Origin of the sequence: Mesorhizobium sp. B2-3-7 (genome assembly GCF_006442695.1) — a bacterium.
Classification (GTDB): Bacteria; Pseudomonadota; Alphaproteobacteria; order Rhizobiales; family Rhizobiaceae; genus Mesorhizobium.
The window spans coordinates 1-56,023 of the sequence record NZ_VFVV01000007.1; the positions used below are offsets into that span (position 1 = coordinate 1).

At 63.1% G+C, this 56,023-nt stretch carries 56 protein-coding genes and 1 tRNA gene (1 of these 57 cut by a window edge); 31 read left to right on the top strand and 26 right to left on the bottom strand.

Going from position 1 to position 56,023, the window contains the following annotated elements; all coding sequences use genetic code 11:
- From FJ940_RS14865 to FJ940_RS14880, 3 genes are all read right to left on the bottom strand, one after another.
- On the bottom strand, positions 1-951 hold a 951-nt coding region (locus FJ940_RS14865; protein ID WP_140561462.1), incomplete at its 3' end, for a DHA2 family efflux MFS transporter permease subunit.
- On the bottom strand, positions 948-2,114 hold the full coding sequence (locus FJ940_RS14870; protein ID WP_140556194.1) for an HlyD family secretion protein: 1,167 nt from the start codon (positions 2,112-2,114) through the stop codon (positions 948-950). The genes FJ940_RS14865 and FJ940_RS14870, both read right to left, overlap by 4 nt.
- A 420-nt stretch (positions 2,115-2,534) precedes the next feature.
- Positions 2,535-5,003 carry a membrane-bound PQQ-dependent dehydrogenase, glucose/quinate/shikimate family gene (locus FJ940_RS14880; protein WP_140657023.1) on the bottom strand — a complete coding sequence of 823 codons (2,469 nt, stop codon included), beginning with the start codon at positions 5,001-5,003 and terminating at the stop codon, positions 2,535-2,537.
- A gap of 195 nt (positions 5,004-5,198) precedes the next feature.
- Between FJ940_RS14880 and FJ940_RS14885 the strand changes: the two genes are divergently transcribed.
- The 12 genes from FJ940_RS14885 to FJ940_RS14940 are packed head-to-tail and all read left to right on the top strand — an operon-like array spanning position 5,199 to position 17,103.
- A complete protein-coding gene (locus tag FJ940_RS14885) occupies positions 5,199-5,855 on the top strand; it encodes a cytochrome c3 family protein (RefSeq protein WP_140582249.1) in 657 nt (218 codons plus the stop codon).
- Positions 5,839-8,814: a TAT-variant-translocated molybdopterin oxidoreductase gene (locus FJ940_RS14890; protein WP_140657025.1), complete on the top strand. Its 2,976-nt coding sequence runs from the start codon at positions 5,839-5,841 to the stop codon at positions 8,812-8,814. The genes FJ940_RS14885 and FJ940_RS14890 overlap by 17 nt, the downstream gene beginning before the upstream one ends.
- Positions 8,807-10,180 carry an NrfD/PsrC family molybdoenzyme membrane anchor subunit gene (gene nrfD, locus FJ940_RS14895; RefSeq protein WP_140657027.1) on the top strand — a complete coding sequence of 458 codons (1,374 nt, stop codon included), beginning with the start codon at positions 8,807-8,809 and terminating at the stop codon, positions 10,178-10,180. Before FJ940_RS14890 ends, nrfD begins: the two co-directional genes overlap by 8 nt.
- The gene (locus tag FJ940_RS14900) at positions 10,177-10,704 is read left to right on the top strand and encodes a DUF3341 domain-containing protein (RefSeq protein ID WP_140518005.1); all 528 of its coding nucleotides are present in this window, start codon (positions 10,177-10,179) and stop codon (positions 10,702-10,704) included. Before nrfD ends, FJ940_RS14900 begins: the two co-directional genes overlap by 4 nt.
- Positions 10,701-11,237 (top strand): cytochrome c, encoded by a 537-nt coding sequence (locus FJ940_RS14905; protein ID WP_140522234.1) that lies wholly within the window; start codon positions 10,701-10,703, stop codon positions 11,235-11,237. Before FJ940_RS14900 ends, FJ940_RS14905 begins: the two co-directional genes overlap by 4 nt.
- A complete protein-coding gene (locus FJ940_RS14910; protein ID WP_140657029.1) occupies positions 11,234-12,364 on the top strand; it encodes a hypothetical protein in 1,131 nt (376 codons plus the stop codon). The genes FJ940_RS14905 and FJ940_RS14910 overlap by 4 nt, the downstream gene beginning before the upstream one ends.
- Positions 12,357-12,860: a hypothetical protein gene (locus tag FJ940_RS14915; protein ID WP_140657030.1), complete on the top strand. Its 504-nt coding sequence runs from the start codon at positions 12,357-12,359 to the stop codon at positions 12,858-12,860. Before FJ940_RS14910 ends, FJ940_RS14915 begins: the two co-directional genes overlap by 8 nt.
- Complete coding sequence (locus FJ940_RS14920; RefSeq protein ID WP_140518008.1) at positions 12,857-13,609, top strand: SCO family protein; 753 nt, start codon at positions 12,857-12,859, stop codon at positions 13,607-13,609. The genes FJ940_RS14915 and FJ940_RS14920 overlap by 4 nt, the downstream gene beginning before the upstream one ends.
- Positions 13,606-14,565, top strand: a complete 960-nt coding sequence (gene coxB, locus FJ940_RS14925) for a cytochrome c oxidase subunit II (RefSeq protein WP_140657032.1) — start codon at positions 13,606-13,608, stop codon at positions 14,563-14,565. The genes FJ940_RS14920 and coxB overlap by 4 nt, the downstream gene beginning before the upstream one ends.
- On the top strand, positions 14,562-16,205 hold the full coding sequence (ctaD, locus tag FJ940_RS14930) for a cytochrome c oxidase subunit I (RefSeq protein WP_140518010.1): 1,644 nt from the start codon (positions 14,562-14,564) through the stop codon (positions 16,203-16,205). The genes coxB and ctaD overlap by 4 nt, the downstream gene beginning before the upstream one ends.
- Positions 16,202-16,843 (top strand): cytochrome c oxidase subunit 3, encoded by a 642-nt coding sequence (locus FJ940_RS14935; protein ID WP_140561452.1) that lies wholly within the window; start codon positions 16,202-16,204, stop codon positions 16,841-16,843. Before ctaD ends, FJ940_RS14935 begins: the two co-directional genes overlap by 4 nt.
- Before the next feature lie 5 nt (positions 16,844-16,848).
- Positions 16,849-17,103 carry a cytochrome C oxidase subunit IV family protein gene (locus FJ940_RS14940; RefSeq protein ID WP_140522223.1) on the top strand — a complete coding sequence of 85 codons (255 nt, stop codon included), beginning with the start codon at positions 16,849-16,851 and terminating at the stop codon, positions 17,101-17,103.
- 27 nt (positions 17,104-17,130) lie between these two features.
- Here FJ940_RS14940 and FJ940_RS14945 read toward each other — a convergent pair whose 3' ends face one another.
- The gene (locus FJ940_RS14945; protein WP_140561450.1) at positions 17,131-17,568 is read right to left on the bottom strand and encodes a GFA family protein; all 438 of its coding nucleotides are present in this window, start codon (positions 17,566-17,568) and stop codon (positions 17,131-17,133) included.
- Between the two features lie 641 nt (positions 17,569-18,209).
- Here FJ940_RS14945 and FJ940_RS14955 point away from each other — a divergent pair.
- The 10 genes from FJ940_RS14955 (at position 18,210) to FJ940_RS15000 (ending at position 28,666) form a co-directional block, all read left to right on the top strand.
- Positions 18,210-19,745 carry a sugar ABC transporter ATP-binding protein gene (locus FJ940_RS14955; RefSeq protein WP_140522217.1) on the top strand — a complete coding sequence of 512 codons (1,536 nt, stop codon included), beginning with the start codon at positions 18,210-18,212 and terminating at the stop codon, positions 19,743-19,745.
- Positions 19,742-20,734, top strand: a complete 993-nt coding sequence (locus FJ940_RS14960; RefSeq protein ID WP_140522215.1) for an ABC transporter permease — start codon at positions 19,742-19,744, stop codon at positions 20,732-20,734. Before FJ940_RS14955 ends, FJ940_RS14960 begins: the two co-directional genes overlap by 4 nt.
- Positions 20,731-21,759 carry an ABC transporter permease gene (locus tag FJ940_RS14965; RefSeq protein WP_181169642.1) on the top strand — a complete coding sequence of 343 codons (1,029 nt, stop codon included), beginning with the start codon at positions 20,731-20,733 and terminating at the stop codon, positions 21,757-21,759. The genes FJ940_RS14960 and FJ940_RS14965 overlap by 4 nt, the downstream gene beginning before the upstream one ends.
- A 103-nt stretch (positions 21,760-21,862) precedes the next feature.
- Positions 21,863-23,083 carry a sugar ABC transporter substrate-binding protein gene (locus FJ940_RS14970; protein ID WP_246671095.1) on the top strand — a complete coding sequence of 407 codons (1,221 nt, stop codon included), beginning with the start codon at positions 21,863-21,865 and terminating at the stop codon, positions 23,081-23,083.
- 65 nt (positions 23,084-23,148) lie between these two features.
- Entirely contained in the window at positions 23,149-24,438 is a 1,290-nt protein-coding gene (hisD, locus tag FJ940_RS14975; protein ID WP_140657034.1) for a histidinol dehydrogenase, read from the top strand.
- A gap of 23 nt (positions 24,439-24,461) precedes the next feature.
- Positions 24,462-25,505 (top strand): LacI family DNA-binding transcriptional regulator, encoded by a 1,044-nt coding sequence (locus FJ940_RS14980; protein ID WP_140496117.1) that lies wholly within the window; start codon positions 24,462-24,464, stop codon positions 25,503-25,505.
- A complete protein-coding gene (locus FJ940_RS14985) occupies positions 25,498-26,115 on the top strand; it encodes a hypothetical protein (protein WP_140657036.1) in 618 nt (205 codons plus the stop codon). Before FJ940_RS14980 ends, FJ940_RS14985 begins: the two co-directional genes overlap by 8 nt.
- A complete protein-coding gene (locus tag FJ940_RS14990; protein WP_140518016.1) occupies positions 26,087-26,962 on the top strand; it encodes an N-acyl homoserine lactonase family protein in 876 nt (291 codons plus the stop codon). Before FJ940_RS14985 ends, FJ940_RS14990 begins: the two co-directional genes overlap by 29 nt.
- Entirely contained in the window at positions 26,959-27,900 is a 942-nt protein-coding gene (locus FJ940_RS14995; RefSeq protein ID WP_140518017.1) for a 3-hydroxyacyl-CoA dehydrogenase, read from the top strand. The genes FJ940_RS14990 and FJ940_RS14995 overlap by 4 nt, the downstream gene beginning before the upstream one ends.
- A 16-nt stretch (positions 27,901-27,916) precedes the next feature.
- The gene (locus FJ940_RS15000; protein WP_140556170.1) at positions 27,917-28,666 is read left to right on the top strand and encodes an SDR family oxidoreductase; all 750 of its coding nucleotides are present in this window, start codon (positions 27,917-27,919) and stop codon (positions 28,664-28,666) included.
- Between the two features lie 96 nt (positions 28,667-28,762).
- Here the strand turns inward: FJ940_RS15000 and FJ940_RS15005 are convergent, their stop codons facing one another.
- The 7 genes from FJ940_RS15005 to FJ940_RS15035 all read right to left on the bottom strand — a co-directional run bounded on the left by FJ940_RS15005 (position 28,763) and on the right by FJ940_RS15035 (position 37,670).
- Complete coding sequence (locus FJ940_RS15005; RefSeq protein WP_181168601.1) at positions 28,763-29,899, bottom strand: succinylglutamate desuccinylase/aspartoacylase family protein; 1,137 nt, start codon at positions 29,897-29,899, stop codon at positions 28,763-28,765.
- Complete coding sequence (locus FJ940_RS15010; RefSeq protein ID WP_140582229.1) at positions 29,889-30,905, bottom strand: ABC transporter ATP-binding protein; 1,017 nt, start codon at positions 30,903-30,905, stop codon at positions 29,889-29,891. Before FJ940_RS15010 ends, FJ940_RS15005 begins: the two co-directional genes overlap by 11 nt.
- On the bottom strand, positions 30,902-31,921 hold the full coding sequence (locus FJ940_RS15015; RefSeq protein ID WP_140582226.1) for an ABC transporter ATP-binding protein: 1,020 nt from the start codon (positions 31,919-31,921) through the stop codon (positions 30,902-30,904). The genes FJ940_RS15010 and FJ940_RS15015 overlap by 4 nt, the downstream gene beginning before the upstream one ends.
- On the bottom strand, positions 31,918-32,811 hold the full coding sequence (locus FJ940_RS15020; protein ID WP_224680319.1) for an ABC transporter permease: 894 nt from the start codon (positions 32,809-32,811) through the stop codon (positions 31,918-31,920). Before FJ940_RS15020 ends, FJ940_RS15015 begins: the two co-directional genes overlap by 4 nt.
- Before the next feature lies 1 nt (position 32,812).
- Positions 32,813-33,751 (bottom strand): ABC transporter permease, encoded by a 939-nt coding sequence (locus tag FJ940_RS15025; protein ID WP_140496109.1) that lies wholly within the window; start codon positions 33,749-33,751, stop codon positions 32,813-32,815.
- 131 nt (positions 33,752-33,882) lie between these two features.
- Entirely contained in the window at positions 33,883-35,457 is a 1,575-nt protein-coding gene (locus FJ940_RS15030) for an ABC transporter substrate-binding protein (protein ID WP_140496108.1), read from the bottom strand.
- A 188-nt stretch (positions 35,458-35,645) separates the two neighbouring features.
- Entirely contained in the window at positions 35,646-37,670 is a 2,025-nt protein-coding gene (locus tag FJ940_RS15035; protein WP_140496107.1) for a CocE/NonD family hydrolase, read from the bottom strand.
- A 107-nt stretch (positions 37,671-37,777) separates the two neighbouring features.
- Between FJ940_RS15035 and FJ940_RS15040 the strand changes: the two genes are divergently transcribed.
- Positions 37,778-38,590 (top strand): helix-turn-helix transcriptional regulator, encoded by an 813-nt coding sequence (locus tag FJ940_RS15040; RefSeq protein ID WP_140496106.1) that lies wholly within the window; start codon positions 37,778-37,780, stop codon positions 38,588-38,590.
- Between the two features lie 120 nt (positions 38,591-38,710).
- Here the strand turns inward: FJ940_RS15040 and FJ940_RS15045 are convergent.
- Positions 38,711-38,787 (bottom strand) — tRNA-Met (locus FJ940_RS15045).
- A 240-nt stretch (positions 38,788-39,027) separates the two neighbouring features.
- Between FJ940_RS15045 and FJ940_RS15050 the strand changes: the two genes are divergently transcribed.
- Positions 39,028-39,993 carry a Gfo/Idh/MocA family oxidoreductase gene (locus FJ940_RS15050; protein ID WP_140496105.1) on the top strand — a complete coding sequence of 322 codons (966 nt, stop codon included), beginning with the start codon at positions 39,028-39,030 and terminating at the stop codon, positions 39,991-39,993.
- 37 nt (positions 39,994-40,030) lie between these two features.
- Here the strand turns inward: FJ940_RS15050 and mnmA are convergent, their stop codons facing one another.
- Positions 40,031-41,221 carry a tRNA 2-thiouridine(34) synthase MnmA gene (gene mnmA, locus FJ940_RS15055; RefSeq protein ID WP_140657038.1) on the bottom strand — a complete coding sequence of 397 codons (1,191 nt, stop codon included), beginning with the start codon at positions 41,219-41,221 and terminating at the stop codon, positions 40,031-40,033.
- Positions 41,218-41,412 carry a hypothetical protein gene (locus FJ940_RS15060; protein WP_140518053.1) on the bottom strand — a complete coding sequence of 65 codons (195 nt, stop codon included), beginning with the start codon at positions 41,410-41,412 and terminating at the stop codon, positions 41,218-41,220. The genes mnmA and FJ940_RS15060 overlap by 4 nt, the downstream gene beginning before the upstream one ends.
- Positions 41,413-41,510: 98 nt before the next feature.
- Between FJ940_RS15060 and FJ940_RS15065 the strand changes: the two genes are divergently transcribed.
- Positions 41,511-41,786: a DUF1153 domain-containing protein gene (locus FJ940_RS15065; RefSeq protein ID WP_006203587.1), complete on the top strand. Its 276-nt coding sequence runs from the start codon at positions 41,511-41,513 to the stop codon at positions 41,784-41,786.
- A 69-nt stretch (positions 41,787-41,855) separates the two neighbouring features.
- Here the strand turns inward: FJ940_RS15065 and FJ940_RS15070 are convergent, their stop codons facing one another.
- Positions 41,856-42,782, bottom strand: a complete 927-nt coding sequence (locus FJ940_RS15070; RefSeq protein ID WP_140657040.1) for an NADP-dependent oxidoreductase — start codon at positions 42,780-42,782, stop codon at positions 41,856-41,858.
- 89 nt (positions 42,783-42,871) lie between these two features.
- Between FJ940_RS15070 and FJ940_RS15075 the strand changes: the two genes are divergently transcribed.
- Entirely contained in the window at positions 42,872-43,270 is a 399-nt protein-coding gene (locus FJ940_RS15075; RefSeq protein WP_140657042.1) for a helix-turn-helix domain-containing protein, read from the top strand.
- A 61-nt stretch (positions 43,271-43,331) separates the two neighbouring features.
- Here the strand turns inward: FJ940_RS15075 and FJ940_RS15080 are convergent, their stop codons facing one another.
- A complete protein-coding gene (locus FJ940_RS15080; protein WP_140496101.1) occupies positions 43,332-43,709 on the bottom strand; it encodes a flagellar export protein FliJ in 378 nt (125 codons plus the stop codon).
- A 451-nt stretch (positions 43,710-44,160) separates the two neighbouring features.
- Between FJ940_RS15080 and ctrA the strand changes: the two genes are divergently transcribed.
- A complete protein-coding gene (gene ctrA / locus FJ940_RS15085) occupies positions 44,161-44,856 on the top strand; it encodes a cell cycle two-component system response regulator CtrA (RefSeq protein ID WP_006203583.1) in 696 nt (231 codons plus the stop codon).
- A gap of 90 nt (positions 44,857-44,946) precedes the next feature.
- Here ctrA and FJ940_RS15090 read toward each other — a convergent pair whose 3' ends face one another.
- Both FJ940_RS15090 and FJ940_RS15095 read right to left on the bottom strand, forming a co-directional pair.
- Positions 44,947-45,315, bottom strand: coding sequence for a response regulator (locus tag FJ940_RS15090; protein WP_140496100.1), 369 nt, complete (start codon positions 45,313-45,315; stop codon positions 44,947-44,949).
- 242 nt (positions 45,316-45,557) lie between these two features.
- On the bottom strand, positions 45,558-46,187 hold the full coding sequence (locus tag FJ940_RS15095; RefSeq protein ID WP_140564027.1) for a histidine phosphotransferase family protein: 630 nt from the start codon (positions 46,185-46,187) through the stop codon (positions 45,558-45,560).
- A gap of 386 nt (positions 46,188-46,573) precedes the next feature.
- On the opposite strand from FJ940_RS15095, the gene FJ940_RS15100 reads away from it, so the two are divergent.
- Together FJ940_RS15100 and FJ940_RS15105 are read left to right on the top strand one after the other, a co-directional pair.
- Entirely contained in the window at positions 46,574-47,110 is a 537-nt protein-coding gene (locus FJ940_RS15100) for an EipA family protein (protein WP_224704666.1), read from the top strand.
- 187 nt (positions 47,111-47,297) lie between these two features.
- Positions 47,298-48,446 carry a hypothetical protein gene (locus FJ940_RS15105; RefSeq protein WP_140496098.1) on the top strand — a complete coding sequence of 383 codons (1,149 nt, stop codon included), beginning with the start codon at positions 47,298-47,300 and terminating at the stop codon, positions 48,444-48,446.
- 2 nt (positions 48,447-48,448) lie between these two features.
- Here the strand turns inward: FJ940_RS15105 and FJ940_RS15110 are convergent, their stop codons facing one another.
- The 5 genes from FJ940_RS15110 to FJ940_RS15130 form a co-directional block, all read right to left on the bottom strand.
- Entirely contained in the window at positions 48,449-49,252 is an 804-nt protein-coding gene (locus tag FJ940_RS15110) for an RNA methyltransferase (protein ID WP_140524945.1), read from the bottom strand.
- A gap of 139 nt (positions 49,253-49,391) precedes the next feature.
- Positions 49,392-49,736: a metalloregulator ArsR/SmtB family transcription factor gene (locus FJ940_RS15115; protein ID WP_140496438.1), complete on the bottom strand. Its 345-nt coding sequence runs from the start codon at positions 49,734-49,736 to the stop codon at positions 49,392-49,394.
- A gap of 156 nt (positions 49,737-49,892) precedes the next feature.
- Entirely contained in the window at positions 49,893-50,672 is a 780-nt protein-coding gene (locus FJ940_RS15120; RefSeq protein ID WP_140657044.1) for a HugZ family protein, read from the bottom strand.
- 67 nt (positions 50,673-50,739) lie between these two features.
- Entirely contained in the window at positions 50,740-51,501 is a 762-nt protein-coding gene (locus FJ940_RS15125; RefSeq protein WP_140556150.1) for a 3-hydroxyacyl-CoA dehydrogenase, read from the bottom strand.
- Positions 51,502-51,560: 59 nt separating this feature from the next.
- Entirely contained in the window at positions 51,561-52,097 is a 537-nt protein-coding gene (locus FJ940_RS15130) for an N-acetyltransferase (RefSeq protein ID WP_140496094.1), read from the bottom strand.
- Positions 52,098-52,384: 287 nt separating this feature from the next.
- On the opposite strand from FJ940_RS15130, the gene FJ940_RS15135 reads away from it, so the two are divergent.
- Positions 52,385-53,383: a glutathione S-transferase family protein gene (locus FJ940_RS15135; RefSeq protein ID WP_140657046.1), complete on the top strand. Its 999-nt coding sequence runs from the start codon at positions 52,385-52,387 to the stop codon at positions 53,381-53,383.
- A 1-nt stretch (position 53,384) separates the two neighbouring features.
- Here the strand turns inward: FJ940_RS15135 and FJ940_RS15140 are convergent, their stop codons facing one another.
- Complete coding sequence (locus FJ940_RS15140; RefSeq protein ID WP_140657048.1) at positions 53,385-53,882, bottom strand: NUDIX domain-containing protein; 498 nt, start codon at positions 53,880-53,882, stop codon at positions 53,385-53,387.
- A 53-nt stretch (positions 53,883-53,935) separates the two neighbouring features.
- Here FJ940_RS15140 and FJ940_RS15145 point away from each other — a divergent pair, with 53 nt between their 5' ends.
- A complete protein-coding gene (locus FJ940_RS15145; protein ID WP_140657164.1) occupies positions 53,936-54,859 on the top strand; it encodes a metallophosphoesterase in 924 nt (307 codons plus the stop codon).
- On the opposite strand, the gene FJ940_RS15150 is transcribed toward FJ940_RS15145, so the two are convergent.
- On the bottom strand, positions 54,843-55,460 hold the full coding sequence (locus FJ940_RS15150) for a hypothetical protein (protein WP_140496090.1): 618 nt from the start codon (positions 55,458-55,460) through the stop codon (positions 54,843-54,845). The two genes, FJ940_RS15145 and FJ940_RS15150, sit on opposite strands and share 17 nt — an antisense overlap.
- Positions 55,461-55,570: 110 nt before the next feature.
- A protein-coding gene (locus FJ940_RS15155; RefSeq protein WP_140518309.1) for an alpha/beta fold hydrolase crosses the window boundary here: on the bottom strand, positions 55,571-56,023 show its 3' portion. 351 nt of this gene lie beyond the right edge of the window; 453 of the gene's 804 nt are visible here — the last part of the coding sequence; its start codon lies beyond the right edge, outside the window; its stop codon occupies positions 55,571-55,573.

Genomic DNA, 56,023 nt, shown 5'->3' on the forward strand with positions numbered 1-56,023 from the left:
GTCGAAGGTGGTCTGCTGGAGCTGCGGCAATATCTGCGTTGTGCTGAACAGCACCGCGCCGACCGCCATCATCACCAGGAAGGATGTGCCGAACTGGCGGGTGAAAACCAGCCGCATGTCGACGATCGGATCGCGATGGCGAAACTCCCAGGGGATCAGGAAAAAGAACGAGACGGCCGAGATCACGGCGAATGTCGTGATGAAGCCCGACGCAAACCAGTCGTTGCGCTGGCCCTCGTCAAGGAAGATCTCAAGGGATCCGAGCGCCAGCACGACGAAGATGAAGCCGATCCAGTCGATCTTGAGGCCATCCTTCAGCCTCTCCTGGCGCTCGCGCTCCAGCACGTCTGGTTCGACCAGCAGCCATTGCACAAGGGCCAACGACATGATGCCGAAGGGCACGTTGATGAAGAAGATCCAATGCCAGGAGAAATGGTCGGTCAGCCAGCCGCCGATGGTCGGCCCGACCGTCGGTGCAACGATGACGGCGATGCCGTAGAGCGCGAAGGCCTGCGAGCGTTTTTCGGGCGGGAAAGTATCGGCGAGGATCGATTGCTCGCTGGGCGCCATCCCACCGCCGCCCAGCCCCTGAAGGATGCGAAACAGGATCAGCATTTCCAGGTTCGGCGCGAGGCCGCAGAGCAGCGACGCGAGGGTGAAGGTAGCGACGCAGATCATGTAGTAGCGTTTGCGGCCGATCACGCCGGCGAGCCAGCCGCTGATCGGGATGATGACGGAATTGGCGACCAGATAGGTGGTGATGATCCAGGTGCTTTCGTCCATTCCGGCCGCGAGGCTGCCGGCTATGTTGCGCAGCGCCACATTGGCAATGGACGTATCGAGCACCAGCATGAAGGTGGCGATGGAGACGACGATGGCGATAAGCCAGGGATTGCGCCCGCCCGCGGCGGACCGGCTTTCGCCGGCTTGCGCGGTCGCCTGGCCGGTCATCGCACCTTGACCGTCGGCACGACGGACATGCCGGGCCCGAGCAGCAGGCCGGTCTTCTTGTCGAAGACGATCTTCACGGGCACGCGCTGCACCACCTTGACGAAATTGCCGGTCGCGTTCTCTGCGGGCAGCAGGCTGAAAGCGGTTCCGCTGCCGGCCTGGATGCTGTCGACGTGGCCCCTGAAGGTCTGCTCCGGGTAGGCGTCGATATCGATCTCGACGGGCTGGCCAGGCCGCATAAGGTCGAGTTGTGTTTCCTTGAAGTTGGCCTTCACCCACACGTCCTCGGGCACGAACATCATCAGCACTTGCCCCGGTTGGGCATATGCGCCCACGGCGGCGGATATGTTCGTCGCCCGTCCGGCCACCGGAGCGGTGATCGAGGTGCGGGAAAGCGCGGTGCGGGCCTGCTCTTCGCTGGCATGGGCCTGGTCGAGTTTTGCCGCCACGCTTTTGCGCTGGGCCTCGAGGACGGCGACTTGTCTCTGGGCCGCCACGACGTTCGCCTGCGAGCTGTCGAGCGTCGCCTGGGCCTGGCGAAGCGTCGAGGCAGCCTGTTGCGCCTGCTGCAGCGTTCCGGTTCCCTTGGCAAGCAATTCGCTGTTGCGCTGATTTTCGGCTTTCGCGAAATCAAGCGCTGCCCGGCCTTGCGACACCTGCTTCTGGGCTTGGTCCACCTTGGCCTGCTGCGCTTCGATCTGGGCTGCGATGTCAGCGGTTTCGGCGTCGGCCTGCGCCACCTGCGCCTGAACCTGCTTGAGGGATGCCTGATAATCCCTGTCATCGATGCGCAGCAGGACATCGCCGGCCTTTACGCTCTGATTGTCGGTCACCGCCACATCGGTGATGCGGCCGGCGATTTCGGCACCTATGGTTACGGTACGGGCGTCGATGAAGGCATCGTCGGTCCATTCATACTGTCGCGCCTGGAGCCACCAGATTATCGCTGCGGCCGATGCCAGCAGCAGAACAAGGATGACCGCCGCGGTGACGTAGGGGTGCCGCCTGAGCGAGCCGAACAGGCCCTCTTTGTTCCCGGCGGAAGCATCGAGGTCCTGTTTCGGTTGTGGGCGCGACGAGGCGCGCTTCGGTCGTGCATCGGGGCGACGTTTTGTTTGAGGTCTTTCGTCGACCGGTGCGACGTCTGGAGAATTCGTGTCCACGTTAGCGGTCCGCGGTAGGGTTGGTGCGGCAAAAGCCGCGTACTGGAAGGACGTAAATCAACGGACCCGCGTCCGAAAAAGTTCCTGTTTCAGATTGAGGGTTTGTGGCCGGCCGCGCTAGGCGAAGTGCAGCAGCATCATCACCAGCACGATGCCGACAAGTCCCGCAATGAAGATGATACGGCGCGTTCGCGTTCGCAGGATAATCTCGCCTTGCCGCGCATCCTCTGCGGAAAAACAGGCCCCTCCTTGTCGGGATCGTTGCTCATGAGCTGCTCCTTCCGACGAATTTGGAGTGTCTCAGGCAGCTAAACCTGCTCATCCCGGCAAGGTTCCCCAGAAATCACGGGAGCTGACGGCCGGGGTCACGCTTTGCCAGCCGACAAGCGCAAGCCAGTCCGGGCCACGCCGGGCGCGCCATCAGTCGGCCGGCAACGCATAGGCGATCACGTCGTCGCCGACCTTCGTCTCCATGAAATGATGACCGCCGGGCGCGATGACGACATATTGCCGGCCGCCGACCTCATAGGTCATCGGGGTGGTCTGGCCGCCAGCGGGCAGATCCGTCTGCCAGACCACCTTGCCGGTCTTGATGTCGATGGCGCGCAGCTTGTCGTCCGTCGCCGCCGCGATGAAGATCAGGCCGCCGGCGGTCACGAGCGGCCCGCCATTGTTTGGCGTGCCGATATCCAGCGGCAGCATGGACGGGATGCGCCAGGGGCCATTCTCGACCGCCTCGCCGAGCGGCTTGTCCCAGAGCGTCTTGCCTGTCTTCAACTCGATGGCACGGATATGGCCGTAAGGCGGCTCGGAACAAAGCAGCCCCGTCGAGAGGCGCCAGCCCGCGTTGACGGCAATGGCGTACGGCGAACCCATCTGCGGGTCACCCATGTCCTTGGCCCTTTTCGAAGCGCCGCCCTGTTCGATCGACCTGAAGCCTATCTGGTCCGCCTTTTGGCGCGGTATCAACTGATCATAGTTGGGCATGTCGTTGTAATTGGCGACCAGGATGCCGGCATCGGTGTCGACGGCGACGCTTCCCCAGTCGGAGCCGCCATTGTAGCCGGGATATTCGATGAAAGGCTTGTCCACCGTGGGGGGCGTATATTCGCCCTGGTAGGAAGCCTGCCGGAACTGGATGCGGCAGTAGAGCTGGTCGAGCGGGCTCATGCCCCACATATCCTTCTCGGTCAGCACAGGCTGGTCGAGATGCGCATAGCCGGAATAAGGCTGCGTCCTGGACAATTTCTCTGGTTCGACGCCGCCCGACGGCACCGGCCGTTCTTCGACCGGGAACAGCGATTTTCCGGTCTTGCGGTCGAGCACGTAGATCTGGCCCTGCTTGCTGGGCACGATAATTGCGGGAACCTTTCCATTAACTGACGGAAAATCGACGAGCGTCGGCTGCGAACCGAGGTCATAGTCCCAAAGGTCATGATGAACGGTCTGAAAATGCCAGACCGGCTTGCCCGTCGTGACATCGATGGCGACGATTGAGGAATTGTATTGGTTTTCGAAGTCCTTGCGATCGACGCCGTAATAGTCGACGGCGGCGTTGCCGAGCGGCAGGAAGACATAGCCGAGCTGCGGATCGGCGGCGGCCACGGTCCACATGTTCGGCGTGCCGCGCGTGTAGGTATCGCCCTGGGGCGGTGCGCCCGTGCGGTCCGGATGGCCCATGTCCCAAGCCCAGACCAGTCTCCCCGACATCACGTCATAGCCGCGCACGACGCCTGACGGCGCATCCTCGGCCTGGCCGTCCTGCACCTGGGCGCCAAGCACGGCAATGCCGCGCACGACGGTCGGAGGCGCCGTCACCGAATACCAGCCGGGCACGGTCTTGCCGAGCCCCTGGGTGAGATCGACAACGCCCTGCTGGCCGAAATCGCCACATGCCTTCCCGGTCCTGGCGTCGATGGCAATCAGCCTTGCATCGAGCGTGCCCCACAGGATGCGTGTTGCGCATGGTCGATCGGCGCTTGCGCCTGGAACGGCGTAGTAGGCGACGCCCCGGCAACTGGCGCCGTATGGGATGGCGGCGTCGGATACCTTCGGATCATAGCGCCACTCCTCCTTGCCGGTTGCCGCGTTGGCCGAGATGACGATGCCCTTGGCCGAACATGCAAACAGGTGCCCGTCCACTTCGAGGGGGGTGTTTTCCGGGGAGTATTTGTCGGTCGCCGCCTTGCTTGGCATATCGCCCGTGTGGAAATCCCAAACTTTGGTCAGCTTCGCGACGTTGTCGGCGGTGATCTGTTTGAGGGGAGAATAGCGGGTGGCAAGTTCCGAGCCGCCATAGACGGGCCAATTCGGTCCAGCCTGGTGTATCGCGACATTGGGCTGAGGGCTGACCGGAGACTGACCAGATGCGCTTCCTGCGGCGGGTGGCGTGACCGGGGCAACCGGGGATGCCTCCTGGGATTGTGCCGAGGGCGTGAAATGCTGAAGCCCGATCGCGCAGCCGACAATGAAAAGGGCAGCGGATGCGGCCGCGCAGCCGCGGTCGCGAACCCGTTTCGCGTGCCCGGCGCGAAAGGCAGGCAAGGTCAAAAGAACGAAGATCAGGATGACCGTCGGCGCGAGCACCCGGGGCATCAACCCCCAGCCGTCCATGCCAACTTCCCAATAAGCCCAGGCGAGCGTCGCGATCCAGGTCAGGACGTAGAGCCAGACTCCGGCGGCATTGCCGCTCAAAAGCAAAACACCCGCCGCCAGGAGAGCCACTCCGGTGGGCAAATAGTACCAGGAGCCGCCCAGCGCGACGAGCCAGGCGCCGCCTGCGCCGATCAGCAGACCAAGTATTGCCAGCAGCACACCCACGAACATAGTCCACCAGAAGGCGGCGCCGGAGCGACGCCTGTCGGCGAGATTCGGATTGGCAGAAGTCATGACAGCATTTCCATTACGACAGGCTCATGATTGTTTCGAACGCTGGCCGTCCCGCATGGTTGCGATCGGCCGCGGTTTTCGAGGGTGCTCCCAACTCACCATTTTGTGAGCATTCCGCGCCGACGGAACCTTTGTCGCTTTGCCGCCGTTAGGCGCTCGATCCAAAAGCTTGTTCCAAGCGAAAAATCGGCGAGGATGCCGCAGGTCTTTTCCAGCAACGCCAATGGGATTGCCCGCTTCTTTCTGTGGGGTGTTTGCTGTTTCGCGCTTCTGGCGGCCGTCGGCGGCACGGCGTTTTTGCGTTCAGGGTTCGTTACCGGCGTGGGGCAACCGGTGGCCCAGGCCGTTCCGTTCAGCCACAAGCATCATGTCGGCGATATCGGACTGGACTGTCGTTATTGCCACAACGGGGTCGAGACATCAGCCTCGGCGGGGCTGCCGGCGACAGAAGTGTGCATGACCTGTCATTCGCAGCTCTTCACCAATGCCGAGATGTTGGCGCCGGTGCGCGCAAGTCTCGCTTCGGGACAGCCGCTGCAATGGCAGCGGGTCAATTCGGTGCCGGATTTCGTTTACTTCAACCACTCCATCCATATCGCGAAGGGCGTCGCCTGCGAGACCTGCCATGGCGCGGTCGACGACATGCCGCTGACGCGACGGGCGCATTCATTGTCGATGGAATGGTGCCTTGGCTGCCACCGCGACCCCGGTCCCAACCTTCGCCCGCCGCGGGACGTTTTCCTGATGCACTGGAAGCCGCCTGACGACATCGAGCAGATCCGGCGCTCCCTGATCAGCGTGCTCGACATTCATCCCGAGACCATGACGGATTGCTATGTCTGCCACCGTTGACCGAAATCCGGCTTTCGATCTTGCGGCATTGCGGCTCGCCGCGGCGGGGCGCGAGCCATGGCGAAGCATGGGCGAACTGGCTGACACGGCGGAGTTCCAGCGCTTTGTGGAGGCGGAATTCCCCGCGATGGCCGATCGCCTTCAGCCTGGCTTCGACCGGCGCACCGTCCTGAAACTGATGGGTGCATCGCTGTCGCTGGCCGGGCTGGCCGCCTGCAGCGAGGCCGAGAGCATCGTGCCTTATGTCCGCCAGCCGGAGAACATCATTCCCGGCCGGCCGCTCTACTACGCGACAGCCCTCTCCAGCGACGGCTACGGCATCGGAGCCGTGATCGAGAGCCATGAGGGCCGGCCGACAAAGGTCGAGGGCAACCCGGATCATCCGGCATCGCGCGGCGCCACCGATGCCGTCATGCAGGCGGCGGTGTTGTCGCTGTTCGATCCCGAGCGATCTCGCACGCCGCTCAAGCTGGGCGAGCCCGCAAGTTACGATGAGTTCCTGAAAGATATCGCCGAACTGGCTGGTGGATTCCTCGCTTCAGGCGGGCAAGGGCTGGCATTGCTGCTCGAGGCGACGACATCGCCGACGACGAAGGCGCAGATCGCGGCGCTGAGGGTGCGCTATCCCAGACTTCGCGTCTTCCGCCACGACCCGCTTGCGGCCAATTCCGGTGAACAGGCAACGGGTACATTGTTCGGCAGGCCGTTGACGGCGATCTACCGTTTCGACCGCGCCGATGTGATCGTCAGCCTGGATGCCGATTTCCTGGGCGATGGTCCGGGGCGCCTGGCCTATGCTCGTGATTTCGCGCAGCGGCGGCGGGTGCGCAAATCGACGGACACGATGAGTCGCCTCTATGTCGTCGAGACGACTCCCACCATCACGGGTGCTGCCGCCGACCATCGCCGAGCTATCAGGCCAAGCGCCGTCGCAAGCGTTGCGGCGGCGATCAAGGCCGCCCTCGATGGCGACAATGCCGCGGCCGGCTTGTCGCCGCTCGGTCCGGAATGGACAAACGCGCTTGCCGACGATCTGCGCGGCGCCGGCCGCAATGCGCTTGTGGTGGCCGGAGCGCACCAGGCACCGTCCGTGCATGCCTTGGCCTTCGCTATGAACGCCAGGCTCGGTGCCCTTGGCAACACGCTGCAATTGATCGAGCCGCCTGATGCCATGCCGGCGGATGGCGATCTTGCCACGCTCTGCGGGGCCATCACGGATGGTTCGATCGACAAGACCGTCGTGCTCGGCGCCAATCCCTTGCACACGGCGCCATCGGACCTCGATGCACGGAAGGCTTTTTCGAGCCTGAAGCTTCTTGTCCACTGGGGACTCTACCGCGATGAGACGGCGTTTCTGGCTCGCTGGCATATCCCAGCCGCGCACGAGTTGGAGAGCTGGAGCGATATCCGGGCCTATGACGGTACGGTTTCGATCGTGCAGCCGCTCATAGAGCCTCTGTTCGGTGGCAAGAGCCTGCATCAGTTGCTTGCCGCGCTGGGCGGTGAATTCGGCGCCAATGCGCAGGCACCGGTGCGCCGGACGTGGGTCGCCATGGACGAGGTGGCCTGGCGCAAGGCGCTGCGCGACGGCATCGTGCCGAACACTGCTGCTGGTCCCGCTGCCGTTTCGGCACCGCCGGATAGCGATGGCTCGGCACCCAATGCCGCCACCAAAGGGTTGGAGGTTCGCTTCGTCGCCGATCCCTGGCTTCGCGACGGCCGCCACGCCAATTCATCCTGGCTTCAGGAATTGCCCCGGCCGTTAAGCAAGCTCGTCTGGGGCAATGCGGCGCTGGTCTCGCCAGCCACCGCGCAGCGCCTGAGGCTCGAAAACGGGCAGGTGGTCAACCTGGCGCGGGACGGCAGGACGCTGGACGCACCCGTCTGGATCACGCCGGGACAGCCTGACGACACAGTGACGCTGTCGCTCGGTTTTGGACGCAAGGCCGGCTCGGTGGCGGCACTCGCAGGCGGCTACGACGCCTTCGCGATACGGACCAGCGATGCGCCATGGTTTGCCGACGATGTCGTCCTGAGCCCGCGCGGCGGTTCGGCGCGTGTAGTCACGACCCAGCATCATCAAGCGATGGAGGGCAGGGCGATCATCCGCCATGCTTCGCTCGATGCGTTCAGGGCAAATCCCCATTTCGTGCGCGCCCACGCGCCCCCAGCGCCCGTGGAATCGCTCTACCCCGACTGGAGCTATGACCAGGAAGCCTGGGGCATGTCGATAGACCTGTCGGCCTGCATCGGCTGCATGGCCTGCGTGTCGGCCTGTCAGGCCGAGAACAACATCGCAACGGTGGGGCCGGACGAGGCGGCACTCGGCCACGAAATGCACTGGCTGCGCGTCGACCGCTACTATGCGGGCGGGATCGACGATCCGGACATGTTCTTCCAGCCGGTGCCGTGCATGCATTGCGAGAAGGCCCCGTGCGAGGTCGTCTGTCCGGTCAATGCGACCATCCATACGCATGACGGTCTGAACGCGCAGGTCTACAACCGCTGCATCGGCACGCGCTACTGTTCGCAGAACTGTCCCTACAAGGTGCGGCGGTTCAATTTCCTGGAGTACCAGGAGTTCGACAAGGACAGCGCGGGACCGGAGCAGGCCGTCCACAATCCCGATGTCACCGTGCGTTCGCGCGGCGTCATGGAAAAATGCAGCTACTGCGTACAGCGCATTTCGCAAAAACGGATCCGCGCCCAGATCGAGAACCGGGAGATCGAGGACGGTGAGATCGTCACCGCCTGCCAGCAGGCGTGCCCGACAAAAGCCATCACCTTCGGCGATCTCAACAGGAAGGATTCGCAGGTCGTCCAGGAAAAGGCCTCGCCACACAATTACGCGCTGCTCGAAGAACTGAACACAAGACCGCGCACCACCTATCTGGGCAAGGTCAGCAACCCTAGCGACAGGCTCGCCGCGACATCCGGCTCGGAGGGCGGCGATGGCTGACGTGGCCGCCCGCAGGACGAGCAAAGGCATGACACCTGTGCTGCGCGGGCGTCACGATTTTCCAGAGATCAGCGGCCGTATCAGCGCGGTGGTCCTGCAAGGGAAGTTGCCGCGGTTCTTCTGGTCGGCGTTCTTCGTCTGCTTCGCCTTCGTATTACTGTTCCTCTATTCCATCACCTACCTGGTCTCGGTCGGCGTTGGCGCCTATGGGGTCAACATTCCCGTGGTCTGGGGCACGATGATCTCGAGTTTCGTGTGGTGGATCGGCATTGGCCATGCCGGTACGCTGATCTCAGCGGTGCTGCTGCTGCTGCGCCAGCCCTGGCGCGCCTCGATCAACCGCTTCGCCGAGGCGATGACGCTGTTTGCCGTGGCGATGGCCGGCCTCTACCCTATCCTGCATCTTGGCCGGCCGTGGTTCTTCTATTGGCTCTTGCCCCTGCCCAACACCCACATGCATTGGCCACAATGGCGCAGCCCGCTGGTCTGGGACTTCGCCGCGATTTCCACCTACGCCACCGTCTCGCTGCTGTTCTGGTACACGGGATTGCTGCCTGATCTCGGCGTGCTGCGCGACCGGGCGAAGTCGCGTGGCGGGCAACTTTTCTACGGCGTCCTCGCGCTTGGCTGGCGCGGCTCGGCCTATCATTGGGCGCGATACCGAACGGTCTATTTCCTGATGGCGGCACTCGCAACACCGCTGGTCGTTTCGGTTCATTCGATCGTCGCTCTCGATTTCACCTTCGCCATCACGCCGGGCTTCCATTCGACGATCTTTCCGCCCTATTTCGTCGCCGGCGCGCTCCTCTCCGGCTTCGCCATGGTGCTGACCATAGCCATTCCCTTGCGCTGGGCATTCGCTGTGGAAGACCTGATCACGCCGCGCCACATGGACAACGCCGCCAAACTGATGATCGCGGCCGGCATGGTCGTCATTTACGGCTATGCATCGGAAGCGTTCTTCACCTGGTATTCGGGTGAGCCTTACGAGCGCGCGATGATGGTCCAGCGCGCCGTCGGCCCTTATGCGCCGCTGTTCTGGACCATGCTCTTCTGCAATTGCGCGGTGCTGCAACTGCTTTGGTTTCGCCGTGTGCGATCCAATATGCCGCTGCTGTTTTCGATCGCTCTGGTCATCAACATCGGCATGTGGCTGGAGCGCTACATCATCGTGGTGACCGGCCCGAGCCGCGACTACCTGCCGTCGTCCTGGGGCGAGCAGTCGCTGACCTGGCTCGATTTCGGCATCCTGTTCGGATCGATCGGCACCTTCTTCGCGCTGGTCTTCCTGTTTATCCGCATCCTGCCGGCGATAACCATCTTCGAGGTCGAGGAACTGGCCGAGCAGAAAGGCGGCGCGGCATGAGCGTCCATGGCGTCATCGCGGCTTTCGCCGATCCGGATGCGCTGACCAGGGCGGCGCAAGCGATGCGCGACAAGGGGTACCGGCATATGGATGCGTTCTCGCCGTTCGAGGTGCACGGCCTGACAGACATATTGGGCATGCGAAAGACACGGCTGCCATGGGTCATGCTTGCGGGTGGCGTCGCCGGCGGCGTGCTGGTCTATGCATTGATCCTTTATTCCGTCGAGATCGACTATCCGGTCAATGTCGGCGGCCGGCCGCTGCATTCCTGGCCGCCGTTCACGGTCATCGCCTTCGAAGCCGCGATCCTGGCCAGCGTGTTTGCCGGCTTCTTCGGCATGCTGGCCGAGAACCGGCTGCCGCAATATTATCACCCCGTCTTCAACGCCGAGAGCTTCACCTACGCGAGCGGCGGCAAGTTCTACCTGCTGATCGAGGCCACCGACCCGAAATACCGCAAGGGCGTCACCAAGGGGCAGCTGACACGGCTTGGCGCCGAGACGGTCGAAGAGGTGGCGATATGAACCCGCGGCTGCTTTTGCCGGTTTGCCTGCTCCTCGGCGCCTGCAAGCAGGACATGGCCGACCAGCCTCGCTACGATCCGCTCGAAACCAGCAGAGAGTTCGCCGACGGCATGTCGGCAAGGACACCGGTCGAAGGCACGGTGACGCGCGACGCCGACCTGGCGGCGACGCCGGACAAATTCCCGTACCCGATCACCATGGCGCTGCTTCAGCGTGGGCAGCAACGCTTCGATATATTCTGCTCTCCCTGCCATGGCCGCACCGGCGACGGGCACGGGATGGTGGTCAGGCGTGGTTTCCCGCCGCCTCCGACCTACCATCAAGATGCGCTGCGCAAGGCGCCGGACCGGCATTTCTACGACGTCATCACCGACGGTTACGGTGCGATGTATCCCTATGCCGCGCGTGTCGAGCCGCGGGACCGCTGGGCGATCGTGGCCTATATCCGGGCGCTGCAATATTCGCGACATGCTGCGGCCGGCACGCTGCCCGAATCCCTTCGCGCGAAACTCGATGCCGAGGCGGCACGATGAAGCGCGCCGCCCGGCCCGACGACCACCTCGTCCTGCTGCTCGCAGCCGCCGCCGCAGGGCTCTCTCTGTGCGCGGCCGGGCTGTTCGTCGCCCCGCGCGCGACACTGGCCGGCTGGCTGATGACGGCGGTGTTCCTGCTCGGATTGCCGCTTGGCGCAATGACCCTGCTCATGGTGCACGGCCTGACCGGGGGGCGCTGGGGCGACGCGTTGCGGCCGCCGCTGCGGGCCGCCGTCGCGACCTTGCCTGTCGCGCTGCTGTTGATGCTGCCGGTGCTTGCGCGGCTCGATCTGGTCTTTCCCTGGGCAGGAGCCGACCCGGCGCTGACGGAAGCGGTGCGCCAGAAAATGACCTATCTCAACGTGCCATTCTTCGTCGTTCGTTTCATCGTCTATGCTGTCGTCTGGCTGGCGCTGGCCTGGCTTGTACTTGGCTGGACGGCGCCCGGTTCGGCCGCAAGCAGGACCGGCGGCGGCTACGCCATCGGGCTCGTCGCGCACGGCTTTGCCGTGACGGTGTTTGCCATCGATTGGATGATGTCGATAGAGCCGGATTTTTCCTCCACCATCTATGCGATGCTCGAAGCGGCGGCCGAGGTCGTCGGCGTGTGCGGGCTGGCGCTGGCGGTGCTCTCGGCCGGCCGTGCGATCGAGTCGGCGCCGGGTGTCGAGGAGGACGTGGCGCTCGGCGAAGACCTCGCCAACATGATGTTCGGCTTCATGCTCATCTGGGCCTATCTGGCATTCATGCAGTGGCTGGTCGTCTGGGGCGGCGACCTGCCCGACGAAATCCATTGGTATGTCATCCGTGGTCGAAATGGCTGGCAGTATCTGCTTTGGCTGCTGATCGCGCTGCAATTTGCCTTGCCCTTCGCCGGTTTCCTGAACCGCTCCGTCAAGCGCAGCCGCGTTGGCCTGATAGGGCTCGGCGCGTTCCTGCTGGCCGGACATTTCGCCGATGTCGCCTGGCGCGTCCGGCCGGCTTTGTCCGCCCTCGGTGCAGGAGTGTCGTGGCCGGACCTCGCGGCAATGGTCGGCGCCGGCGGCATCTGGTTCGGGTGCTTCGTCTATATCTGGACCAGGCCTGATCGCATCGTCGTCTGGCGCGGGAGGCTGGCCCGTGGCTAAGGTCGTGCGTCATCCCGAAACACGCGATGTCTGGCCGAGGGCGCTCGTGCTCATTGGCCTCGGCCTGCTTGTCTTCCTGGCGCTCGCCGCGCTTGGGCTGAGGCTGATTTTCGATACGGCCCCGTTCTGGCCACTTGCGGGCACGCAGATGAACGGCAGCGCCGCAGGTCCCGCCTTGCAGGATTTCCCCGGGGCCGATCTTGCCGCGTTCCGTCAGCAGGAAGATCGTGAACTCGGCATGCTTGCATGGGTCGACCGCAATGGTGGCATCGCGCGCATTCCGATCGACGACGCCATGAAGCTGATCGCCGCGCAGGGACTGCCGGATTGGGCGGGAACGCCCGCTGCGGCCGGCGAGGACTGCGCCTTGCTTGAGGGCGAGGTTCCGCGCGCGCCGCAGGCCGGCATTTGTCGCGCCCGAGCGGACGCCGCGCAGCCAAACGCCAGGGCGCCGCAGCAGCGCCAGGCTGCACCGGCCATGGAGACGAGGCCATGAGGCGTTTGGTCCTGCCGCTCGTGCTCCTGGCTGCAATGACCGCCAGCGTGCGCGCGCGGCCGGTTTTCGAACCGCAGATCGGCGCGCAGCTCAGCCTCGACACAGTCTTCCGCGAGGCTTCGGGCGGACGGCAGACGCTTTCCGGCATTCTCGGCGGGCGGCCGGCGCTGCTCATCTTCGGTTACGACAAATGCCCCAACCTCTGCGGCGTGACCCAGCAGGCGGTTGCCTCGGATCTGAACAAGACCGGCCTCGATCCCGCGACCTACCACGCTCTCTTCGTCTCGATAGATGCTTCCGAGACCGTCGCGGATGCGGCGTCCATCCAAGCCGAAGTCGGGCGGTCCGCCGGTCAGGCAGGGTTGTCCGCGTGGCGCTTCTTGACCAGCGAGGATGGCGCTGGCGCCGCTCTTGCCGTGGAGGCCGGCATCACATTCGACCGGCGCGACCGGATCTCGCAATATGTCCACCCGATCGCGGTCATCGCGCTGACGCCGCAAGGCCGCATCGCGCAAGTACTTCCGGCGCTGAGTTTCGAGCCGCGAGATCTCAGGCTTGCCCTGGTCGAGGCGTCGGCCGGGCGGCTTGGCTCCATCGCCGATCATGTCTTTCTGCTGTGTGCCGGCTTCGATGCATCAAAGGGCCAGTACACGCCAGCGGTCTGGGCAGTCGTGAAGGTGACTGGCATGGCGACGCTGCTTGGCCTTGGCGCCACCATCCTCGTTCTGTCGCGAAGGAGGCCGATTTGACGTTCGGCATCCCTTTTACGCCGCCGCAGGCCTCCTCGATTGCCGGCAGTGTCGACGCCCTGTTCTACGTGCTGCTTGCCTTCACCGTCGCGCTGGGCGTCTTCCTGACCAGCCTGGTCGTTTTCTACGCCGTCAAATATCGCGCCGGCTCCAAGGTGGAGCGAACGGGGGAGCGTGCGCGCAGCACGCCGCTCGAGGTGACCTGGACAGTCGCCAGCCTGCTGATCGCTTTCACCATCTTCGGATGGGGAGCCGTGCTGTTCCTGCGCCGCGAACACCCGCCCCTTGACGCACTCGAGATCGCCGGCCTTGGCAAGCAATGGATGTGGGAGTTCCGTCATCCTGGCGGCCAGCGTGAAATCAACGAACTGCATGTGCCGGTCGGCAAGGCGGTGATCGTGTCGCTGGCATCGCAGGACGTGATCCACTCATTCTTCGTACCTGCCTTCCGGGTCAAGCAGGACGCGGTGCCGGGGCGCACCACGCATGTCTGGTTCATCGCCAGCGAGCCCGGGCGGTATCATTTGTTCTGCGCGCAATATTGCGGCACCCAGCATTCGGAGATGGGCGGCTGGGTGACCGTGATGCCGCCGCAAGAATATGCGGCGTGGCTGGGCAACCAGGGCCAGGGTGAAACGCTTGCGGCCGACGGCGAAAAACTCTTCCGCGCGCTCGGCTGCTCCGGCTGCCATGGCAATTCCAGCAAGGTGAGGGCGCCGGATCTGGCTGGGGTCTTCGGACGGCCGGTGGTCTTGGACAATCAACAGACCGTCATTGCCGACGACCGCTATTTGCGCGATTCCATCCTCAATCCGAAGAAGGAGATCGCCGCCGGGTATGAACCCGTGATGCCGAGCTTTGACGGCCTTGTCGACGAGCAGGAGCTACAGATGCTGCTGGCGTATCTCAAATCCCTGTCGCCGCGAGCAACCAGGGAAAGCGGGGCGACCCAATGAGCAGGCAAGCCTTGGCGCCTTCGAGCTATCTGCATGGGGAGGCCGGACCTGCCGCCTGGCTCTTGACCACCGACCACAAGCGCGTCGCCTGGCTCTACCTGATGTCGCTGACGGCGTTCTTTTTTCTTGGCGGTGCCTTTGCCGTGATGATCCGGATCGAACTCGCGTCGCCTGCGGGCGATCTGGTATCGGACGATGTCTATAACAGGCTGTTTTCCCTGCATGGCATCATCATGGTGTGGTTCTTCCTGGTGCCGTCGATCCCCGCGACGCTCGGCAATTTCCTGCTGCCGCTGATGATCGGCGCGCGCGATCTCGCTTTTCCGCGGCTCAATCTTGCCAGCTGGTACGTGTTCATCTTCGGCAGCGCCTTTGCCCTGGCCGCGGTGCTCGCCGGCGGTGTCGACACGGGTTGGACCTTCTACACGCCGCTCTCGACGCTCTATGCCAACGGCTTCGTTTCGATGGCCGCGCTGGGTGTCTTCATCGTCGGCTTCTCGACGATCATGACCGGCATCAACTTCATCGTCACCGTCCACACGTTACGCGCGCCGGGGCTGACCTGGTTCAGACTGCCGATCTTCGTCTGGACGATGTATGCGACCGCGCTGGTCATGGTGCTGGCGACACCGGTGCTGGCCGCCTCGCTGATCCTGATCGTGCTGGAGCGTGCCTTCGGTATCGGCATCTTCAATCCCGCTCTGGGCGGCGACCCGCTGCTGTTCCAGCATCTGTTCTGGTTCTACTCACATCCCGCGGTCTACATCATGATCCTGCCCGGCATGGGCGTGGTTTCCGAAGTGCTGCCCTGCTTCAGCAAGCGCCCGCTGTTCGGCTACAAGGCGGTGGCGATGTCTTCGATGGCGATTGCCGTGTTCGGCTTCCTGGTCTGGGGTCACCATATGTTCGTATCAGGCCAGTCGGCCTATGCCGGCATCGTGTTCTCGTTCCTGTCGTTCTGCGTCGCGATCCCCTCGGCGATAAAGGTGTTCAACTGGACGCTGACGCTGCGCAAGGGCGAAATCACTTTCGAGACGCCCATGCTTTATGCGCTGTTTTTCCTGGCGCTGTTCACTTTCGGGGGGCTGGCCGGCCTGTTCCTGGCCGCTCTCGCCGTCGACGTCCACGTTCATGACACCTATTTCGTCGTGGCGCATTTCCATTACATCATGGTCGGCGGCATGGTGACGGCCTACATGGCGGGGTTGCATTTCTGGTGGCCGAAGATCACCGGCCGCGTCTATTCCGAAACCTGGGGCCGTATCGCCGCGACCGTGACCTTCCTCGGCTTCAACCTGACTTTCTTCCCGCAATTCGTGCTCGGTTTTCTCGGCATGCCGCGGCGCTATCACACCTATCCGCCGGAGTTTCAGTTCTGGCACGTATTGTCCTCGGCCGGCGCGGTCGTTCTGGCCGTCGGCTATCTTATGCCGCTGCTCTATCTCGGCTGGTCGCTGTTTCGCGGGACGCGGGCGCCGGCCAACCCGTGGGGCGCGACCGGCCTTGAATGGCAGACGGCTTCGCCGCCGCCCCCGCATAATTTCGACACCATGCCCGTGGTCAGGCGGCCGGCCTATGACTATGCCATGAAAGGCCTGAGGCACGAGACGTTCAGCCCGCACAGGGACGAAGCCTCATGAGCGGGCCGACCGAAAGCATTGCCTTCGATACACGGGCCCGCGAGAAGGCGGCCGATGCATTCGGCATGTGGATTTTCATCGGCTCCGAGGCGATGCTGTTCGGCGCGATCGTGCTGGTGTTCCTCTACGCCCGATTGAGCTATAGCGCGGCATTCGCCGCGGCGTCGCAACATCTGTCATTGCCGCTCGGCACGCTGAATACGGCGGTTCTGATCACCAGCAGCTTCGCGATGGCGCTTGCCCATATGTTCACGGCTGCCCGGCGTTGGCGGCCCGCCTTCTGGGCCTTGATGTCCACGAGCCTGCTTGGCTGCATCTTTCTGGTGATCAAGGCCGTCGAATACAGCAAGGAATTCAGCGAGGGCCTGGCGCCGGTGCTCGGCGCGCCGTTCCGCTTCGCAGGCCCAGATCCGGCCCATGCCGAATTCTTCTTCGCGCTCTATTTCGCCATGACATCGCTGCACGCGCTGCATCTGATAGGCGGCATCGCGGTGATTGCCGGCATGCTGTTGCTCTGGCCGAGGACCGCGCAGGCGAGCCGGGCGCGCCGCGTGCAGGCGATCGGACTCTACTGGCATTTCGTCGACATCGTCTGGGTGTTCCTGTTCCCGGTCCTCTATCTGATCAACCGGGCCTGACGACGATGAGCGACCTCGCCAAACTCACATTCGCCTATCTCGCGCTGCTCGCCTTGCTGGCGCTTACCGTCGGCTCTTCGTTTGTCGACCTCGGTGGGTTCAATTCCGCGATCAACCTTGCCGCGGCGGCTGCCAAGACAGTGGTGATCGCGCTGCTGTTCATGCATCTGGCGGGCGAGGGCATCCTCCCCAGGCTCGCGGTCGCGGCGGTGGGCCTGTGGCTGGCCATTCTCTTTGGCCTGACCCTGATCGGGCAATAGCCTGCGGGGCTAGTGTGGCGCGCGTCATCAACGGTCACGCGGATTGCCCAAGGCTGGATCGCGGCGCCTCGTGTAGCCGTCGACGCGGGGCAAGCCGTCGGCCATGTCGATGAATGGCAGGCGCATATCCCAATAGGCCTGTGCCTGTGGCGGAAACCGCTCCGGCGCGTCCATGAAGCCGATCGAGACATAGAGTTCGTCACGCAGGCCTTCGTCGGCATAGAAGATCGAGGTACCGCAATCGGCGCAGAAGGAGCGGACGACTCCCTTCGTCTTCGAAAAGGTCTTAGGCTTCCCGTCGGTCAGCTTGACCTGGTGCGGACGATAGCCGATCCAGATGGTCATCGGTCCGCCGATCGCCCGCCGGCAATCGTCGTCATGGTCGAAGCAGATCCAGAAGGGCTCTCCTTCCATCACCGCCGTGACGGCACCGCAGAAACAATGTCCGCGCTCGATGCGAGCCATGTTGCTGTCCGTTGTCAGAGACTGTCGGTCGTCAGGACGGCGCTTCCGCTGCGGTCGAGCATGAATTTTCTCCGAAGCTGTTGGGGGATCTGATCCTGCGGGGTCAACGCAGCGCCGCCAAATTGGTTTCCGGCCATAGGAGCGGCGGCGGATTCAAATCTGCGCTTCCGGCCTAGCCGCTGGAACCTGCCGGTCGAAACCAGGTTATGACTGTGCCAAAGGAGGACCGGCCATGACTGGAAGCGAAAATCGCCGCGAGACTGGTGCCACCAAATATCCGGCCAGGAGCGACGGCGATCCCGCCGATTCATTCTCCCAGGCCGCCGCAGGCAACAAGCCGCCGGCGTCCGGGCAAGGCCTGACGCGCCCTTCAGGCGAGGTGAATGAGAAAACGCATCAGTCCGAGGGGCAGAATCCATCCCGGCGGGCGCCCCCCGACCAGCCGCCCAGAAAAGGCGCCGGCTCAGCCACTTCTGAGCACTCAAAAGACGGCCAAGTGCCGCCCGGAGGCCGGGAGCCTGGTGCGTTCGACAAGGAATGAACGATTCACAATTGACAAGCCGGCGGTGCTTGTGGATTAGTGAGAACGTTCTCAGAGAACGTTCTCACCGCTGCGGCGGACTTACCTTTTGGGAGGAGGTATGGGTACCGACGAGATCCGGCTGGCTGTTCGCATCGCGAATATTGCAAAATCCTACGGACCCACAGTCGCACTCGATTCCGTCTCCATTGATCTGCGGCCAGGGGAAGTCCATGCGCTGTTGGGCGAGAACGGCGCCGGCAAATCGACGCTCGTGAAAATCCTCAGCGGCGTCGTGACGCCTGACGGCGGATCCATGTCGATCTTCGGCAAGCCTTATGCGCCGCATGGCATCATCGATGCGCGGGCGCAGGGCGTGGCGACGGCCTTTCAGGAACTCAGCCTGCTGCCGAATCTCAGCATCGCCGAGAATCTCGTGCTGCCGAAAATGCCGAAGGGCAAGCTAGGTCTCGTCTCGCGCCGCACCGCCAAGGCATCAGCTGGCAAGGTTCTTAACGACTACGCTCTCTCCCACTTTGATCCTGACACGCCCGTCGGCGTGCTTTCGCTTTCGGATCGTCAGCGGCTTGAGATCGTGCGCGCCTTCACCCATGCCTCGAAGCTCTTGATCCTCGATGAGCCGACGGCCGCGCTGGCGGACGTCGAATGGCTGTTTGAGCTCGTGCGCCGGCAGAAGAACCTGCAGACCGCCATCCTCTACATTTCCCACCGCCTCGGCGAGGTGCGCACCCTGTGTTCGCGCGCCACCATCCTGCGCAATGGCCGCAGCATCGGCACCGTCGAGTTGTCCGGCGCTTCGGACGAGAACATTTTCGAGATGATGGTCGGCCGAAGCGCGCGTGAGACGACCGCCTCGCAGCCTTTGGTCGCCGACACCGCGCCCGTCGCGCTCAGCGTTCGGGGCCTCTCCGGCGGCATTTTGCGCGACGTGTCGTTTGATGTCAGGCGAGGTGAGATCGTCGGCATCGCCGCGCTCGAGGGGCAGGGCCAACGCGACCTGTTCAGGACGATGATCGGCCTCTCCAAGGCGAAAAGCGGCGGCATCGAGATCGACGGCGTGCCCGCCCAGATCGCCAGCCCGGGCGCCGCGCTCCATTTCGGCAACGGCCTTGCCTACCTGCCGGAGGACCGCAAGTCGGAAGGGATTTTCGCCGGCCTCAGCACCGCCAGCAACATGGTGTTGCCTATCATTTCGCGTATCGCGCAGGGTGGCGTCGTCTGGCCGGCCAGCGAGCGTCGCATTGCGAAAAAAACCGCTGAGGCGGTCGAACTGCAGGAGCGCTATCTGCAGTTCAAGATCGATGAGCTTTCCGGTGGCAACCAGCAGAAGGCGCTTCTGGCGCGCGTCATGATGACGGGTGCGCGCACTCTACTGCTTTTCGATCCGACGCGTGGAGTCGATGTCGGAACCAAGCAGTCGATCTACGAGGCGATCCGGAAGTTCGCTGCCGATGGCGGCTCGGTGCTCTTTTACTCGTCCGAACTGCCGGAACTCGTCCATCTCGCGCATCGCTGCATGGTGCTCTATGGCGGCCGCGTCTTCGCCGAATATCAGGGCGATGCCATCGATGAGCCGACTATCGTCGGCGCGCTGATCGGCCACGCTGCGGGCGCGGTGAATGGAGTGGCCGCATGACCGCGGTCCAGGCAAATCCCGCGCCCCGCCGCTCCGCGTTATGGAGGGCTGTCATCAGCGGCACCGGCATCGTGGCGATGATCTATGTCCTGCTTTATGCGCTCTACGCGTTCTGGCAACCGGATGCGCTTTCGGTCTACACCTTCACCGATCTCGTCAACAACTCGACGCCATTGGCGCTCGCGGCAGCGGGCGAGACGCTGGTCGTCATCAGCCGCGGCTTCGACTTGTCCGTCGCAGGCGTCGTCTCGCTGACCAATGTGCTGATGGCGGTCTATCCGTTCGGTGGTCCGGGCGGTGCGCTGGCCAGCCTCCTGATGTGCTGTGCGATCGGCGGTGCCGTCGGCGCAATCAACGGCATTCTCGTGGCCAGGCTTGGACTGCAGACCATCGCGGCGACGCTCGGCACGATGATCGTCTGCCAGGGACTTGCGCTGGTTATCCTGGACGCGCCTGGCGGTATGGTTGCCGACTTCGTCACCTATACGCTGACCGACACCCTGTTCGGTATCATCCCGATCGCCGGGCTGTTTCTGGTTGCCGCCATCGCGCTTTGGCTTGCCTTCCGGCGGACCAATACCGGGATCGGCCTCTATGCGATCGGCGCCGACGAGCAGTCGGCTCGCTTCTCCGGCGTGCCCGTGGCAGGGGTACGCATCACGGCCTTTGTCGGCGCCGGCATCCTTTACGGCGTCGCCGGCTTCATGCTGAGCGCCCAGACGGCGACAGGAAATCCGACAGCCGGCACGCCATTCCTGATGCTCACCTTTGCCGCAGTGGCGCTCGGCGGCACGCCGTTGAGTGGCGGCCGGGGCAGCCTCGTTGGCTCGATCCTGGGCGCCGGTACGCTGATGCTTTTGCAGAAGGTGCTTTTCTCGGGTGGGGTCTCGTCCTTCTACACCGGCATATTCCAAGGTTTCGTGCTGGTGCTTGCGATCGTGTTCGGCAGCGCCGTGGCGCGCCTGCTCAAGAAGGAAGAGATCCGGTGAACGCGCATAAGGACGTTGCGACGCGTTTCGAGGCCAACTCCGACCGGCGCGGCAGGCAAAGGCTCGACCGGGAGGTGGTCAATACGCTTGTCGTATTTGGGCTGAGTATCGTGCTTGTGGTGTGCTCGCGCTTCATCAGTCCGGCCCTGGGTTCCTGGGATCAGGTGCTGACGGTTCTCATCCTCGCGTCCTTCCTGATCGTGTTGTCGTTTGGGCAAGGGCTCGTCATCCTGATCGGTGGGCTCGACCTATCGGTCCCCGCCCTCATCACGCTCGGCGGCGTGTTGACGACGACGTGGATTGGTAGCGGCGATGCCGGCATCTGGTACATGCTGCCGGCCATTCTGGTCATTTGCGCGCTGGTCGGCACGATCAGCGGACTGGGAATTGTCTGGCTGAAGGTTCCTCCCTTCATCATGACCATGGCGACCTCGATCGTCGTGGCATCGGTGGCGCTGGGCTACACCAGCGGGACGCCGCGCGGCGGTTCTCCGTCCGCCTTGCTGTGGCTGATGAAGGAATGGTTCCTCGGCGTGCCGCTGGTCATCTACTTCACCGTCGCTTTCATCCTGTTCGGCTGGTTCTTGCAGAATTTCACTGCGCTCGGCCGCCGGCTCTACGCCCTTGGCACCAACAGGAACGCCGCTCTCATCGCCGGCGTCGCTGTCAATCGGCTCGAGCTCGTCCCCTATGCGATCAGTGCCGCTTGCGCAGGCTTCGTCGGCATGATGCTGGTGGGCTATTCGAACGGGGCGACGCTGAGGATGGGCGACAGCTACATGCTGCCTTCCATCGCTGCCGTCGTGGTCGGCGGCTCCTCGATCCTCGGCGGCAGCGGAACTTTCATCGGGACGGTCGGCGGCGCAATTCTTCTGACGACGCTTGGCACCGTTATCTCCGCTATCGGCCTCAACGAAGGATGGCGCACCGTCATAGAGGGCGCAATCATTGTCGCCGCCCTGCTGGTGCTGCGCGGTGAATTCCTGGCCGATCTCGGAAATCGAATGCTGACGCGGAGGAAGTGACCATGCCTGTGCGTGAAATGCGTTTTGTCCAATTGTGAGAACGTTCTCACAAGCTCTGGTCCGGCACCTGCAAGGGCCAAATTCCAACGGGAGGTTGATCGAAATGAGGCTGTTAAAAAGACTGGGACTGGCCGCGTCGCTGACGCTTGCCACCGCCATGGGCGTTGGGATGGTTGTCGACCATGCCCAAGCGCAGGACAAGAAGTTCAAGATATATCTGTCGCTGAGCTACAGCGGCAATTCGTGGCAGTCGGAGGCCGCGAACATCGTCAAGGCGTTGGCGCAGACGCCGCCCTACGACAAGACGGTGGAGCTGAAGGAAGTCATCTCGGGAACCGACCCCCAGGCTCAGATCTCGGCCTATGAAAGCATGATACAGGCTGGCGCCGACGGCATCATCAGCTTCCCGATCTCGTCGACGGCGCTGAACCGCACGGTCCATCGCGGCTGCCAGAAGGGCGTGCTCTTCTTCATGTACGACGCCACGGTGACCGAGCCTTGCGCCTACAATGTCAGCTATATCACCGCAGGCTTCGGCGAGAACACCGCCCAGGCCTTGGTCAATATCCTGGGAGGCAAGGGCAAGATCTTCCTGAGCCGTGGCGTCCCGGGCAACTCGGTGGATAAGCGCCACACCGACGGCGCGATGCACATTTTCAACCAGTATCCCGGCATCAAGGTCGTCGCGGAATACTACTCCTACTGGGATGACCGCACCACACAGCAGGAGACGGCCAAGGCTCTCGCTGCGCATCCCGATGTTGACGGCATCTGGGCTCAGGCAGGCGAATATGGCGCCGTTCAAGCGCTGCTCGACAAGGGCAACAAACTGGTTCCGATGACCGGCGAGAACTCGGACGGTTTTCGTCTCGGACTGGCAGACCCGAAGATGCAAGGCATGGGTCTCAAGGGTGTGTCCGCCGGTTCGCCGCCTGCTACGTCAGGCTATGCCTTCAAGCTGATGATGGAGATCCTGACCAAGAAGCGCGACCTGAAGCCGATGAACATCGAGTACCCGCTGCCTTGGGTGCCAGCGGATCAAGTAAAACCCTGCAAAGGCGATACCTTCGCCGACGGGTGCAATGTTTTCCCGTCCGACAAGGTCCCGAGTTCCTTCGTCACCGAGGTCTTCAATCCCGATTTGCTGCCGGAACTGTCGCTGCAGTCGGCGCTCGAGGGCAAGCCAACACCAGGAGCGACCATTCAGGCATTGCCCGCGGACGTGAAGCAGGCGCCCGATGCCCCTGGCATCAACTGCTCATCGTGCAAGGCTCCGGCCGACGAATACAAGCTCACCAAGATCGAGCCGACGGTAAAACTCTGACGATCAGCAATGCAACAGGTGGACGGCATCCTGCCGCCCACCTGACTCAACATAAGGATGAGAATATGCCGACTTTTCTGAAACGGGGCAGGGATCCCGAAGCTGTCGCCCAGAGCGATGCGGCCGTCCGGACGACCGTCGAGACGATCCTTGCCGACATAGAAAAGCGAGGCGATACCGCTGTCCGGGAGTTGTCGGAGCGTTTCGACAAATGGTCGCCGCCAAGCTTCCGGCTCAGCGACAGCGAGATCGAGCATGCGATGTCCAAGGTGTCGGCAAGCGACATCGAGGATATTCGCTTCGCCCAGGCCCAGGTTCGCAATTTCGCCGAGAAGCAGCGCGCCTGCCTCCAGGACCTCGAAGTGGAAACGCTTCCCGGCGTTGTCCTCGGCCACAAGAACATTCCCGTGGAAACAGTCGGCTGCTACGTGCCGGGCGGGAAATACCCGATGGTCGCCTCCGCGCATATGAGCGTGGTGACGGCCAAGGTCGCCGGGGTGAAGAAGATCATCGCCTGCGCGCCGCCGTTCCAGGGCGGTCCGCATCCGGCTATCGTGGCCGCGATGCACATGGCCGGCGCGGACGAGATCTACGTTCTGGGCGGTGTGCAGGCCGTCGGCGCCATGGCGCTCGGAACCGAAACCATCGGGCGCGTCGACATGCTCGTCGGTCCTGGCAATGCCTTCGTCGCTGAAGCCAAGCGGCAATTGTACGGCCGTATCGGCATCGACCTGTTCGCCGGCCCGACCGAGACGCTGGTCATTGCCGACGACAGTGTCGACGGCGAGATCTGCGCGACCGATCTGCTCGGCCAGGCCGAGCATGGTCCGACCAGTCCCGCCGTGCTTTTGACAAACTCGGAGAGGCTCGCGCGCGACACCCTGGCCGAGATCGAGCGGCAGCTGAAGATCCTGCCGACCGCCGAGATCGCCGCCAAGGCATGGGCGGACTATGGCGAAGTGATCGTCTGCGCTTCCTACGAGGAAATGGTCGCGGAGGCCGACCGGATCGCATCCGAGCACGTCCAGGTCATGACGCGCGATCCGGACTACTTCCTCGACAACATGCGCAATTACGGCGCTCTGTTTTTGGGAGCGCGTACGAATGTTGCCTATGGCGACAAGGTCATCGGCACCAACCATACGCTGCCGACCAAGAAGGCGGCCCGTTACACAGGCGGTTTGTGGGTTGGCAAGTTCATCAAGACCTGCACCTATCAGCGCGTTCTGACCGACGAAGCGAGCGCCATGATAGGCGAGTACTGTTCGCGCCTGTGTGTCCTCGAGGGATTCTATGGGCATGCCGAGCAGGCCAACATCCGGGTCCGCCGCTATGGAGGTCGCAACCAGGCCTAAGCCAGCGCGCCAACGGAGTTTTCATGTCGATCATCGCCCGCAACAAGAACAGCAAGCCCCGCCTGACCGTGAAGGATCTGGCGCGCGATCTCGGCATGTCTGTTTCGACCGTATCCAGGGCCTTTCACGCCGATGCCGTGATCGCCAAGAATACGCGGGACCTGGTGCTGAACCGTGCGAGGGAGATCGGCTATTCGCCGAACCCTTTCGCGCGCAGCCTCATCACCAAGAAGACGCGTATCGTGGGTATCGTCGTCGCGGACATCAAGAACCCGTTCTATCCGGAAGTGCTGACGCGGCTGACCACCGCCCTTCGTGCCATCGACATGAACGTGATGCTCGTCGCCGCCGACCAGTCGGGAGACGTCGACCAGGCGCTACGCCTGCTGCTCAACTACCAGCCAGATCTTGCCATCATCCTGGCGGCCACCCTGTCTTCGGCGGCCGCGCAGGAATGCCGTAGGGCCGGCACTCCGGTGATCTTTTTCAACCGACTCTCGGCCGACGACCACGCGTTCGGCATTTCCTGCGACAATATACTCGGCGGCCGCAGCATCGCCGACTATCTCGTCGATACCGGCCACCGGCGCCTGGCCTACATCGCCGCCTTGCCCGATGCCTCCACCAATGTCGCACGCCACAGGGGCTTCAGCGAACGCGCCGTCGAGCGTGGCCTCGCCGCACCGATAGTTATCGAGGCAGGCCAGTTCAGCTATCACGCCGGCTACGAAGCGGCGCGCAAGCTGCGTGACCTGAAAGAGGTTCCCGACGGTGTCTTCTGCGCCAACGACATTCTCGCCATTGGCTTTCTCGACGGCGTGCGGCGAGAGCTGGCGCTCGGCGTGCCGGACGACATTTCGATCGTCGGCTTCGACGATATCGAGATGGCCCACTGGCCTTCGCACGGGCTGACGACCGTCCGGCAGCCCATTGACCAGATGCTCGAGGCCACGGTCAGCCTGGCGAAGGAATTGAGCACGAATTCCGGCCGGGAGCCGATCGTTCAACTAATCCCGCCCGGCGCGGTGATCGAGCGCGCGACGACGCGAAAAAGGCACCATGGCTGATATCCCGGGAAAGCGCTTCTTCGAGCGGGCGGTAAGCGTCCACCGCTATGACTGCGAGGTCGTCGCGGCGCCCCATGTCTCCGTCACCGGAAGCGAGGAACCCGTCGCCACCGTGAACGATGCCGCGTTGGCCGACGAAGCCATCGTCCGCTACGTCGTGGCAACCCGCCCCGTCTACGAAGGCCTGCGCCGGCTGATCGGCCAACTCGCTGGCCTGCTGGTCCTGGCTCAGGCCGGCGGACGCCGCGACGTGCTCGATCTGCCTGACATTCCGGTGGCCCGCGAACGGTGGACGGAGGTGGAGCAGCGGCTGGGCGCCTTGCACGCGCCGCATGGGCTCGAAAGCCATTGCGCGCGTCTGCGGGCCGCTCATGCAGCGCTGGGCGAGGTCCTGGACGATTTCGGTTCGGCCCGACTGCGGCGCGACTGGCAGCAGGAGCTCGACCGGGCCGGGGAGAGGATCAAACGCGCCTACGCCGGGCTGCAGGCGGCGTCGGAACCGCGGGCCGGTATGACGCCGGTCGATTTCAATCACGCCTGCTGCAGCTGTGTGCAGCGCTGGCGACAACAGGGAGGAAGCAATGGGCCAATATTCGATCTGGGTGCTTGAGTACAGCTATGTCAGCAACTACCACAAGAGCGGGGTGCTCTACGGCGCCCACAACCAGGGTTACGTCAAGCTTCCTTACTGCTACGCGCTGATCAAGGGCAACGGTCGCGTCGCGATGGTCGATGTCGGCTACAACAACAAGGACTACGGCAAGCATCTCGCCGACAAATTTGGCGTCGAGAACTGGCACTCGCCCGACGCCGTTCTTGGCGAAATCGGCCTCTCGCCCAAGAACGTCGACACAGTTTTTGTCACGCACGCGCATTTCGACCATTTCGGCAATGTCGAGGACTTCCCGAATGCGACCTTCTACATCCAGGAGAGGGAGATCGCGAAGTGGGTCTGGGCGATGTCGCTGCCGGACCGCATGCGCTGGATGAACGTAGCCGTCGACCCCGGCGACATCGTGCGCGGCGTCGATCTGGCCCGTCAGAAGCGGTTGGTAACGATCGACGGATCGAAACAGGACGTCCTGCCCGACATCGATCTCCATGCCGCTTTTGACAGCCATACCTACGGGTCGATGTGGGTCACCGTGCGCAACGGCAAGGACGACACCTGGGTGCTGGCTGGCGATCTGGTCTACGTCTTCGATAACATCGAGGGCTCGGGAGCTGCCGTCGATATCGAGACGCTCTACGTTCCGGTGGGGCTTGCGGTCGGCAGCCAGACCAATCTCGTTCTCGCTACCGAGGAGATGATGAAGCAGGTGGGCCACGAGGCACGGCGGGTCATTCCCATCCACGAAGAGCGGTTGAAGGACCGGTTCCCATCCCGCATCACTCAGGATGGCCTGCGGATCACCGAAATTTGCCTCGCGGACGGCGAGACGTCACGGGTGCAATGATGGATGCAATCCGCAAAGTCGCCATTGTCGGTGCCGGACTGGTCGGCCGTGGCTGGGCGATCGTCTTCGCCCGGGCCGGCCATGATGTGACCATCTATGACGGCAGCGCCGACATCCGCGCCGCGGTGCTCGACAAGATCCGGGCTAGTCTTGCCGATATGCAAGAGGCCGGGCTGGTAGATGCCGTCGATGCAGTCATGCGGCGGCTGAACGTTGTCGATACGCTGGAGGGTGCGGTAGCGGATGCCGACTACATCCAGGAGTCGGTGCTGGAAGTGCGCGACATCAAGGAGGCGGTCTGTCTGGAGATTGACCGGGCGATGCGGCCCGACGCGGTCGTAGGCAGCTCCAGCTCCGGCATTCCGGCCTCGGCCTTCACCGGGTCCTGTGCCAACCGCCGGCGTTTTCTTGTCGCTCATCCCGTCAATCCACCGCATTTGATCCCGTTGGTGGAACTGGTCCCGGCGCCCTGGACCGACGCGGAGGCCGTTGCGTGGCTGCGGGTGCAGATGCAGGCCGTAGGGCAGGCTGCCGTGATCGTGCGCAAGGAAGTCGAAGGGTTCGTCCTCAACCGGCTTCAGGGGGCATTGCTGAACGAAGCCTGGGCCCTGCTCGAGGAGGGCGTGGCAAGTGCCGCCGATATCGACCTTACGGTGTCGCATGGGCTCGGCTACCGGTGGTCCTTCATGGGGCCTTTCGAGACGATCGATCTGAATGCGCCCGGCGGGATCGCGGACTACGCGAGACGTCTGGGACCGCTCTACCATTCGATCGCCCTCGCCAGGCGCGATCCGGCCCCCTGGTCGGAAGGGCTGGTTGCCAAGGCCGAGGAAGCGCGCCGCGAAAAGTTGTCAGCATCCCAACTCGCCGAACGCAGCGCCTGGCGCGACCGCAATCTAATGGCGCTGGCCGCCCATAAGCGAAGCACCGGGGTTTGACACTCAGGAGACGGCCATGACAGCCACACTCACAGGCAAGGTTGCCCTGGTCACTGGAGCAACCGGCGGCATCGGCGCGCGGATCGTATCCAGGCTTGCTGCGGAAGGGGCTTCGGTTGTCATCGGCTACAACCGTTCGCGGCAGACGGCCGACGATCTGGTTTCGTCATTGGCGTACGGCGATCACTTCGTCGCCGAGGCGACCGTGACGGACAGCGATTGCCTCGCGCGCCTCGCTGGTCAGATCGAGAAAAGCTTTGGCCGGCTGGATGTCCTGGTCAATTGCGCCGGGACAACCCGCTTCGTGCCACATCCGGATCTCGACAGCCTGGACGATGAATTGATCGACCGCATCTTCAGCGTCAACGTGCGCGGTGTGATTGCTGCGACGCGGGCCATGCGGCCGCTGCTCGATCGCACCGGCAGCGGGGTTGTTGTCAACATCTCGTCGATCGCAGGGGTCACCGCCATGGGAAGCAACGTCGCCTATTGTGCGTCGAAAGCCGCTGTCGATAATCTGACCAAGTCGCTGGCGCGTGCCCTGGCCCCGAGAATCAGGGTCGTGTCGGTCTCGCCCGGCGTCGTCGACACCGACTTCATCAAGGGCCGTGACGAATCCTGGCGGGACGAACAGGCAAGCCGGACGCCGCTGGGGCGGCTGGGCACGCCCGACGATGTCGCCGAGGCGGTTTTGGCGGCTGCGACCCATCTCCGTTTCGTGACCGGCGTTATCATTCCGGTCGACGGCGGTCGGCCCCTGGCCTAGAGCCCGGGACAGGATCAGGTCGAACGGACCTCGTTTCTACGCGTGGCCGCCAATCATCGATCTGCGGTCAAGAAGTGCCCGCGCCCGCTGATCGATCTAATCCTCCAGCAGATAGCCTGTCCGGTGGGCGAGGGGCTTTTGGCCCACCACCTTGGCAATGACCTGATTGGCGGCGACAAGTTTCTTCAGCCTTCGCGTCACCACGAGCCCGTCGGTGCGCGCCCGTACCGTCACGCGCGCCTCGCGGCCCAGCGAAGAAGGCACGATGATGTCCGCGATCGGCTGTCCACAAGTGACGCGTTCACCCAGTTCGGCGCGGTAGACGATGACACCGAAAGCGGGCGTGCGAACCACATCGCACGCATCGAAGCCGGTGATCTCGCAAAGCGCGGCGGGCGGCAGGCCCGCTTGCCCCGCGACGTAGCCGCGGCGGCGAAGCACGTTGAGCAAGGCGGAAGCGTCAGCCGACGCCATCTCATCACTGATGTCGATGAAGCCGCGCAGTTCCACCGTCGCGGCGAGGCAGCCGATCGGGATCACCTTATCGGGAAGGGCAGCCGCAAGCCTGATCCAGGGCTCGACGCTTGCTTCCGCGAAGGTTGAGCCGCCCGACGAACCCTGTGAGAACACCGCCCGGCAACCGAGTTCCCGCGCAAGGTCGGACAACTCGGCCGAGATCTCGGGCCGCACGAACAGATGCATCAGCCCTTCGTCGTCGCAGTGCAGATCCAGCACAAGATCGGAATCGAAAGCCTCGCGTGCCAAGGCGGTGTAAAGGGAATCGACAGGCTGCCCTGCGCCGCGTTCGTCGAGAATTTCGCGAATCGTGCTGCGGATGAGCACCGTGTTGTCGTCGGCGCTGCTTCCGAGCCGATCGGCAAGTCGGATGGTCAATTCGCCGGCGACATCAGGCCATTTGCGGTTGAAATTCCGGCCGCTGGCCAGATCGTAACGCCCCAGATGATCGCCATTGACGAACTGCGCCAGGCCGAGCGGGTTGGCGTAGGGAACGACGACGATCTGGCCCCGGATTTCGCCGCGCGCGTCGGCGGCGTCAAGCTGCTCGACCAGATGGTGTAACACCAGCAGGCCGGGCGCTTCGTCGGCATGCAGCGCGGCATGTATGTAGGCTTTCGGGCGCGCGTCGGCGGCACCATACCGGATGATGCGCACGCTGTGTTGGCTGCCCGGCGTGCCGTTGGCAAGAGGAACATCGAGGATTTCACGAGACATTGGTGGCTCCGGCGAGCGCACGTTCCGATAGCGGGAAGTGGCAATTGAAGACATGGCGGGGATCTTCCCGGTCGGCTGCCCGGGACGGGAAGACGCTTTTGCAGATGCCCTGCGCATAGCGGCAGCGGGTGTGAAACTCGCAGCCCGCTGGGCGCGTCATCAGGCTCGGCACCTCGCCGCTGAGCTCGACCCTGTCGAGCACGGCGTCCGGGTCGGGTTCCGGATTGGCCGACAGCAACGCCTCCGTGTAGGGGTGGCGCGGCTGCGTGAATATCCGCTCAGTCGAGCCGACCTCGATGAAGCGGCCGAGATACATGATCGCCATGCGATCGGTCATGTGGCGCACGACATTGAGATTATGCGTGATGATGAGAATGGCGATGCCGAGTTCGCCCTGCAAGCGTCCAAGCAGATTGAGGACTTCACCCTGAACGGACACGTCCAGTCCCGCGGTCGGCTCGTCGGCGATGATAAGATCGGGTTGCAATGCAAGGGCCCGCGCCACGCCGACGCGGCGCGCCTGGCCTCCGGAAAGCTGGTGTGGATATCGCCGCCCGAAGTCGGCGGGCAGGCCGACCATGTTGAGCAGGCGTTCCGCTTCGGCGGCGGGGTCGCGGCCGGTAACGCCGTGAATGCGGAAAGGCTCCATCAGCAGCGAGCGTACAGTGAGGCGCGGCGACAGCGATCCGACCGGATCCTGGAACATCATCGCCATGCGCCGAAGATGCGGCTTGCGCTCCGTCGGGGCGAGGCCGTTCAGCACCTGACCATCGAAGCGTATCGTGCCGCCCGTCGGCGGCCGGAGGCCCATGATGGTGCGGGCGATGGTGGATTTTCCCGACCCGCTTTCGCCGACGAGGCCGAGCGTTTCGCCTTTGCGGATCTCGAAGGAAACGCCGCAGACGGCGTCCACGAACGGGTTCTTAACGCCGCTGGCGAGCGCCTTCAGCGCGCCCATGGTGCGGAAGCGTACGCGAAGATCCTCGACTGAAAGCAGGGGGCTCATGCCGGCGCCACCAACGTGTCGTCGAGGCGATGGCAGCGTGCGGTGTGCGTTGCGCCGATAGCGCACTGGACAGGACTGTCATCCACGCACCGGGTAAAGGCTTGCGGGCAGCGCCGACGGAAGATGCAACCCGCCTGGGTACCGAGGAGGCTCGGCACCTCGCCTGGGATCGTCGGCAACTGGCGGGTGCGTTGCCGGATGCGTCCGGGATCACATTCGAGCAGCGCGCGCGTATAGGGATGCCCCGGTCGGCGGAAGATGTCGCGCACGGTGCCGTATTCGACCACCTCGCCCGCATACATGACCGCCACCCGGTCGCAGAGCTCGGCGACAGCGCCGAGGTGGTGAGAGACGAACAGGATCGAGCAGCCGATCTCCTTTTGCAGCTCTTTCAACAGATGGATGATCTGCACCTCCAGCGTCGCGTCGAGCGCTGTGGTCGGTTCGTCCGCGATGAGCAGCGCCGGCTTCACCAGCAGCGCCATCGCGATGCAGATACGCTGGCGCATGCCGCCGGAAAACTCGTGCGGATAGCCGCCGATGCGGCTCTCCGGGTCCGGAATGCCGACCCGATGGAGCATATCCAGCGCGCGCTGGCGCTTGGTCCGGTGCGAGCCGCCCTCGTGATGCTGGACATCGATCATCTGGCTTTCGATGCTGCGCACCGGGTTCAACGCCGTCATCGGATCCTGGAAGATCATCGACATGCGGTTGCCGAGCAAGCCGCGCCGCTCCGCCGGAGGCATGCCGAGCAGGTCGCGCCCCTCGAACAGGATGGCGCCGTTCACCATCTCCGCATTTTCCGCCAGCAGCCCCATCACGGCATAGGCGAGCGTCGATTTGCCCGAACCGCTTTCGCCGACGATGCCAACCACTTCGCCCGCCGACACGTCGATATGGATATCGCGCAGTGCATGGGCGCGACCGCGCGGCGTGCCGAAATCGAGAGACAGACCGCGGATCGCCAGAAGCGGGTCGCGGTTTGGAGAATGTCTTGCCTGAGCGCCGGTGTTCATAGGTCTTTCCGAAGCTTGGGGTCGAAAATGTCGCGCAGCGCCTCGCCGAGGAAAGTGAAGCCCAGCGTGGTTATGACGATCGGGATGCCGCCGGCGATCACCAGCCACACCGTCTTGTGGATATAGCCATAGCCGTCACTGAGGATGGTTCCCCAGTCCGGCGTCGGCGGACGGACACCCATGCCTAGGAAGCTCATGCCGGCCTCCAGCGTGATGACCAGCGGAACATCCATGCTGACCAGGATCAGCAGCGGCCCGATCACATTGGGTAGCACGTGCACGGCAAGGATGCGCACGATGCCGGCGCCCATGGCGCGCTCCGCAGTGATGAACTCGCTCTCGCGCAGTGCGTGGGCCTGCGTGCGCACCACGCGCGCATAGATCGGCACGGACGTGATCGCGACGACGAAGATGACGCTGGCAAGGCTCGGCCCGAGCAGCGTCACCACTGCCAAGGCGAAGATGATGACCGGAAAGGAGCGGATCGTGTCGAAGACCAGCAGCAGCAGATTGTCCAGCCAGCGCGGACCGAAGGCGGCGATGAGGCCGAGCACAAGCCCTGCGCTGAGCGAGGCGCCCAACGAGACGAAGGCGACGAGCAGCGCGATCCTTCCGCCCATGACGACCCGCGAGAAGACATCGCGTCCCAACTGATCGGTGCCGAGAAGAAAATGCAAAGAGGGCGGCGCCAGCCGGGGCCCAACCATGATCTTGATCGGATCGTAAGGCACGATCCAGGTGGCGAAGACCGCAGTCACCACCATCAGCACGACCAGCACGGCGCCCATCATGCCGAGCGGAGACTTGCGCAATTGCCGCAGGAACATGGCGGCCGCGCCCTGCCCGCTGCGTTCATCGACCGCCTCGCGAATGAGTTGAACTTCGGACACGCTACAAATTCTCGCGGATTCTTGGATCGAGCGCCGCGTTTACGAGGTCGGCGAGCGTCGTGGAGATGACGAACAGAACGGTGGTGACGAGGACCGTGCCCATGACGATCGGATAGTTGCGCGAATCCACCGCCTTGACGATCAGAGCGCCGATGCCGGGCCGGGCGAAGACCACCTCGACGAAAACCGCCGCCGAGAGCAGGTGCGCCATGCCGACGCCGATGATCGTCACTGTCGGCAGGATCGCGAGCGGCAGCGCGTAGCGCGCCACGATGCGCCGCTCCGAAAGGCCGAAGGAGCGCGCCATGCGAATGTGGTTCTCGCCAAGAATCTCCAGCATGGAGGCGCGCACGATGCGCGAGATGTAGCCCACCCAGCCGATACCGACGACGAAGGCTGGAAGGATGAGATGGACGAACCCGTCGCGGAAGCCTGAGCCGGCGCCGATGGCCGGCAGCCAGCGCAGGCCGACCGAGAAGATCAACAGCGCATAGATCGCCATGACGAAGGACGGGATGGCGATGGTTCCGACCGCGAATACACCCACGACCTTGTCGATCACGGAGTTGCGGCGCAGCGCCGAATAGCAGCCGAGCGGCACGCCGACGATAACGGCCCAGGCGATCGAAACCAGGATGAGTTCGATCGTGTAAGGCAATTGCTCGAAAACGATGGCCGCGACAGGGCGCTGGGTAAAGACATCGGTGCCGAGATTACCGTGCAGCAGCCCCCCGAAGAATGAGACGATCTGCACGGGCAGCGGCTTGTCGAGGCCCATTTCCTCGTGCAATTGCGCCTTCAGTTCCGGCGTCGCACGCGGTCCGAGCAGGACCGCGGCGGGATCGCCGGGAACGGCCTGGATCATCAGGAACAGCAGCGTGACGGCAACGACGACAATTGCCGCCGCCAGCACGATACGCTTGCCAAGATATAACCACATGTTTTGACTCAGCCTGTCCCAGCGACCGCGTCAGAGCGGTTCAGCGTTTGATAGAATCGCCGACCCGCTCTAACCCTTTGTTTTTTCGCAATTCCGGACGGAAAACCGCTACGCACTTTTCCTAGAACGCCCTAGGCCGATTTCGGCTCAAAGCCGAGATAGAGTGGCCGCCCGTCTGGGCGCGTCTCGGCCTCGAGTTGCGTCGTTCGGTACATGATCGGCGAGCCTTCATGGGTGAGGAACCGGTAGGAGCCGGAATCTTCCATGATGTCTTGCATCTCATAATACATCTTGGCCCGTTCCTGCGGGTCTTCGACGGTTACCGCCTTGGCGTTGAGCTCGTCGAAGCGCTCGCTGCGGAAGCGCTCCCAGTTCCACACACCGACCTGGTCGCGCACGAAAAAGGTGGTGGCGTAATAGGGATCCGGCACCATCGAGAAACGCTGCACGATCAGCTGCATGTCCTTCCAACGTTCGCCTTCCGATTCCATGCCGATGGTCCAGAACGAACCGGAATCCTGAACATTGACCTCGACCGTGATGCCGATCTGCGACAGCTGCGCCTGGACCATTTCCGCGATCGTGGAGAAGGTGGTCACGTTGAGCGCGTCGATGGTGAGGCTGAGTTCGGTGATGCCGGCCTTCTCAAGATACTGCTTCGCCTTTTCGAGATCGCCCTCCGGCGGTATCAGCGCTTTTTCCCGGTGTCCCACCAAGCCTGGAGCGATAAGGCCGGTCGCGACCTGGGCCTGGCCTGAATAGGCCGCGTCCATGATCTGCGGCACATTGATGGCCCATTGAATCGCCTTGCGGACATTGACGTCCTTCAGCTTCGGATGGTCCGAGTTCATGCCGATATAGACATAGTAGAGCGAAGGCTTTTCTTCGATCTTGGTGTTTTCGGGCGGGCTGTCCTTCAACGTGGCCAGCGAATCGAGGCTGAAATCGGTGAAGTCGATGTCGCCTGCCTGATAGGCGCGCTCGGCGGTCTTGATATCGCTCATCGGCAGGATATGAATTTCGTCGAAGCCCGGCCTAGGGCCTTTCCATTCGGGATTTCGGGTCAACAGGACGAGCTGGTTCGGCTTCCAGTCCGACAACACGTAGGGACCTGAATAGCAGGGCGGCTTCATGCCGAAATCGCCGCCGTCGGCAACTGCCTTCGTCACCGCTTTTTTCGAGACGATGTGGCCGCAACCATAGGGAAGAGTGATGTTCCAGAGCGGCACGAAAGGCGTCTTGAGCACGATCACGCCAGTATGGTCGTCCTCGATCTCGATGCGGTCAAGCGGACCCCAGTCGCCCTTGACCGGAGAATTGTGCTGGATGACGCGCTCAAACGAGAACTTCACGTCCTCGGCGGTCATTTCGCCAAATCCGCCAGTGAAGTTGATGCCCTTCTTCAGGCGGAAGCGGATGTGCGTCGGATCGATCTGCTCGACGGATTCGGCGGCCTCGAGTTCCCAGCCCCACTCCGAACCCGGTTTATAGCGCGTAAGCTTGGTGTAGATGCAGTTCATGACGTCGACATTGTACGCGTTCTGGTAGAAGCCAGGATCGAGCTTGTCGATATCGGAATAGGCGCGGGCCTTGAGTACCTTGCCTTCGGCCGCCCATACGGCCTGCGACAAGGGCAGGCCGGAGGCGATGATCCCCGCGCCGAGGCCGGCGCCTGCCTGCAGGAAATGCCTGCGATTCAATTTCATTCCATTCACGGTTTCGTTCCCCTTTCAACTGAGCGGGTTTCCCGGCGATTGCCGGGATCCCTCTTTTTGGTACCGCGCCGCCTGATGGGGCCGCGAGTTCGGACGGCGCATTCTTCAATTCAGCCGGCAAGCCGGTCAATTTCGCTGCCGACGCAGATGTGAGCGAGATTAGCGTCAGTTCGCGAATGTCACAGCAGGCGACGCTCTATCGCCTCGGTCCATTTCTGTTCGTGGACAAGCTCGTCGCCTTCCCATGCCTCGAGATGCGCCTCGACGTGGAAGTGCGATGGCGTCGCGGTCATGGTCGTTTCGGTCACAGAACGCATGCGCCAATCAGCGCGCGAAAATTCGAACTCCCATTTCGCCTCGGCCCTGGCCGACCCGAAATCGTCGCCGCGGAAGGAATAGCGTTCGCGGCCGAGCGAGGTAATGGTTAGGTCGTTGTCGACGATGCGATAGGTGCCGGCGCCTTCGCCGATCTCAACGACGGTCGAAGCGACTGCCAGATTCTCCGTGATCGTCCAATCCTTTTGCGGCTTTGAGATCGTCTCCACCCGTAAGGGCGGCGCCCCTTCGGGTTCGGCAAAAGGCGCCGGTGCCGGATCTCCGGCGCCCCCGACGCGGACCGGAAGTTCAAGGCGGCAATCCGCCGGATGGACGGTGAGCGTGACCGGCTCGGGCGAAGGCCAAGCGATCGGGAAGTAATTTGTCGAGATGGCAAGGCGTATGCGATGCCCCGCGCTGAAGCGCTGTGCTACGTGCTTGAAGGGGACAGAGGTGCGGTAGCGCCTTGCCGGTTCGAGCGGTTCGGGCCTCTCATGGCTATCGCGATGCGTCAGGTTCAAAAGGCCGTAGCTGACGCGCGTCGTCGCGCCATCGGGGGCGACATCCGAAAGACGGACGGCCACCATGGCGACGGGCCTGTCGCTTTCGAAGACAAGATCGAGCATTGCATCGCCGGCGATCTCAACATCGTGCGCCAGCTCTTGCGTCTCATAGACCAGACTGCCGGCATCGTCGCCGCGCTGGTCAGCCGGCTGGTCGCCGGGCACGGCATAGGAGCACCATTTGCCGCCGCGCAGGCCAACCGACAAGGGCGAGCGGACCGTCTGCGTTCCGGCCGCATCGTCTGCCCGGCGTAGGGACAGGCGCCCATTGCCGGAAAGGAAGAAGGACTGCCGCTCGATATTCGGCGATGGCCATGCCGGCTCCGTGACCCAGCGTCCGGCGCGCGTCTCGTAGGAAGTTTGCGGCGGGGCGCTATCCTGCATGAACAGGCGCAGCATCGGCTCGTCCATGATGCCGGTGTCACGGCCCTTCAGCCATTGATCCCACCAGCGGACGCATTCCTGCAGAAAGCCGATGGCAGGACCAGGCTTGCCGATATGGGGATAAGTGTGCGCCCATGGCCCGACCAGCCCCTTGCGCGGGCCCTGCAGCTTTTCCATCAGGCGGAAGACCGAGCGGCAATAACCATCGGCCCAGCCGCTGACGGCGTAGACCGGGCAGGTGATCGCGCCGAAATCCTCGCAGACCGAACCGTGTTTCCAGAACTTGTCGCGGTGCTGGTGCTCCAGCCAGTTCTTCAGCCATAGCCCGCTTTCCTTCAATCGACTGTGCCACAAAGCGCGCCAATTGTGCGGCTTGTTGCGTGGGTCGGGCGGCAGCGTGTTGCGCCCGAACATGATCGCCGCCCAGGAGAGATTGTCGATGAGCAGCGTGCCACCCATGTGGTGGACATCGTCGGCGTAGCGGTCGTCGGTCGAGGCGCAACTGATCACCGCCTTCAGCGCAGGCGGCCGCATGGCCGCGATCTGCAATCCGTTGAAGCCGCCCCAGGAGATGCCGATCATGCCGACGTTGCCGTCGCACCAGGGCTGGGAGGCCAGCCATTCGATGACCGAGCAGCCGTCGTCCAGCTCCTGCTGAAGGTACTCGTCGAGCATCAGCCCTTCGGAATCGCCGGTTCCGCGCAGGTCGACGCGCACCACTGCGTAGCCGTGGCCGGCCACGTAGGGGTGCATGACGACATCACGCGCGGCGGTCAGATCGTTCTTGCGATAGGGGATGTATTCCAGGATAGCCGGCACCGGCTTTTGTTCGGCACCCTCGGGGAGCCACATGCGCGCCGCAAGCCGGCAACCGTCCGGCATCGGAATCTCGAAATGGTCGACCGAGCGGATCGGATGGGGGAAGTTGGACACTGTGCGCATGACGAGGCCTCTGTTGGAGAGCGCCACTTTGGGCAAATCGGCGGTGCCGCACAATTTCGCGACCCTTCGCGACTTGACACTGTTCTGGCGTCAGTATGCATTAGGTCATGCAGACCGAACCGCTTCCCCAGAACCTCGCCTTCCTGTGCAGCTATTATCCGTCGATAGCCGCCGTGTGCCGGCGCCTGCAGATCAACCGCCAGCAGTTCAACAAGTATCTGAGCGGCCAGACCTGGCCGTCCCGCCGCAACATGCGCAAGATCTGCGATTTCTTCGGCGTGAGCGAAGGCGAGCTTTTGATGGACCAGCAGCGCTTTGCCGAGATCGTCGGCCTGCGCCGCCGCCCACTCGGCGTCCATGCGCCATCGGACATGCTGGTGCATATGGAGCAGCTCTATCAGCGTTCCGGCGATCTCGGGCGCTATGTCGGCTACTATTTCCGCTATTTCTACTCGTTCGGCTATGCCGGCAAGATCATCAAATGCCTGGTCGTAATCTATGAAAAGGAAGGCCGCTATTTCTGGAAATGCATGGAAAGGCTCGTCCATTTCGGCAAATATGGCGTAAAGACCTCGAAATATTCGGCCGCCCTGCTGCTGCTCGGCGATCGCATATTCGCGCTCGAATCCGAAACCCTGCTCAAGACCAGCATCACCCAGGTGATCCTCTATCCGAGCTACCAGACGAGCGTCGCCTATCTGGTCGGCATCCAGACGGGCATGCCCCTTTTACGAGGGCGGAGACCCGCAGCCTCGGTCGTGCTTCTGGAATATCTCGGCCGCTCCGTCGACCAGCGCAAGGCGCTGCAGGCCTGCGGCCTATTCGACGAAACTGACCCCGCCATCGATGTCGGCATCCGCGCCATGATCACCAACCGCATCCCCACCGGGACGTTCGTGCTCGAGACGGAAGAGGTGTAGACGTTCCTCCCAACGCGACCCGCATCAGCGCGGGCCTGTCCAACCCGTTCAGCACGAGGTTGTCACCCATGTCTTAGGTACAGTCTGTTACCTATGTCTCCGGGCCGTACAGGTGAGAGGTGGTAGCGGGAGAGGGACTTGAACCCCCGACCCCAGGATTATGATTCCCGTGCTCTAACCAACTGAGCTACCCCGCCAGGGCGGCGAAAGGCCCGAAATCCGCCTTAAATCGCAAGGCATTTCGAGGCGTTCGCCAAGGTCGCGCGGATATAAGGTTGGGAGGGTGAGCCTGTCAAGCTTCGAACCGCTCGGCAGGGGCGCTTATTCTCGCTGCCGAAAAGCTTTGCCGCGCCGATAATTGGTTGCAGCCGCCGGGGTTGAGTTCGAAGAGGCACGTCGCTATGTCTCGGCCACGAGTTTTTAGAGTTTGAGAACAGATGAAGCCGCGCATTGCAGTCCTCGGTTGCGGATACTGGGGCTCCAACCACATCCGCACCCTCAAGGCGCTCGGCGCGCTGCACGCGGTCTCCGACGCCAACCGTGCCCGCGCCGAAGGCTTTGCCAGCGAACAGGACTGCCTCGCGATCGAACCGGACCAGTTGTTCGTCCGCAATGACATCGACGCCATCGTCATGGCGCTGCCGCCGCAATTTCATGCCGAGATGGCGGTGCGCGCCACCGAAAGCGGCAAGGACGTGCTGGTGGAGAAGCCGATCGCGTTGACGGTTGCCGATGCCGAGCGCTCGGTGCAGGCGGCGAAGGACAAGGGCCGCGTCTTCATGGTCGGCCACGTCTTGCGCTTCCATCCCGCGTTCGAGACGCTGAAGGCGCTCATCGACAAGGGCGAGCTCGGCGAGGTCCGCTACATCCATTCGCACCGGCTCGGCCTCGGCAAATTCCACACCGAGAACGATGCGCTATGGGACCTGGCGCCGCATGACCTGTCTATGATCCTGGCCATCACCGGCACCGAACCGATCGAGGTGCGCGGCGAAGGGGCGGCGCTGCTCGACAATCTCAGCGACTTCGCGCATCTGCACATGCGCTTTCCCAACGGTTTGCGCAGCCATCTCTTCGCCTCGCGGCTGAACCCTTACCGCGAACGGCGGCTGACCGTGGTCGGCACCAAGGCGATGGCTGTCTTCGACGATGTCGAACCATGGGAGCGCAAGCTCGCCGTCTATCGCCACGCGGTCTGGCAGGACAGCGGCCAATGGGCGTTCACCACCAATGAGCCCTCCTATGTCGCGGTTGGCCAAGGCATGCCGCTGACGCGCGAACTCGAGCACTTCATCCATTGCATCGAAACGCGGGCCGAACCGCGCACCAGCGGCGAGGAGGCAATCCGGGTGCTGCGCATCCTGACCGCGGGTACGGTCACGCACACCAAATCCAATCCCTGAAGAAGATCGGGCCGCGTCGCGGCGGAGAGATCGTTGCCTACTCGGCGGGAACCTGCGCCGGTGACGCGGCAAGTCGGCTCAACATCGCCTCGGCCTCGGCGCCGCGCTCGGAGCGTTCGATGAAGCCGCCGCCGAACACGCGGGCCTCGTTGCCGTCCTCGGAATAGAGCACGCAAGCCTGTCCAGGCGCGATACCGGACTCGCCATCGGCCAATTCGACCGATGTGACGCCCGCCTCGTGACGCAGCATCGCCGGGCGTGGCGGCCTGGTCGAGCGAACCTTGGCGAACAGTTCCAGCCCGCCCGCGGGCATGTCGGCCAGCGCGCCGTCACCAAGCCAGTTCATGTTGCGCAGGTAGATCTTGTGCGTCTCCAGCGCCTCGCGCGGCCCGACCACGACACGGGCGCGCTCGGCGTCGAGATGGACGACATAGAGCGGCTCGCCGGAGGCCACGCCGATGCCGCGGCGCTGGCCGATGGTGTAGCGCAGAATGCCTTCATGGCGGCCGAGCACCCGGCCGTCGATATGGACGATGTCACCCGGATTGGCGGCCGTCGGCTTCAGCTTGGCAATGATGTCGGAATATTTGCCCTGGGGCACGAAGCAGATGTCCTGGCTGTCCTGCTTGGCGGCTACCGTCAGGCCCATCTCCTCGGCAATGGCGCGAACCTGCGGCTTCGGCAGGCCGCCGAGCGGAAAGCGCAGATAATCGATCTGCGCCTGCGTGGTGGCGAAGAGGAAATAGCTCTGGTCGCGATCGGCGTCGACCGGCCTATAGAGCGCGCGATGGGCGCCATTGGCGCCGGAGCGAATGTAGTGGCCCGTGGCCAGCGCGTCGGCGCCGAGATCCTTGGCGGTGGCCAGCAGATCAGCGAACTTCACCGTCTGGTTGCAGGAAACGCAAGGGATCGGCGTCTCGCCGGCGACATAGCTCTCAGCGAAGGGATCGATGACCGCCTTGCGGAAGCGCTCTTCGTAGTCGAGCACATAATGCGGAATGCCGAGCGTCTCGGAAACGCGGCGGGCGTCATCGATATCCTGCCCGGCACAGCAGGACCCGGCCCGGTGCGTCGCGGCGCCATGATCGTAAAGCTGCAAGGTGACGCCGACGACATCATAACCCTCGCGCTTCAAGAGACCCGCGACGACGGACGAATCGACGCCGCCCGACATGGCGACGACGATACGGGTGTTTTCGGGACGTCCGGGAAGATCGAGGCTGTTCATGGTTCTTTCGTTCTGCGCGGCGCTTGCATGCCAATGACGCGAATATAGGTCAAGCTTGGCGGCTGCGCCAGCTTGCGGGAACCGATCGGCGGGCAACTGCCGGCCCGGTGACCGCGCAGATTTTTCGAGCGAATCCGGAACTTCCCGGCAGATATTTCAAATGTTTGCGAAAAGACTAACGCGGCGTTCATGATCATTACCTAGCTGTTAGGGTCTGCTTAGGCAATTTTTAAAGCTGTGGCGGTAACGTGGTGGGGATTGGGTCTTTGAGTTTTTTGTAGAGAGTACGATGACCGATCTGGTTAGACCGCGAGTCAAATATGTTATCGGGCCTGACGGCAGCCCTCTCACAATTGCCGATCTGCCGCCGACGAATACACGTCGCTGGGTTATCCGGCGCAAGGCGGAAGTGGTTGCAGCGGTGCGCGGCGGGCTTTTGAGCCTCGAGGAGGCATGCCAGCGCTACAAGCTGACCACCGAGGAGTTCCTGTCCTGGCAGGCCTCGATCGACGAATACGGCCTCGCCGGGCTGCGCACGACGCGCATCCAGCAATACCGGCACTGACGCTCAAGAATCTGCAAAAGGGCGCGAAGTTCGCGCCCTTTTGGTTTCTTGACAGCATTTGCGTCCGTTTCAGACCGTCAGCACCACCTTGCCGACCGGCTTGCTGGCGAGGAAAGCGTGCGCGGCGCCGGCCTGTTCTAGCGGGAAGGTCTTTGCCACATGCACGGTAAGCTTTCCCGCATCGACGAGCCTGCCAAGTTCCAGCAGGCCTTCGCGGTCGGGAACAACGGACATGCGTTCGACGCGGATGCTTCGCGCCTTGGCATCCGCCCTGGTCTTGTCGCTGACGTCGAGCAGTGACACCAGCACGCCGCCGTCCCTGAGCACCTTCAACGATTGATGGGCGTGCTCGCCGCCCACCGTCTCGAGCACCAGGTCGATGTCCTTCGCCTTGTCGGTAAAATCATCCTTGGTGTAGTCGATGACCTCGTCGGCGCCGAGCTTGTGGACGAAATCCAATTTTTCCGTGCTGACGGTGGCGGCAACCCAGGCGCCGCCCGCCTTGGCGACCTGCACCGCCAGATGGCCGACGCCGCCGGCCCCGGCGTGGACCAGCACGCGCTGGCCGGCTTTCATCGCGCCATGACGCACGAGGCCTTGCCAGGCGGTGAGGCCGGCCAGCGGCAATGCGCCTGCCTGGACGTAATCGGCGTGCGCGGGCTTGCGCGCGATTTCATCGGCGGGCACCGCGGCCAGTTCGGCATAGGCTGCCGCCTGCTTTGGGAAGCGCGGCATGCCGAACACCGCGTCACCTGGTTTCAGGCCGCTGACACCAGGCCCCAGCGCCTCGACGGTTCCCGAAAGGTCCCAGCCGAGGATGAAGGGTGGTTCGCCGAGCAGCGGGTAATAGCCGGCGCGCACGGCGCCATCGACCGGATTGATGCCGGCCGCCTTGATGCGGACCAGCACTTCGCCGGCGTTGGGCGAGGGCGCCGGGCGCTCGGCGATGACAAGGACATCGGGTCCGCCGACGGAATTCTGGATAATGGCACGCATAAGATTTCTCCTGATTGACCGGTCCCACTATCATTTGGAGAGTAATGGTCTCTTGTCTAGTATGTACCTTGTTGATATATAGGCACCGTATGGATAGTGATCTCGACTCCCCCTACGGCTATGATGCGTTCCGGCGGACCTGTCCCTCACACACGGTGCTGGAGACGCTGGCCAGCAAGTGGGTTTACCTGGTTGTTTGTGCGCTGCGCCAAGGCCGGCAGCGCAATGGCGAGCTTGCCCGCAAGCTCGAAGGCGTCACGCCGAAGATGCTGACGCAGACGTTGCGCGTGCTCGAGCGCGACGGCCTGGTGCGGCGCGAGGTGTTTGCGGTCGTCCCGCCTCGGGTCGAATATGAATTGACCGAACTTGGCCAGAATCTGGCGGGATTGCTCAACCAGATCAGATCCTGGTCGGAACAACACGTTCCCGACATCAAGGAGGCCCGGGCGCGAGCTGCGGCCGTGAATGAAGGGGAGTGGGCCGTTTAGCGCTCGCCCAATGCGTTGCGCGCCCGCTTGGACGTGCTCAAAGACGCGGATATCGGGCGGTTCAGCCGATCATCGCGCTACGACCGCCAGTTTCGGCCTCGCGAATCTTGGTGTCGCGCGATTCGAGCATTTCCGCCTTGGAAAGCTCCGCTTCAGCTTCGCCGAGTAATGATTCGGCGGCGCTTCGCTGCTGGGCGAGGTCGCCTTGCGAATTTCTGAGGTTGTCGCGGCGCAAACGGGCCGCCTTGGCGAAGGTCGGATAGGCGAAATGATTGATGTCGGTGATACCGGCCTTCTTTTCCTCGGCGCTGATCTGAAGCTCCAGCTCGGCGGCCATGCGTTCGAATTCGGCGATCATCATGTCGAGCTGCAGCAGCTGCCGCCGCTTCTCATTCACCTGAAACTGTTTCAGCCGAACGAGGTTTTCACGTGACTTCATGATTCGGTACTCCCGGAAACGCACACCTGCACATATCGTCCAAACCACTTGGAAAGGCCCAAGCGCTGCCCGTGTCCACCGGCTTTCCCCGCACTATGGGAAACAAAACCCTAAAGTTTTTTGCCGACGGTAACCATTCGTTTACGGGCATTGTTAATCATACGGGTCAGGACTTAAGGCCGGGTAAAAATCCGGCTGGCGACATGGAAGCGATGTCGATGAGTCCCTGGAGTCACTTAGTCCAGGTTTTTAATGTGTTGCATTAGCGGTTTGGTCCTGTGATTCGTTATTAAATTCAAGAGGGTGTAGAAAGTGGTTAAAAAATCTGGTACCGTCATCGACGCGGAATTAGGTTTTGTTAACCATTCCATGGCAGCCTCTGCACCAGGCAATCACTGCTCCGGTCCCGGATGGGTCGCAAGATGGTCCGGCAGCAGAAAAGGGGAATGAAATGCGTGTTCTGCTGATAGAAGATGACAGTGCAACCGCACAAAGCATCGAGCTGATGCTGAAATCGGAAAGCTTCAACGTCTATACGACCGACCTCGGCGAAGAGGGTGTCGATCTGGGCAAGCTCTACGACTACGACATCATCCTTCTCGACCTCAACCTACCCGATATGTCCGGCTATGAGGTCTTGAGAACGCTTCGTCTTTCCAAGGTGAAGACGCCGATCCTCATCCTTTCCGGCATGGCCGGCATCGAGGACAAGGTGCGCGGCCTCGGCTTCGGCGCAGACGATTACATGACCAAGCCGTTCCACAAGGACGAGCTGGTGGCGCGCATCCACGCCATCGTGCGCCGTTCGAAGGGACATGCCCAATCGGTCATCACCACCGGCGACCTGGTGGTCAATCTCGATGCCAAGACCGTCGAAGTCGGCGGCCAGCGCGTGCACCTTACCGGCAAGGAATACCAGATGCTGGAGCTGCTCTCGCTGCGCAAGGGCACCACGCTCACCAAGGAAATGTTCCTCAACCACCTCTATGGCGGCATGGACGAGCCGGAACTGAAGATCATCGACGTCTTCATCTGCAAGCTGCGCAAGAAGCTCGATGCGGCGTCCGGCGGCCAGAATTACATCGAGACGGTCTGGGGCCGCGGCTATGTGCTGCGCGAACCGGAAGACATCCGCGTCAGCGCCTGAGCGACGGCTGCCCGATCGAAATTCCAAACAAAAACCCGGCGTCAGCCGGGTTTTTGCGTCATAGACCGGTGGTAACCGCGGTCCGATGGATCAGGCAGCGATCTTCAGGGTGCGAAAACGCTCGAGTAGCTGCGGGCGGTTGAACGGCTTCAACAGATAGCCTTGGGCGCCGGCGCGTTTGGCTCGCATGATCGAGGCGATGTCCAGTTCGACCAGCGAGATCAGGATCTGCGGCTTGGTCGGGCTTTCCATGGCGCGCACGCGCCGGATCAGGTCGACCGCCTGTACATCCGGCAGTGCACCGTCGACGACGATGATATCAGGCATATCGGCGGCGCACATCTCCAGCGCGTCAAGCCCGCTGGCGGCTTCGATGACCATCATGTCGGAACCGCCCAGGATGCGCTTCGCAACTTTCCTGATGACGCTAGAATCGTCGACGAACATGCAGCGTTTCATTTCCGGGTCCTCTTTGCCTTGTGGCAATCCGGTCGCGTCGGGGTATCTGCCGCACAGCATAGGCCGATCTGGTAAAGAAGCCGAAAAGCCATTAGGTAAAATTTTTGCAAAGATGCCAGTTTGCAAGGTTTTTCTTGCAGATGCTTTGACCCGCGCTGTCAGGCGAAGTTCATCTTTCGTCCGCAGGTCCATTCAACCAATATTACAGCGCTGAAATACTTTGCTGCTGGTCTGCGCGGATCTCAGGCCGCCGAAAGCACGATCTCTTCCGCGGTCGCATGGATCGATATCGTCATGTTGGCCTCCCGCGCCAGAAGCAGCGTATAGTAAGGCTGCACCGAATGCGCGTCGATCGGTTCTTCCGGCTTGTGGCCGGAATGCAGTTCGAGGAATTTCGGCGGCACCCGCAACATGGGGCCGCTCGCCGAAAGCGCGAAGCGAGGCTCGGTCTCGAGATTCTCCAGCGTCACCGAAAGCTTGCCGCCGCGTGGAATGGCGGCGTTGGCGACCAGGATCAGGTTGAGCAGCAGCTTGACCTTGTTTTTGGGCAACAGTGCACGGGTTCCATTCCAGATGAGTTCCGGCTTCTCATTCTTGAGGAAGGCGATAGCGACGGCTTCGGCATCGCCGGTGTCGATCAGCATGCCGGCGGAACCAGCCGCGCCGAAGGCGATGCGGGCGAACTGCAGGCGCGCCGAGGCGTTGCGGGCGCTCTGGCGGATCAGCTTCATGGCGTCCTCGTCGGCGCCGCCTTCATCGAGCAGTTCAAGCCCGTTGTTGATCGCGCCGACAGGCGAGATGATGTCGTGGCAGACCCGGCTGCACAAAAGTGCCGCCAGATCGGGTGCGGAAAGGGTGAAAAGATCGGACATCGGCGAAAATCCCTGCAAAATCCCATAAATCATGGCCGCGCGATCGATCGTCGCCTGCCCATACGAATCACGCTCTCTTCCCAGGCTTTCTGAATACACAGCGCCCGTGCGTGCAGCAACAAACCCAAAATCGCCGTTGGGGCCTATGGCGCGTTCACGCAGGCTGCTTGCCTGTATGAACGACCCCAACAGCCTTCGAACCGCCATCTTCATGTGCGAGTTTAATGGTTGAAAAAGGATTACGGCATAGTTTGCCCCTAACAGCCATCCTTAACGGCCGCCTAAAGAGCCGTACGGGTGCGAGGCGTCGGCGAAAGTGCTCCCTGACGGAGATTGGAAGCATGTTTTCCCGATTCTACGGCCGGAGTTTTCTCCGTGTCCTCTCAATGGCGATCACGCTCCTGGGCGTTCTCGTCTTCTCGACATCGGCCCTGCGGGCCCAGGAGTACACCGCTCAGGAGATTGTCGATTCCGGTCACAAGTTCTTCGGCGCGACATCGGGCGGCCTTGCCACAGTCGTGGAGAAGATTTTTGCTTCCTATGGCTTGCCCAATGGCTATCTGCTTGGCGAGGAGGGATCCGGCGCGCTGATCGGCGGCCTGACCTATGGCGAAGGCACGCTCTACACCAAGAATGCCGGCGACCATAAAGTGTTCTGGCAAGGCCCGTCGCTCGGCTGGGATTTCGGCGGCGAGGGATCGCGGGTGATGATGCTCGTCTATAATCTCGATGACGTCGGCAATCTCTACAACCGTTATGGCGGCGTCGCCGGCTCGGCCTATGTGGTGGCGGGCGTCGGATTCAATGTGCTGAAGAACAACAATGTGCTGCTGGTGCCGATCCGCACCGGCGTCGGCGCCCGGCTCGGCGTCAATCTCGGCTACCTGAAGCTTACCGAACGGGCGACGTGGAATCCGTTCTGACCCGAGGTCACGACCGGAATGTGTATACGCTTCGATAAGAATCCAGATCCGATGACCCATATGCGCCGCGGCGAGCCCTTGCCGCAGCGCCGGATTTCCGTCATGCCAACAGAGTAGCGGTCAAAGGTCGCGACCGGCTTTTGATCCTCGTATTGTTGCATGTCGGCGCGCGATAACGGATAGTCACTTGGTTCAGTCGGTCCTGTTCTTTGCTCTCGGCTTTCTCTGCGCCGGCTTTCTGGCGCTGATGGTGGCTCCGGCCATCTGGCGGCGGGCGGTCGCTCTGACGCGCAAACGCATCGAAGCCTCGATCCCGCTGACGCAAGCCGAAATCGGGGCCGACAAGGACCGGATCCGGGCGGAGTTCGCCATGGCGACGCGCCGCCTCGAGATGAACGTCAAGGCGCTGCGCGAGAAATCGACCGAGCAGCTCATCGAGATCAATCGCGGCCGCGAGGCCCTGAAGGGGCTGGCGCTGGAGCGCATGGACAAGAACCAGGTGCTCGATGAACTGGCCGCCAAGAACGCGGCGCTGCACCAGCGCGAGGATGAACTGCACCGGCTGTCCGAGCGGCTCAAGGAGACCGAACGCAAACTGGAGAAGCGCGCGCTTGAGCTTGAGAAGCTGGAACGCATGTATGACGACGCCAGCTTCTCCTCCAGCAGCCGCCAGATCGAACTTGTGGCGCGCGAATCCGAGTTGCAGAAGCTCGCCAGCGATATCGCGCTGCTGCGCGGCCAGCGCAAGGAGGCGGACAGGCGCAACCAGGAGATCGCGGCCGAAAGCAAGGCCGCGCGTGAGGCGCTGAAGGCCGAGAGGAAAAAAACCGCCGAACTGGACAAGAAAGTCGAACGGTTGCTCGCCGCGCTTGCCGACCGAGAGGAGAAGCTCGAACGCCGCGAGAAAGATCTGGCGCGGCAGCGCGAAAAAGCGAAGGCCGGGGACGGCGCCTCGGCCTTGCGGTTGATCGGCGGGCAGGTACAGGCGGACAGGCGCGACGACGTCGAAACGGCGATCGCCAGGCTCGACGCCGACCGTGAGCGGCTGGAGGCCAGACTGACGGCACTGGCACGCGAGAACAAGCGGCTGAAGGCGGATCTGTCCGCTGCCGAGGCCGCCAGCCCGCAGGGCGATACACGCCACGCAAGTTCCATGTTGCGCGAACAGATGAATGACCTGGCGGCGGAAGTCGTCAACTTGACAGCCAAGCTCGAAGGGCCGGGATCGCCGATCGCCAAGGCGCTGGAGGCGCAGCAGGATGCGCGTCCGAACAGCGGCGGCCGCAGCCTTGCCGACCGCGTGCGGGCATTACAGAAGGCGGCTGCGGCAGATTGAATTCAGGCACCGCCGGCGCAGAAATGATGCAGGGCGATGGCGGATGCCGCCGCGACGTTCAGGCTGTCGAAGCCTTCCGACATGTTGATCCGAACAGTATTGAGACGGGCGAGCAGGCTTTCGGGCAGGCCTTGGCCCTCAGTCCCGAGGTAGAGTGCCAGGCGTTCGGCCGGTTTTGCATCGCGTATGTCTGATGTCCCGCGCGGCGACAGCGCAAATTGGGTAAAGCCACGCCGGTCGAGCGTCGCGGCGAACCGCGCGGTGTCGCTGAACGAGGCGAACGGGACCTTCAAGGCCGCGCCGACCGAAACGCGGATCGCCTTGCGATAGAGCGGATCGCAGCAGGTCGCATCCAAAAGGATCGCGTTGGCGCCGAACGCGGCGGCGTTGCGGAAAATCGAGCCCATGTTGTCATGGTTGGCGATGCCCACGAGCACCACGATCAATGCTCGGGCAGGCAAGCCGTCCAGCAGGGCCTCGGCCAGCTGGGGCGTCTCCTTGCGACCAATGGCAAGAATGCCGCGATGCATGTGAAACCCGGCAATGGCATCCATCACAGCCCCGGCGGCGACATAGACCGGCAGGTCAGGAGATGCCTTGTGCAGGATTTCTTCGAGGCCGGCCAAGCGGTTCTCCAGAACCAGCGCCGATTCGGCACGGAAGCGAGCGGCCGACAGTAGCATGTCGAGCACGACCTTGCCCTCGGCAATGAAGCGGCCCTGTCGGCCGGCGAGGTCACGCTCGCGGATGTCGAGATAGGCGGCGACGCGCGGATCCCGCGGATCGTCGATGTGGACAAGGATCATCTGAGCCTCGGCTGACAATCGGAATCGGTTGCCAAGAACATGATGCGCGGAGGCAGTGTCAAAGTGTATTTTGCGCGCCCAGGATGGACGCACATTGCCGAAGGCCGCTGGTGGCGTAAACGTTTACGCGACCAGCCGTTCAAGTTCCGGCGCGGCGCAGCCTTTGTGCCATCTGGGACAGATCATCCTTGCCGCTGCCGAAAATGCCGTCGAGCGTGGCAAGCAGTTCGCGCACGGCGTCGGATTTGCAGGAATAGTAGATCATCTGGCGGTCGCGGCGGGTGTCCACAAGGTCCAGCGCCCGCAACTTTGCCAAATGCTGCGACAGGGCGGACTGGCTGAGCATCACCTTCTCGGCGATGGCTCCGACCGACATTTCACCGTCGATCAGATAACTCATGATCAAAAGCCGTTTTTCATTGCCCATCAGCATCAGAAATTCGGCCGCCGATCCGGCGTTGGCGATTAGCTTTGTCGAGATCATCGATCCCCCATGCTCTTTGCTCATCGAGGCACCATGGGGGCAATGGTGCCTGAATCCATAAACTCAGTTGTGAATGGTCGCCAACGAGTCAGCGCCACAGCCAAAGGGTAGAACATTTCATTCAAATCTCAAGCGTTGCTTTTGATCAAACGTAATTTAAGTGCGGTTATTTGGCGACGTTGCCGCCCGGCCGCTCTTGGCCATGTCGACCAAGACGTGCCTCAACTCATGCGCTGTGACCAAGGGCTGCGGAAAGAAGACCCTGCCGGCATCGTCGCCAGAGGCCAGATCCATGCCGTCGGCATCGAACCCGGCGATGACCCAGCCGTCGCCGGATGCCCGGGCAAAATGATGCGCGTAGAGGGCGACGGCGTCGAGATGGTCCGCATTCATGTGGTCGATCGCGGATTGCTCGCTGGCCGCCAGTTCCTCGACGATCGGCCCGTCGGTGATGAGATCGGTGCGATCAAGCAGGTAGGCCTTGCCGAAGCCGCCGTTCAGGCTGGCGCGCTGCGGTTCGAGACGAAAGATCGAAAAGTCGCCGAGGCCGGCATAGAGGCTGGCCTTCGGATTGTGGTTGAGATAGCGGCGTTCGGCGCGTGCATGCGCGTCCGATCCGCGCTCGATCCGCGCTGCCCGGCAGATCAGCGTCAACCGGGGATGCGCGAGCGGGTCGCCCTTGCCCGGCTCGCCGAGCAGAAGCGAACAGCGCGGGTCCGCAAGTATGGCGGGCGTATGGGCCGAAAGCTGCGACACCAGGATCAGCGGCGTGGCGTCGATGTCGGTGGCGACGCCGACCCGACTCGCCAGCGGCGAACCCGTTTGCGGCTCCAACACCGCCAAGGCGCCGAAGCGGGCGCGGCGCATGAGTGTCTTGGCCTGCCGGATCGCCTCGGCGTCGGTCTCGCGGATCACGTCCTTCGTTCGATCGGCCAAAATGCTCGCCCTGCTAAGTTGATTTGGCTATTCCACTTATCAGACGATGGCGCCAGGCTGGCAAGTGCTACTTCGGAGCCATGCGAATGGCGCCATCGAGACGAATGGTCTCGCCGTTGAGCATCTGGTTCTCGATGATGTGCAAGGCAAGGGCCGCATATTCCGACGGCTCGCCGAGGCGCGAGGGGAAGGGCACCGCGGCGCCCAGCGAATCCTGCACCTCCTGCGGCATGCCGGCCATCATCGGCGTCCTGAATATGCCGGGTGCGATGGTGCAGACCCGGATGCCGGAACGGGCAAGATCGCGCGCCACCGGCAGCGTCATGCCGACGACCCCGCCCTTTGATGCCGAATACGCGGCCTGGCCGATCTGGCCGTCATAGGCGGCGACGGATGCGGTGTTGACGACGACGCCGCGCTCGCCGCCCTGCAGCGGGTCGAGCTTTGCGGCGCCGTCGGCGACGAGGCGGATCATGTTGAAAGTGCCGATCAGATTGACTTCGATCACCTTGCGGTACTGATCGAGCGGATGGGGACCATCCTTGCCGATCGTCTTCACGCCGATGGCAATGCCGGCGCAATTGACCAGGATGCGCGGTTCGCCCAGCTTGGCCGCGACCTCGGCAAGCGCGGCAACACCGCTGTCGGCGCTGCCGACATCGCATTGGACGGCGATGCCGCCGATCTCGGCCGCCACCTTGGCCGCCCGATCGACGCCGACATCCAAGATGGCGACGCGGGCGCCCCTGGCGGCCAGCGCGCGCGCCGTCGCCTCGCCAAGGCCGGAGCCGCCGCCGGTAACAACCGCGACCTCACCGTTTGGATTCATGGCGTCATCCTTTCACATGAGAGTCAGGCGTGGATCAGGCGCGCAATCGGCGCGAATGGTCAAGCCATCGCGGCAAAGTGCTCGGCGACCCTGGCCTGGTCGGCATGGCAGACCTCGCCCGTGAGCCTTGCAACCGCGCCCGGCATGATCTCGTGCGACAGCAGCCTGTCGAGATCGACGGGGCGTGGCATCGATATCTGGCCGCGCGGGATACGCTTGAAGCCGAGCGGTCCATAATAGGGCTCGTCGCCGACCAGCATGACGGCGGGCGCTCGGGCCTTGGCGGCCGCTTCCAGCGCGATCGCCACCAGCCGGCGGCCGATGCCGAGATTCTTGAAGGCCGGCCGCACCGCGAGCGGCCCGAGCATCAGCGCGCGTCCGGCGCCTGCGGCGATGCGGGTCATGCGAACTGATGCGACCACGAGATCGCCGTCCATGGCGACGAAGGACAGCGCGCGTTCATGCCCGCCGGCCTCGCGGATCTTGTAGGCGGCCAGCACAAAACGGCCGGGCCCGAAGGCTTCGTCATTGATGGCTTCGATCTGAGGGTCGTGCGCCGGAGTTTCCGGCAGGTATTCTACGTCGGCAAGGCTCATGGTCTTTGCGTTCCGGTACAGGAGGAAAGGTTTGCTGCAAACGGCAGCATTCGCCAATCAGCGCTTTATCAAGCGTGGGCGCCCTTTCGTCGTCGGTCGAACCGGATCAAAGCAAAATCGAACATGCGGAGTGTCCGCTAGCATCAATTTCCCGCCGCTGCAATCGGCGGTTTTGCAGGTAGAGAGCAACGGGCGCCGCGACGTGCTTGACGATCTGTTCAGCGCCCGGCGATTCCATGCAACGACTTGGAGCCCTACATGATGTACTAGACAGGAAAGGACAAGCGATGGGATTGCTGGTCGAAGGCAAATGGCAGGACCGCTGGTACGACACCAAAGGCAGCGGCGGCAAATTCGTGCGGGCGCAGTCGCAATGGCGCGACTGGATCACTCGTGACGGGGCGCCTGCCGAAGGCCGCGGCCGCGGCCGCGGCTTCAAGGCGGAGCCCGGTCGCTATCACCTCTATGTCTCGCTTGCCTGTCCCTGGGCGCACCGAACGCTGATCTTCCGGGCGCTGAAGAAGCTTGAAGGCATCATCTCCGTGTCGGTCGTCCATCATTTCATGGGCGCCGATGGCTGGACGTTCCTGGCGCAGGACGGAGCCACAGGTGACACGCTCTATGGCCTGGACTTCCTGCACCAGATCTACACCAGGGCCGACCCTAACTATTCCGGCCGGGTCACGGTGCCGGTGCTGTGGGATAAAAGGGATGAGACCATCGTCTCCAACGAATCCTCCGAAATCATCCGGATGCTGAATTCAGTTTTCGACGCTTGGGGTGACGCCAACCTCGACTTCTATCCGCAGGCGCTACGCGGCGAGATCGACGCGGTCAATGCACTGGTCTATCCTGCCATCAACAACGGCGTCTATCGCGCTGGCTTCGCCACCACGCAGGCCGCCTACGAGCAAGCGTTCGGGGAGTTGTTCGCCGCGCTCGACACGCTGGAGCATCGGCTGTCGAATCAGCGCTATCTCGTCGGCGAGCGGATCACCGAAGCCGACTGGCGGCTGTTCACCACGCTGGTGCGCTTCGACCCGGTCTATGTCGGCCATTTCAAATGCAATCGGTGCCGCATCGCCGACTATCCGAACCTGTCGAACTATCTGCGCGATCTTTACCAGGTGCCTGGCGTAGCCGGCACGGTGAACCTCAATCATATCAAGTCGCACTATTACGGCAGCCACGAAATGATCAACCCGACGCGCATCGTGCCTGTGGGGCCGGAACTTGACTACGGCGCGCGGCATGACAGGGCACGGTTCGCCAAGGCGGCTGCCTGAACTACCAATAGGGTGACGGCGGCTTCCCGCCAAAAACCTCGGCGATGCGCCGCAGCGTTGCCGGGGTCGTACCCTGGGGCAAACGATCGAGCGGAAAGAAACCTGCCTCGGCGATCTCGCGGTCCGGCAGTTTCGGGGCCGTCTGGCTGAATTTTTCGATCAGGTACAGGCCGACATGGTCGCGGCGGCTGGCGCGGCGGTTGAAATGCATCGAGCGCAGCACCGGCGGAGCGGTCAGCGTGATATTGCCCTCTTCCGCCAGTTCGCGCGCCAGCGCTTCGGCCATCGTCTCGCCGATCTCGACCCCGCCACCGGGAAGCTGCCAGCCCGGCACATAGGTGTGGCGGATAAGGAAGAGGGAGTTGGATGCCGTTTCGTGGATGAGCCCGCGCACGCCAAGCGTCATTGGCCGCCGCAGCACGAAGTAGAGATGGAACAGCCTGGCTCGCAGCCCCGGCCAGCCGGTCTGGCGCAAAGTGCTCTCGGGATCGGTCGCCATCAGTCGCGAAACCGTGGGTGGAAAGCCGCGTGCGCGTCGCCTATGAAGGAGAAATGTTCAGGCTCGCGCATGTTTCCGATATCCATTTGGGGCCACTCCCTGAAGTAACCTATCGCGATCTCGCCTCCAAGCGGGTGCTGGGCTACGTCAACTGGCAGCGCAACCGCCGCCGGCACATGCACGATGCGGTGATCGACACCATCGTGGCCGATATCAAGGCCAGCGCGCCCGATCACCTCGCGGTCACCGGGGACCTCGTCAACCTGGCACTCGACGGCGAGATCGAGATGGCCAAGCACTGGCTGGAGACGCTCGGCTCGCCGCATGACGTGTCGGTGGTGCCGGGAAATCACGATGCCTATGTGCCTGGCGCCTTCGACAAGGTGTGCCGGTCCTGGGCGGCATGGATGACGGGCGACGGCGTCAACAGTCCGATCGATCGCAATTCGTTTCCCTATCTGCGCGTGCGCGGCAATGTCGCGTTGATCGGCATCACCACGGCGCGTGCGACGGCACCCTTCATGGCCAACGGCTTCTTCATGGAAGGCCAGGCCGAGCGGCTGCGCAAAATGCTCGATGCGACGGCGAAGCAAGGGTTGTTCCGTGCGATCATGATCCATCATCCGCCGGTGCGGGGCGCCGTCCCGCAGCACAAGCGGCTGTTCGGCATCGCCCGCTTCCACAAAATCATTCGCCGGCACGGTGCCGAGCTCGTCCTGCATGGCCATTCACATCTGCCGTCGCTGTTTCAGATCGGCCCGCGCGACGCCAAGGTCCCGGTGGTTGGCGTCGCCGCGGCCGGCCAGGCTCCCGGCGGCAAGCCTCCGGCGGCGCAGTACAATCTGTTCGACATAGACGGTGAAAAAGGCGATTGGCGCATCCGCCTGACGCGGCGCGGCTTGACGGGGCCGGCGATACCACCTTCGGATCTGCAGACGCTCGAGCTCGGGGCGCAACCGGCTATGGCCGCAAGCTGAGCCCCAGCGCCACGATACGGTCCCAGAACAGCACGATCGAAACCGCCAGTCCCACCAGCGCGCCTGCGGCGATCAGGCCAAGGCCGGACAGGACGGCCGACCAGCCCTTGCTGCGCGGCGGCGATCGCAAAGGCGGCTCGGCTTCCGGCACCACGTGCCGCTTCATCCCGGGAACGGCAGCCTCGACGCCACCCTCCATCATTCTCTGACGTTCGACGATCCGCTCGGCGACATAGCGCGTCACGGAATCGGCAACCGGCTTCATCTCGCTCGATTCGGCCAGCACCACACGGCCGATGCGGGTGTCCTTCAGGAAACGGTAGGTGCGGCGGTCGCGTCCCATGGCGACATGGCTGACGGCGTCGATCCACAGGCGCGGCTGCAGACCGGACGAGACGACGAAGTCGAAACTGTCCATGTCGGCGGGAACGTCGGCAAAAACGGGCGCGAGTTCGGTGGCAAGAAGGTCGAGCCGCATGCGATGCGCCTCGCGCATGTCGACGACGACGTCGTCGCGATCGGCAAAGGCATTCTTTACATCGCGAATGGCATCGGACAATTTTCTCGACGGGTCGATGATCTTTTCGCCTGCATCCTTCATGGGCGTGGCCTCGCGGGTTTGGTTAACATGGAGTTAACACAGCCGCCGGCAAAATGCACTGGCGAGATCAATGCATCAAGGGTCGCCGTTGGCGGCGCAGACGGAAGAAGTCAGCTGGCCGCGGCGGACAGTTTCACCCGTTGCGGCCCGACGCGGCGATTGCTGTTGCGGCGAATGATCTCGGCGATCAGGTCGGGCGCTTCCTCGGCCAGCATATGGCCGGCCTCCAGCACATGGTGCACATGGAAGCGCTCCGGCGGGTCATCCACTTGGGTAAAGGGTAGAACGGCGTCATCCGATCCCCACGCCACCATCACCGGCATGTTCAGCGCATCGAGCCGCTCGCGCGGGATGACGCCCTGTCGATCGCTCCTGGTCATGGCGGCCGCGATCTCGACGAGCTTTTCGGTTTGTCCGGGGCGGCCGCGCATTTCGCACAGCAATTCGGCCATGCGACGCGAGGGCGCGGCTCGAGGGCCGGACATTTCGGCGAGGCAGGCCTGGACTTCGGCCAGGTCCTGCGCGCGGGCAAAGCGGCGCAACAACGGTCCATTGATTTCGGG

Coding starts and splice junctions, on each gene's coding strand:
- FJ940_RS14945 (WP_140561450.1), bottom strand. CDS start 17,568: ATGGCTCGCATCGAGCGCGGACATTGTTTCTGCGGTGCCGTCACGGCG.
- FJ940_RS15050 (WP_140496105.1), top strand. CDS start 39,028: ATGAAGCCGCGCATTGCAGTCCTCGGTTGCGGATACTGGGGCTCCAAC.
- FJ940_RS14960 (WP_140522215.1), top strand. CDS start 19,742: ATGACCGCGGTCCAGGCAAATCCCGCGCCCCGCCGCTCCGCGTTATGG.
- FJ940_RS15135 (WP_140657046.1), top strand. CDS start 52,385: ATGGGATTGCTGGTCGAAGGCAAATGGCAGGACCGCTGGTACGACACC.
- FJ940_RS15090 (WP_140496100.1), bottom strand. CDS start 45,315: ATGAAACGCTGCATGTTCGTCGACGATTCTAGCGTCATCAGGAAAGTT.
- FJ940_RS14935 (WP_140561452.1), top strand. CDS start 16,202: ATGAGCGGGCCGACCGAAAGCATTGCCTTCGATACACGGGCCCGCGAG.
- ctaD (WP_140518010.1), top strand. CDS start 14,562: ATGAGCAGGCAAGCCTTGGCGCCTTCGAGCTATCTGCATGGGGAGGCC.
- mnmA (WP_140657038.1), bottom strand. CDS start 41,221: ATGAACAGCCTCGATCTTCCCGGACGTCCCGAAAACACCCGTATCGTC.
- FJ940_RS14880 (WP_140657023.1), bottom strand. CDS start 5,003: ATGACTTCTGCCAATCCGAATCTCGCCGACAGGCGTCGCTCCGGCGCC.
- FJ940_RS15065 (WP_006203587.1), top strand. CDS start 41,511: ATGACCGATCTGGTTAGACCGCGAGTCAAATATGTTATCGGGCCTGAC.
- FJ940_RS14885 (WP_140582249.1), top strand. CDS start 5,199: ATGCCGCAGGTCTTTTCCAGCAACGCCAATGGGATTGCCCGCTTCTTT.
- FJ940_RS15145 (WP_140657164.1), top strand. CDS start 53,936: ATGTTCAGGCTCGCGCATGTTTCCGATATCCATTTGGGGCCACTCCCT.
- FJ940_RS14970 (WP_246671095.1), top strand. CDS start 21,863: ATGAGGCTGTTAAAAAGACTGGGACTGGCCGCGTCGCTGACGCTTGCC.
- FJ940_RS14995 (WP_140518017.1), top strand. CDS start 26,959: ATGATGGATGCAATCCGCAAAGTCGCCATTGTCGGTGCCGGACTGGTC.
- FJ940_RS15040 (WP_140496106.1), top strand. CDS start 37,778: ATGCAGACCGAACCGCTTCCCCAGAACCTCGCCTTCCTGTGCAGCTAT.
- FJ940_RS15035 (WP_140496107.1), bottom strand. CDS start 37,670: ATGCGCACAGTGTCCAACTTCCCCCATCCGATCCGCTCGGTCGACCAT.
- FJ940_RS15115 (WP_140496438.1), bottom strand. CDS start 49,736: ATGATCTCGACAAAGCTAATCGCCAACGCCGGATCGGCGGCCGAATTT.
- nrfD (WP_140657027.1), top strand. CDS start 8,807: ATGGCTGACGTGGCCGCCCGCAGGACGAGCAAAGGCATGACACCTGTG.
- FJ940_RS14980 (WP_140496117.1), top strand. CDS start 24,462: ATGTCGATCATCGCCCGCAACAAGAACAGCAAGCCCCGCCTGACCGTG.
- hisD (WP_140657034.1), top strand. CDS start 23,149: ATGCCGACTTTTCTGAAACGGGGCAGGGATCCCGAAGCTGTCGCCCAG.
- FJ940_RS14920 (WP_140518008.1), top strand. CDS start 12,857: ATGAGGCGTTTGGTCCTGCCGCTCGTGCTCCTGGCTGCAATGACCGCC.
- FJ940_RS15100 (WP_224704666.1), top strand. CDS start 46,574: ATGGCGATCACGCTCCTGGGCGTTCTCGTCTTCTCGACATCGGCCCTG.
- FJ940_RS14900 (WP_140518005.1), top strand. CDS start 10,177: ATGAGCGTCCATGGCGTCATCGCGGCTTTCGCCGATCCGGATGCGCTG.
- FJ940_RS15025 (WP_140496109.1), bottom strand. CDS start 33,751: ATGTGGTTATATCTTGGCAAGCGTATCGTGCTGGCGGCGGCAATTGTC.
- FJ940_RS15130 (WP_140496094.1), bottom strand. CDS start 52,097: ATGAGCCTTGCCGACGTAGAATACCTGCCGGAAACTCCGGCGCACGAC.
- FJ940_RS15000 (WP_140556170.1), top strand. CDS start 27,917: ATGACAGCCACACTCACAGGCAAGGTTGCCCTGGTCACTGGAGCAACC.
- FJ940_RS15080 (WP_140496101.1), bottom strand. CDS start 43,709: ATGAAGTCACGTGAAAACCTCGTTCGGCTGAAACAGTTTCAGGTGAAT.
- FJ940_RS15070 (WP_140657040.1), bottom strand. CDS start 42,782: ATGCGTGCCATTATCCAGAATTCCGTCGGCGGACCCGATGTCCTTGTC.
- FJ940_RS15075 (WP_140657042.1), top strand. CDS start 42,872: ATGGATAGTGATCTCGACTCCCCCTACGGCTATGATGCGTTCCGGCGG.
- FJ940_RS14890 (WP_140657025.1), top strand. CDS start 5,839: ATGTCTGCCACCGTTGACCGAAATCCGGCTTTCGATCTTGCGGCATTG.
- FJ940_RS14985 (WP_140657036.1), top strand. CDS start 25,498: ATGGCTGATATCCCGGGAAAGCGCTTCTTCGAGCGGGCGGTAAGCGTC.
- FJ940_RS15140 (WP_140657048.1), bottom strand. CDS start 53,882: ATGGCGACCGATCCCGAGAGCACTTTGCGCCAGACCGGCTGGCCGGGG.
- FJ940_RS15010 (WP_140582229.1), bottom strand. CDS start 30,905: ATGAGCCCCCTGCTTTCAGTCGAGGATCTTCGCGTACGCTTCCGCACC.
- ctrA (WP_006203583.1), top strand. CDS start 44,161: ATGCGTGTTCTGCTGATAGAAGATGACAGTGCAACCGCACAAAGCATC.
- FJ940_RS15005 (WP_181168601.1), bottom strand. CDS start 29,899: ATGTCTCGTGAAATCCTCGATGTTCCTCTTGCCAACGGCACGCCGGGC.
- FJ940_RS14940 (WP_140522223.1), top strand. CDS start 16,849: ATGAGCGACCTCGCCAAACTCACATTCGCCTATCTCGCGCTGCTCGCC.
- FJ940_RS15150 (WP_140496090.1), bottom strand. CDS start 55,460: ATGAAGGATGCAGGCGAAAAGATCATCGACCCGTCGAGAAAATTGTCC.
- FJ940_RS14905 (WP_140522234.1), top strand. CDS start 10,701: ATGAACCCGCGGCTGCTTTTGCCGGTTTGCCTGCTCCTCGGCGCCTGC.
- FJ940_RS15015 (WP_140582226.1), bottom strand. CDS start 31,921: ATGAACACCGGCGCTCAGGCAAGACATTCTCCAAACCGCGACCCGCTT.
- FJ940_RS14955 (WP_140522217.1), top strand. CDS start 18,210: ATGGGTACCGACGAGATCCGGCTGGCTGTTCGCATCGCGAATATTGCA.
- FJ940_RS15030 (WP_140496108.1), bottom strand. CDS start 35,457: ATGAAATTGAATCGCAGGCATTTCCTGCAGGCAGGCGCCGGCCTCGGC.
- FJ940_RS15095 (WP_140564027.1), bottom strand. CDS start 46,187: ATGTCCGATCTTTTCACCCTTTCCGCACCCGATCTGGCGGCACTTTTG.
- FJ940_RS14990 (WP_140518016.1), top strand. CDS start 26,087: ATGGGCCAATATTCGATCTGGGTGCTTGAGTACAGCTATGTCAGCAAC.
- FJ940_RS15125 (WP_140556150.1), bottom strand. CDS start 51,501: ATGAATCCAAACGGTGAGGTCGCGGTTGTTACCGGCGGCGGCTCCGGC.
- FJ940_RS14910 (WP_140657029.1), top strand. CDS start 11,234: ATGAAGCGCGCCGCCCGGCCCGACGACCACCTCGTCCTGCTGCTCGCA.
- FJ940_RS15060 (WP_140518053.1), bottom strand. CDS start 41,412: ATGAACGCCGCGTTAGTCTTTTCGCAAACATTTGAAATATCTGCCGGG.
- FJ940_RS15110 (WP_140524945.1), bottom strand. CDS start 49,252: ATGATCCTTGTCCACATCGACGATCCGCGGGATCCGCGCGTCGCCGCC.